The sequence below is a fragment of the Exiguobacterium sp. SH1S21 genome (genome assembly GCF_004337175.1).
Lineage (GTDB): Bacteria > Bacillota > Bacilli > Exiguobacteriales > Exiguobacteriaceae > Exiguobacterium > Exiguobacterium aurantiacum_A.
Map to the genome: position 1 here is coordinate 172398 of NZ_SJUY01000004.1, position 56982 is coordinate 229379.

A 56982-nucleotide genomic window follows, 5' to 3' on the forward strand; every position below is an offset into this window, starting at 1 on the left:
CCGCTTCTTTCTTCAATTCGATGACGACACGGACCCCGGTCCGGTCGGTCTCGTCACGGACTTCGGCGACGCCTTCGACTTTCTTGTCGAGACGGAGCTCTTCCATCTTCTTGACGAGGTTGGCCTTGTTCACCTCATACGGGAGCTCGGTGATCGTGATCTGTTCACGGCCGCCCTTGAGCGGCTCGATGACCGATTTGGCGCGGATGATGATCTTGCCTTTACCGGTCTCGAACGCTTTCAAGATGCCGTCTTTGCCCATGACCGTGCCACCGGACGGGAAGTCGGGACCTTGCATGTAACGGAAGGCGTCATTCGGTGTCTCGACTTCGCCGGCGAGTCGGGCGATGGCGAGATTGAGCACTTCGGTCAAGTTGTGCGGGGGGATCTCGGTCGCATACCCCGCCGAGATCCCGGTCGTCCCGTTCATGAGCAGGTTCGGTAGGAGTGACGGCAAGACGAGCGGTTCCTCGGTCGAATCGTCAAAGTTCGGCGTGTAGTCGACCGTGTTCTTGGCAATCGACGTCAGCATGACACCGGCGATCTTCGACAGCCGTGCCTCGGTATACCGCATCGCGGCAGCCGAGTCGCCGTCCATCGAGCCGTTGTTCCCGTGCATGTCGATGAGCGGGTAGCGGAGCTTCCAGTCTTGCGACAGACGCACCATCGCCTCATAGACAGAAGAGTCACCGTGCGGGTGGTAGTTCCCGATGACGTTCCCGACCGTCTTGGCTGATTTCCGGTACGCCTTGTCGTTCGTGTTGCCTTCATGGTGCATCGCATACAAGATCCGGCGCTGAACGGGCTTGAGCCCGTCGCGCGCGTCCGGGAGCGCCCGGTCTTGAATGATATATTTCGAGTAACGCCCGAAACGGTCTCCGACGACCTGTTCGAGCGACAAGTTTAAAATGTGTTGAATCGTCGACATCGTTACATCACTTCCTCAATCGCTTTAGTCACATGTTCATTGGCGATGATCGAATCATCTTCTTGGAGCCCGAAGGCGACGTTCTCCTCGATCCATTCGCGGCGGTGGGCAACGTTGTCCCCCATGAGCACCGAGACGCGCTTGTCGGCGACGGCAGCGTCATCGATCGTCACACGGATAAGTGTCCGTGTGTCCGGGTTCATCGTCGTCTCCCACAGTTGATCGGCGTTCATCTCACCGAGACCTTTGTAGCGCTGGATGATATAGCCTTTTTTGTACACTTTGACGAGTTTCTCGAGCGCTTCCTCGTCCCAGGCGTATTCGAACTGCTCCGACTTGCCTTTCCCTTTCGAGATGCGATAGAGCGGCGGCAAGGCGACGAACACTTTGCCTGCTTCGACGAGCGGTCGCATGTAACGGAAGAAGAACGTCAACAAGAGCACTTGGATATGGGCCCCGTCCGTATCGGCATCGGTCATGATGATGACTTTGTCGAAGTTGCAGTCACTGAGATCGAAATCGTGTCCGACCCCGGCGCCGATCGCGTGGATGATCGTGTTGATCTCCTCGTTTTTCATGATGTCATTCAGTTTCGACTTCTCCGAGTTGATGACCTTCCCGCGGAGCGGCAAGATCGCCTGGATCGTCCGGTCACGGCCTTGTTTGGCCGAACCGCCGGCCGAGTCCCCCTCGACGAGGAACAGCTCGTTCTTGGCGGCGTTTTTTGATGTCGCCGGCGTCAGTTTCCCGTTCAGAATGCTCGAACGTTTCTTTTTCTTGCCGTTACGCGCCTCTTCACGCGCTTTTCGGGCCGCTTCACGGGCCTGGGCCGCACGGATTGCTTTCTTGATGAGCATTGTCGCCATCTGCGGGTTCTCCTCGAGGAAGATCGTCAGCTGCTTGGCCATGACGGCGTCTGCGCTGGCACGGGCTTCAGGCGAGCCGAGTTTCGACTTCGTCTGTCCCTCGAACTGGAGGAACTCCTCCGGGATCCGGACCGACACGATGAGCGTCAACCCTTCGCGGACGTCGCCGCCGTCGAGGTTCTTGTCTTTTTCTTTCAACAAGCCGTTTTTGCGGGCGTACTCGTTCATGATCCGGGTCATCGCCGTCTTGGCGCCGACTTCATGCGTCCCGCCGTCCCGGGTACGGACGTTGTTGACGAACGACAACACGTTCTCCGAGTAGGCGTCCGTGAACTGGAAGGCGAGTTCGAGCTCGATGTCGTTCTCGGTCCCTTCGAAGTAGACGGTCGGGTGGAGCGTCGCCTTGTCGTCATTCAAATAGTGGACGAACTCGGCGATCCCGTTCTCGTAATGGAACGTCTCTTGCTTGTCCGAGCGTTCGTCGGTCAACGTGATCGTCAACCCTTTCAATAGGAAAGCCGACTCCCGGAGCCGTTCGGCGAGCGTGTCGTAGTTATACGTCGTCGTCGAGAAGATGGTCGTGTCCGGCTTGAAGTAGACGCTCGTCCCGGTCTGGCGGGCTTTCCCCGTCTCGAGGAGCGTCGTCTGTGGCACACCGCCGTCAGCGAACGTCTGCTCGAACACTTTGCCATCGCGATAGATCGTGACGAGTAGTTTGCTCGAGAGCGCGTTGACGACCGAGGCACCGACCCCGTGCAGTCCGCCTGACGTCTTGTAGCCGCCTTGGCCGAACTTTCCGCCGGCATGGAGGACCGTGAAGATGACCTCCGGCGTCGGTTTTCCCGAGGCGTGCATCCCGGTCGGCATACCACGCCCGTGGTCACGGACCGTGATGGCATCGTCTTTATGGATCGTCACATCGATCTGGTCACCGAACCCGCCGAGCGCCTCGTCGATCGCGTTGTCGACGATCTCGTAGACGAGATGGTGCAGCCCGCGATGGTCGGTCGAGCCGATATACATCCCTGGTCGTTTCCGAACGGCAGCGAGCCCTTCGAGCACTTGGATGGCGTCTTCATTATAATTAAATAGTTTTGTTGACATGTCAGTCACCTCATCTTCGAACACATGTTCGTTTTTCATACCTAATTGTATAGCTGTTTCGGGATTCTGGCAAGCCTTCCTCTCCGCGCCGTCGACGCGTGAAAAAAAGTAGACCTGCCGCAGGGGCAGGTCTCAGCCGAGGAGTCGAGCGTGCTCGACGTAAATACACCGGTTCTCGATGTAGTCAAGTCCGGCAGCATGAACGATTCGTTCGGCGTCCTTGCTCGACAGACCGAGCTGGTTAAAGACGAGTCCGACATCCCCATGACGGACCGCGTCCTCGGCAACGCCGGCCAAATATTCGTTCCGGCGAAACACGTCGACGATATCGATTCGTCCCGGGATGCTCTCGACCGTCGGATACACCATGCGGCCGTTCCACGTCTCGAGCGTCGGATTGACAGGGATGACCGTATACCCTTGCAGGAGCAAATACTCCGCAATCTGGTTGGCGGTCTTGTTCGGGTTCGATGACACACCGACGACAGCGATCGTCTTCGCTTCAGCGAGATGTTGTTTCAAACGTTGGTCGTCCATCCTGAAATCCCCCTTTTGTTTACGTTCTCAGTGTAACGTTACCTCGTTCCCCGTTTCAAGCTTTATTTTCGCTTAACGGATGAACGGCTGTCGAAACAAAAGTTTATATCCCTCATAGTGGTTTACATAATAATGTATTGTCACCCTGTTGATTCGCTTTTAAATCGGACGATGCCACCACGTCTGTTTTAACGAATCAAACGACGCTTCTATAAACCTTGCGTGAAATATCTATTTCACGCAATTATAACGTCCTGAAATCAACGTTTACAGAGAGTGGATTGACTCGATTCTCGAACAGGCGTAGGCAAATCCTTACAGTTTCGGTATACTGGAACGAGGAGGTGTTCACGTGGGGACTGCCTATGAGGAACGTCGCGGTACACTGTATAATTACCGCATCACTTTTTACGGGAACGCGCTCGCCTGGCTCATCCATGTCGTGTTCTTGGTCACGTTTTGGCGTCTCGACGTCACGGTGCTCGCCTGGTCGAACGTGTTCAGCGTTCTTTATTACACGCTCTCATTGTATTTCGTACATAAACGGTACTACCGGACGTTCTTTATCGGACTGTTCGTCGAAGTCGTCTATAACGCCATCATCTCGACGATCGTCCTCGGGTGGGGCGCGAACGTTCATTACTTCATCATCATGGTGGCGTACGGTGTGTTCTTCATGCCGAACGTCAGTCGCTTGGTCCGCGTCATGTCGACCGGGCTCGCGATGGCGATCTACGGGTTCCTTTACTTGAACGTCACGGTCGGGACACAGACGCTCGCCCCCGTGTTCGAGCAAGTGATCGGGCTGACTTGTCTGCTGTCGACGATCGCACTCATCGCCGGGCTGACGTTCGTGTTCGAGAGTTCGGTCGTCGAGGTGACGACCGAGTTAGAACGGTCGAACGAACGATTGAACGTCCTCGCTTCACGGGACGGATTGACCGGGCTGTATAACCGAATGACCGGCTATCAACGAATCGAACAAGCCATCAAAGAGGCAGTGGAAGACGGTAGACCTTACGCCGTCGCACTCGCCGATATCGACCACTTCAAAGCGTTCAACGAGCGCCACGGCCATGATTGTGGCGATCTCGTCCTCAAACAAGTCGCCGCCGCCCTCGAGCGGACCGACGGGATCTGTGTCCGTTGGGGTGGAGAAGAGTTTTTGCTGTTCATGAGCAATCAGACAGCAGATGAGGTCGCAGAGACGCTCGACTGCCTCCGGGAACGGATCAAGACGACCGAGACGATCTATGACGGGCGTCGCCTCAGCGTCACGATGACGTTCGGCGTCTCGTGCCGCGACGGGTTAGAGGCCGTCGACACACTCGTCAAAGAAGCAGACGACCGCCTCAGGGCCGGAAAACAGGCCGGCAAGGACCGGATCGTCACATCGATCAGTTAAAAAGGAGAGATTTTTTGAGTATATTCCGCCAGCTCGGGCAAGCGCCGGCACGTGTCACGACGCAGCGTTTCAAGCTGAACGGATACGAGCGCATGCCCGGCTTCATCCAACGTTTCTTGAACCATCTGGCCGCGAAACACTATTCAGAACAGACCGCGCAGCGGTACTTATACGATTTCTTCGACTTCTTCCGGTGGGTCGAGGCCGCGAGCGCATCCGAGGTCGACCCAACCACGGTCGACCTCGCCTCGTTCGTCGAACTCGATTATGCGGGCGCGGATGCCTACGCGTCCTATCTCGCGCTCGAGCTCGATAACGCCCCGAGCGTCATCAACCGAAAGTTGTCGACGATGCAGTCGTTGTTCAACTTCTTGATCGAGTCCGGGATCGCGTCACACAACCCGTTCCAAGCGGTCGAGCGTCCAAAGCGCGCCAAACGGAACCCGGTCTATTTGACGGAACACGAGTGGCTCGACTTCTCGACGCTCGTCCGCAGCAACGTCGGCATGTCCGACCGCGAGGCGAGCTGGTACGAACGGAACCGCGACCGTGATTTTCTGATCATCCAGCTGCTCGGACTGACCGGGATGCGCGTCTCCGAACTCGTCGGGCTCGACTGGAGCGACATCGACCTCGCGACCGGGACGATCCGTGTCATCGGGAAAGGGAACAAAGAGCGGGTCATCCCGCTCGCCTCCCCGCTCGAGCCGTTGCTGCTTGACCATCGCCAAGACGGGACCGGGCCGCTGTTCCGTTCCGATAAAGGAAGACGCATCTCGGTCAGGACGGTGCAACATCTGCTCAAAGGACACATCGACCGGTTGAAACCCTATCTCCCGTTCTTGACCCACAAGCAGGTCACGCCCCACAAACTTCGCCACACGTTCGCTTCCCGGTTGGCGATGAGCGGGGTCGACGTCTTGACGATCCAACAACTGCTCGGTCACGAGTCGGTGGCGACGACGCAAGTCTATGCCCATATCGGTGACGAGAAGAAAAAACAAGCGTTATCTGGTTTACGATAATATGTTATGTAAACCATACTGTAAAAGCACGGCCCTCGATTCGTAGAGGGCCGTGCTTTTACAGTTGTTTCGTCGACAAGATGACGATCGTCTCGTCGAGTACCGTATAATAGGCATCTTCGAACGCCTGTCGCTCGTTCGCCTCCAAGTTGAAGATGCTGACCCCGCCGTTGCGCCCATCGGCCGATTCGTGGATGAAGTAGTTCGCATCGAGCACTCGTTCGAACGGTGCCGTGTCCAAAAATCTCGCCCCGGTCGTCGCGTCGATCAACTCTGTATGCTCCATCGATTCTTCGACCTTGATGAAGATGGTCGAACTGACGTCGTCATACGTGAAATCGATCGGCTCATAGGCACCCCAGTCGACGACGGCGAGCTCGTGCAGGACGTCCGGTGCCGCCAGTTCGTACACCGTCTCCTCATTGGCTGCGTCGACGAACGCCGCAAACCGGAGTTTTTTGTCACGCTCCCCGAGATACTGGACCGTGTCCCCCTCCCCTTGCAACCGGATCAGATCATCGAACGGGATCTCGTCCGCTTTCGACCAAACGGCCTCGACCGCTTCGTCGAGCGGACAGATGAGAATCGCTTCGGAATGGTCGATTGGGTCATCGGGTGAGATGCGTCCCGATTCGAGCGCGTCATAGTAATCAAACTCGTCCAACCGTGCGTTACATACGATGTAAGACACGCCTTCGAGCTCCGTCGTGAACAAATACAGTTCACGGAAGCGCCCGGCATGGCCGACGAGCCGCTCGTCACGGATACGTTCTTCGCGGGACGTCTCGGCGTCGAACAGCCACGCCTCGTCCGTCGCCTCGAAACTCGTCAAAAAGAGGAAGTAACGGTCGTCGAGCACCCAGTATAACGTGCTGTTGCCCCGTTTCTCGAACGTCGTCAGAACTTCTTCATCACCTGTACGGTAGTCGAACGCGATCAGTTCCGTGCTCACGACCCCCGTCCGGTCCGGGGTTTCGTTCAAAAAGTAGACACGGTCGGCGCTGATGAACAGTTTTGATATGCCATAGTCTTCGAAGACGCGACGATTAATTTGCGTGATGGTGCCATCCGCTTCATCGTACCGAAAGATGGAAAAGCTCGTCTCCCCCGTCTTCTCACGGTAGTACACGGACGACTCGGTGACGGCGATCAAGTCTTCGTGGCTGATTGACATGGCACGTGCATCGACGATTCTCATAGAGCACCTCTTTCATAAGTGGATTCGATCGGTTCGACTGTGACGATACCGGGAGGACGTTTCGGGAACGAGATCCGAAGGTGGGCGTACTCGATGATCGACTGGTGAGAGTCTGCCTTCTCGACCCAGCGGACCCGTTGCTGGTTCGCGAGCGCGTGGCCGATCTTCTCTTCGATTTGAAACTTGGAGATGCCGCGATAAGCGACTTCTTGAATATAGGTCGACTCATCGGACTCGAACTGCTGCCACACTCCCATGACGAGCTGTCCGAGGGCCGAGACCCGGTTCTCGGGTAAACGTACCGTGCGCAACGTCTGCTCGACTTCTTTCAGACAAACGACCGGGTCGTCGGCGACCGCGAACAGCCGCTTCGCCGAGTTGTTCATGACCCGATAACGGCGCTTCCCGCTCTCGAGCCGAAGCACTTGGGCGTACGGTTCGACCGGTACGCCGTGGAAGAACGTGTCCGTCCCGCCCCAGGCGAACCCGAACGACGGGTCGAACTTCCGGATCGTTCGCATGAACGCGAGCATGAAGTCTTCGACTTCCCTGCGCTCGAGCCGGAGCCATTCGGCGAGCGCCAACGGTCCGTGCTGTTTCGAGATCCGGTCGACCGGAAAGAACAGGTCCCCTTCGGCGAGACGGTGGGGGCGCAATTCGACCCCATCGGCCCGGTAGTCGGTCGCTTGACGGCCGCTGCGCCCCGCATAGATGATCCACTCGTCGTCCGTGCTCTCGATGGCGTACGCCTGATGCGCCCAAGGCGGCGTCACATATAGCGCCGGGAACTCCTCATACGTCTCGAGATGCAAGTACGAGCGGTCGTTCCAGATTTGGGCGAGCAATCGGACGATTTCCCCCGTATCCGAGTCTTTCGGGGCGATATAGTTGCCGGTGTTCCCGATATAGGTCAAGACGTGGAAGTCGTAGGCGTGGTAGAGGTGCCGGACGATCCGTTCGAACACCGCTGCGATCATCCGCTCGAACAACGGGTGGTCCTCGCTCCGGTCGACCGTCGTCGCATCGACGGTACACATGAGCCAGCCCATGCGCACATACAGCCGGATGCGGAGCGGATAAGAGATCAACGGCGACGAGGACGCGTGGATCTCCGTCATTCCGATGTTGGCCATATTCTCAACCTCTAGCGTAAACCCGCTACGCCTCAGCTGCTCCTCCATCTTCTTCTTCCAATTGATCGTCTCCATCTGCCTCACTCGCTTTCTGTCGCCACGTCATCTTGACTGACTCGTTCTGAAATTTTTCCCGTTTCTCGTTTCATACAAACGCTTTTCCATCGGAATGGGTCTTGATCCGTCCGAGCGCCTCGTCAACGATCGTCCGGGATGTACCGAAATTGAGACGCTCGAACGTCGACGCCGACGCCCCGAACGGAACACCCGGTGATAAGAAGACCCGCACCACCTCGTGGAGCCATTTCTTCCGAGCTTCGGGCTCAAGGCCAAGCGCGGCGAAATCGATCCATAACAAGTAACTCGCCTCCGGCATGAAGCATGTCAGCCGGGGTAACTCGGCATTCAGGCGCTCGACGACATAGGTGGCTTGTTCCTCGAGCTCGGCCGTCAGCTGGTCGAGCCATCGTTCCGCCCGGACGTCTGTGTAGGCGGCGATGATGGCCGTATTGGCGAACGGTGTCGGTAGGACGTGGTGTTTGTTTTGGACTTGGATGATCCGTTTGCGCCAGGCGTCATCCGGACAGATGATGTACGACGCGAACAAGCCGGCGATGTTAAACGCCTTCGACGGGGCGCTCACCGTGATGACCCGGTCGTCGAGTCGATTGATCGCCGTATGGTGCTGCGACGGATACGTCAAATCGGCATGGATCTCGTCGGCGACGATGATGACGTCGTACGTTCTCGCCAACTCGACGACGCGCGCGAGCTCGGACTCTGTCCAGACGCGGCCGACCGGATTATGCGGTGAACAGAGCAAAAACAGTTTCGCCTGTCGCATTGCGTGTTCGAGGGCGTCAAAATCCATCTCATACTTGCCATCGACTTGTATGAGCGGAGCGTCACGCACAACGCGTTTCAATCCGGTCACGAGTTCATGGAATGGTGGATAGACCGGTGATTGGATGACGATCCCGTCCCCTTCCTTCGTCAACGCCTCGACGATGTGGGTCAGTCCGGGCACGACCCCGCTCGAGAACAATACATGTTCGGGGGTGACGTCGAGTCCGTGTCGTCGACCGTACCAAGAGCTGACGGCTTCCTGGGCTTCTTTCGCGAACATCGTATAGCCGAACTCTCCGGTCGCCGCACGCGCCGCGAGCGCTTCCGAGATCGAAGGTGCCGTCCGGATATCGATATCGGCCACCCAGAGCGGCAGTACGTCAGACTTCACATGGAACCAGCGCTCGAGGCCGTCCCATTTCACCGAGTCGGTGCCGACCCGGTCAAGCGGTTGATGTAAGATTGATTTCATAGTGATCCCTCCTGTCCCTACTGTAACAAAAATTGAAGCCACTGGTCGTCATAAGCGTGGCGGATTTTCGAGACGTCGGCTATAATCGACCGAGAACAGTGTTTGGAGGTGACAACGATGAGCGTAAGTATCATCCGCCATAAACGGCGAAAGAAAGCGGCTTTCTACATAACGGCCGAAGGGATCGAGCTCCGCATCCCGGCCCGACTGTCGAACCGGGTCGTCGAGACGATCTTAAGCGAGCATGCGGACTGGATAAACGACCGGCTCGCGGCATTACCTAAAGCTCCGTCATTGCCGAACGACCGGCTCCGTTATCGAGGTGAGACCGTGCCGCTCGTGCGCACGAAAACCGTTGACGCCTTCGACTACGACGGGACAGCTTTCCGGTGCCCGGACCGGTGGGACGAGTCCAGGATAGGGGCTGCCTACGAGGCGTGGCTCCGCGACGAGGCGCTCACTTATGTCACCGGGCGGGCACCTTACTATGAACGTCTGCTCGGGGTGAGCGCCACGAAAGTCCGCATCGGTCATCAAAAGACGCGCTGGGGGTCGTGCAGCTCGCGCGGGACGATCTCGATCAACGTCCGGCTCATGCTCGCGCCGGTTGAGGTGATGGATTACGTCATCGCCCATGAGTGGGCCCACCTCGTCCATTTCGACCACTCCAAATCGTTTTGGTCGACTTTATCCTCTGTTTATCCGGACGTCGATGGGGTGATGGCGTGGTTGAGACAACACGGTCATACGCTCATCGTCAAAAAAACCAATTGAGTGGACTCGCCACCGACGACGGTGGTGGTTCCTTCAATTGGTTTTTTCGTCAGATCGCCGAAGTGAACTGTTCGGCCGTCCAGTTCAATGACTCGGCCGACTGCTCGATCTTCCCGAAGCGTTCGAGCGTCGCTTCCATGATGTTGACACTCGCATGAATGTCTTCGTTCGATCGTGAGACGCCGTCGACGATCGAGGCGAGCTCTTTGTTCATCCCCTCGGTATTGGCCCGGACCTCGATGACGGCGCGCTCGACGAGACGAGACAAGTTACGGACCTCGGTCGCGACGACGTTGAAGCCGAGGCCATGTTCACCTGCCCGCGCCGCCTCGATGGCGGCGTTCAGTGACAACAGGTTCGTCTGGGCCGCGATCTCTTTGATTGTGCTGGCGATTTTCGTGATCTCTGCCGCTTGGTCTTGAAGGTTGCCGAGCGTCTTCAAGTTTACCGATGCGTCCGACTCGAGCCGCTCGATCGTCCGCTTCAAATGTAGGCTCTCCTCCATGCCACGGCGGGCCCGGTCATCAAGATTCTCGGCCATATCACGGAACGTGCGGGCGTATCGTTCGATCGTCTGTTGCCGCTCGGTGATGTCCGAGGCGATCTTGACGACACCGATGACGTCATCCCCCTCATAGATTGGCATATACGTCGCCTCGAGCCAAATCGAGTCGCCCCGGGCGTCGACGCGCTCGATCTTGTCGGCCGAGCTGAACCCGTCGAACAACTTGTTCCAAAACGCTTGATAGTCCGTACTGTTGACGAAGTTCGGCGTACAGAACAGATGGTGCTGCATCCCGATCATCTCATCGCGTTTGTATTTCATCGCCTTGGCGAAGGCGTCGTTCACATCGACGACACGGCGCTGGCGGTCAAATCGAATCATCGCCATGTTCGCTTCGATGGCGCGAAGCGCGTCTGGTGACGATAGGCTGACATCTCTTGTTTCAATCATTCCGATAATTCCCACCTTTATAATTTGAGTTATTTCAGGAAATTTTTCCTTTGTTAGTACAATCGAATTCAAGTGTAACTTGTGACAAAAGTCCTGACTAGCGCCGTTTTTAACAGTAAGTCAATATCTTGAGTTTGAAGTATTTACCAACTTCATCACAGGTTATCAGACAATGAATCGCAAAAAAAGAACTCCTCGTTTACAGGAGTCCCATTCGGAGCTTTTCGTGAAACTGACGGTGCTAATCTTGTAAAAAGATTTGCTTCTACATAGGTGTCGATTCTTCGGTCAGTTGCGTGCGACTGACCGAAGAATCGACACCGCCAATCGTCGCTACAGCCGAAGTCTCATCAAACCAAACGCTCTGCTTACTCCACTGCACTGGGAAAAAGTTCATGGAATATTTTCGCACCTTCACTCGACAACTTGAACTGTTCGTCCGTGTTCATATCTTTCACGAAGACATCAACTTTCTGCGAACGTTTGTGGTAACTCAACTCGAACTGTTGACCACGATTTCCTTTCAGCAGCGTCAAATACATGTACTCTCCTGCTTCCCCATTCTTAGTCGAAGGTGTCCCCGTCTCGAGCGCCTCGGTCAATCGTTCATAGCCTTGCCCCTCGATGCTGACTGCGTCCGGATAGTAAAACGGGACACTGGGATGGTACGGGTATTTATGGACATAACCGATCGAGACGGCATCGGTATCGGTCGGCTCCGTGATGAATGGATTCGGTTTGAAGCGGATCGAGATCGTCTTCGTCATCTTTTGACCGTTTGACTCGTAGGTTAATTCGTATAACGGAAACGGTTCGAGCGGTTCGAGCGTACCGCCTTCAAGAAGCGTCCGGACATTTAAGTTGTCGACTCCGTCCAGTAATTCGCCATCGTTCAACGAATGCTGTCCATAGTGAATCCCGTCATCCGACATTAACATGTATGGCGTCTTCGTCTGCGTGCCATATCCTAGCGCCAATTGAATGTCCTCCCTGACCACGTAAGGAGCAAAATCTAAATACGGTGTGAAGACCCCGTCGTCCCCGATTCCAAACTCGATGGACCCGTTGAAACCGGGCGAGATTGTATAAAGACTATCCAAGAATGGACGAATGGTGAGGTCTTGCCCGTAAGGATGGATCGCTTCTTCCCGTGATAACCTTTCCCGAATTTCTTCTGTCCCGCTTACTACGCTAGGTAGCAATGGAATCTCTCGCGCGGTCTCGTCTTTCAAAAACTCCGGCCTTGCCTCCAGCTTGACCGCCCGATATCCCTCAACGTGGTCCGACTTACACAGCGCGTAAACGGAATCACCTTCGACGAACGATGTCTCATTGAAGGCGTATGTTTCAGTATCGGGCTCAGTGAACGGCATTCGGCTTGCAAACGTCACGCCAAGTAAGGATAGATGGTCCTCCTCGATATCGTTGAGTAACTCGCCTTGTTCACAATAGGTCAACATGTCCTTGGCCTTGATTGCCTGCACTTCAAGGTCATGTGTGATGTGCTCTGCCGTCCAATGGGCCTCGACAACATCATATCGGACTACTTCTTGGTCCCGGGCGCATCCTGCAGCCAAAACGAATAGCGATAGACAGATTCCTAATCCGAACTTTTTCATCAGTTCACCTCAATTCTTCGGTTTCTTCTTCAAGTCGGGGAAGTAGGACAAGAACGTCTCGGCCCCTTCGCTCGTCAGTTTATACGTTTCCTCAGTAGATTGGTCCGTCACGTAGATATCCAGTTTCTTCGATCGCTGTTTATAAGTCACCTTGAATCCCTGACCTTTGAGCCCGTCGACGATCGTTAGAAGCGGATAGTCGCCCTGATCGCCTACACGTTTCGTCGGCTCGGCGGAATCGATTGCTTGAATCAGATCATCCATCTCATTGCCGGCCGCACGCAACACAGCGGGATAGGATACTGTCGATTCGTTGTCAAACGGTTCCTGATGGAGATACACGAGCGGCCCGGTCACAATCGGCATATACTCCTCGTCAGGGTGTGTCTCGAGCGTCTTTCGTTCATCAGTGGACAACAGCTTTGCGGCACGATATGTGATGCTTGCTGTCTCGGTCACCCCTTCTCCGTCGCGGGTGTAACTGAACTCATATAACGGATAGGTCTTATTCGGCACGAGTTCCGTGTCAAGCGGGAGTCTCTTGACGACGAGGTCGTCATACGTCGGTTCTTCTTTCGTTGGATCATTGATTGTATGTAACGGACTGACCGAAACGTAAAGGTCAGCAAGTAGTAATAACACGTATGGTTTGGCGTCACGCGAATCATAGCCAATGGCTAATTTGACATCTTCCACATCCGCCATCATCGGTTCGAACGCGAACAAAGGGAATTGGCTCGGCCGATCCCCGACGGTCAATTCGATCTCTCCGTGGATCGCAGGAGAAAACGCCATGACCGTATCGGGAAACGGCTCGATTTCATTCCCGGCCTCTGTCAATTCATCAGCATTTTGCACGGCGAGGCGAGCGGCTTCGTCTGCTGGACGGACAGACGGATAGTGCCGAATCGAATGACCCGCAGTCAAATCGACGAACTCCGGGAATGCATCGACCATTTCCACTGAATAATGTGGTGAGGCCATATCCCGACACATCGCATAATTTTCGTCCCCTTGTATGTATGTCACGGCTTTAAATCCATATTCCCAACCCGTGTCCGTCATCGGATGGCGGCTCGCCACGACCGTATCGAACACAGTCAGGTCGCCCTTCAACTCGGTCGTCAAGTCCCCAGTGCAGGCCGCGAGCGTCTCACCGGCCGATTCGAGCACCACTGGTTGTTCTAGTGAGTATTTGCTGACGGTCCAATGGGCGTCGACATACGACAATTTCACGACGTCTTGTTTCTCTTCACCACACCCGGCCAACAAGCTCGTGGATATTACAAGTAAACCGACTAACTTTTTCAAATTATCCGCCCCTTGAATTTTACTATCTCCAATTTTACCATTATATTACTTTGGAGAGGGTATGAAAAACCCGCCCATGAAATTGGACGGGTGCGATGAATCGATTAGATGCTGTTATCGATGGCGCGTGTCAGTCTCGTCTCGACATCCAGTGCGATGGACTGGAGCGACTCGTCCTCGATCAATTCGATCAGTTTCGTCGGTTTCGGCATGCCGACGTGGGTCGCCCCGTCTTTCGTGAAGACGGCGAGCTTGCACGGCAGGAAGTAGCCGCCCTCACGGTGCGCCGTGATGACTTTCTTGGCCTCTTTCGGGTTGCACACTTCGAGGATACGATAGTCCCCGTCGATGGCTTCACCTTTCTCTTTGAGCGTATCACTCAAGTCGAAATCCCACAGCACGCCGAACGCTTCGTCCTTGAGCGTCGCTTTCAACTTCTCGACCACTGCTTCGACCGACTGATTCGTCTTCACCGTATAATCAAACATGTAAGCCCCTCCTTGTTTGTTGTCTCTCTCGTCATGTACCCGAACTCACTTGAAACGAATCGTTCCGTCGATTTCAAAAAAAGTATATGTGATTTGAAACATATTCTGCGTTCAAAACGTATGGATGAGAGAAAATAAAGAAGTCCATACCTAGGAAAAGGAGAAGTGGTTGTCGTGACGGTCACCGTATTCACGCATACAAGCTGCAGTTCTTCCCGCAAGACGCTCGATTGGTTACGCGAACAGAATATCCCGTTCATCGAGAAGAAATTGACCGACCAAGGAATGTCGTTCACCGAGTTCAAGGAGATGCTCCGGCTCACCGAAAACGGGACGACCGATCTCCTGTCTGTCCAAAAAAGTGTCTACAAACAAGCGGCCGACCAGCTCGACGAGATGTCGCTCCGCGAACTGTACAGTTTTGTCGCGACGCATCCGCAAATCTTGAAGAGTCCGATCGTCGTCGATGACAACCGGATCCAGATCGGGTTCAGCGAGAAAGAGATCCGGACGTTCATCCCCCGGCATAACCGGATCGCCGACTTGAAACGACTATTAGACAAACAGTAAGAGCGCCGCAAATTTTGCGACGCTCTTTTGTCAGGCTTTCTTTAGACGGGCCGCCAAGCGGTTGCCGAATGATTGGATCGACTGCACGAGCAGGATCAAGACGAAAATCGTCACGTACATGACTTCCGGCTCGAACCGGAGATGCCCGTACTGATAGGCGATATCGCCGAGTCCGCCCGCACCGACGAGACCCGCCATCGCCGTCGCACCGATCAGACCGATCGTCGCGATCGTCAGACCGAGCACGATCGACGACCGCGCCTCACGGATCAATACGTACCAGATGATCTTACGCGTCGAGATGCCCATCGCCTCGTACGCCTCGACGACGCCGCGATCGACTTCGAGCAGTGCCGACTCCATCAAACGGGCGATGTATGGCGCCGTGAAGACGATGAGCGGCAACAGCACGCCTTGAACGCCGATCGTCGTCCCCATGATGAAACGGGTGAACGGCAAGATGAAGAATAGCAGAATGATGAACGGGATCGAGCGGACGACGTTGATCACGCTCGACAATGCCCCGTAAAAGTAACGGTTCGCGAGCCGTCCATTCGGCCGCGTCAAGACGAGGAGCGTCCCGAGCGGCAAGCCGATCAGTGTCGAGATGACGAGCGCGATGCCGGTCATCGTCAGCGTCTGGATCGTGCCCGTCCAAATCAAGTCACCCCAATTTTCCCAAAACTGCAGCATGGTTCGTCACCTCCTTCACTTTGACGCCGCTCGCTTCAAGGTAGCGGACGGCTTGGTCGGTCTGTGCCTGGTCCCCGTCGAGATGGACGAGCAAGTTGCCGACGAGACCGCCTTTCAGCTTTTTGATCCCGCCCCCGATGATGTTCGGCAGCAGGCCGAACCGTTTCGTCAACTCGGCGAGGACGGCCTGTTCGGTCTGGTGACCGATGAACGACAAGTTGACGAGCGTCCCGTGCGAGCTCAACACGTCGACGACTTCTTTCGGCACGTCGAGGTTCGCTTTCAAGAAGCGGCGCGTCGTCGGATGTTGCGGGTCCGAGAAGACGTCGAGGACGTCCCCTTCCTCGACGATCTTGCCGGCGTCGATGACGGCGACCCGGTCACAGATGCGCTCGATGACTTCCATCTCATGGGTGATCAAGAAGATCGTCAGCCCGAGCTCGCGGTTGATTTCGAGCAACAGATCGAGGATCGACTCGGTCGTCTCCGGGTCGAGCGCGCTGGTCGCCTCGTCACTGAGCAGGATGTCCGGCTCGTGGGCCAAGGCCCGAGCGATGGCGACGCGCTGTTTCTGGCCGCCGGAGAGTTGCTCCGGGTAATGTTTACGGTGTTCGGTCAGTCCGACGATATCGAGATACTTGTCGACCCGCTCGCTGATCGAGCGTTTATCGAGTCCTTCTAGGCGGAGCGGGATGGCGACGTTGTCTTCGACGGTCGCCGTCTTCAGCAGGTTATAGTGCTGGAAGATCATCCCGATGCGGTGACGGAGCTTTGATAACCCTTTTTTGTCGAGCGTCGTGATGTCTTGTCCCTCGATCTCGACTTGACCTGACGTCGGCCGTTCGAGCAGATTGATCATGCGGATGAGCGTGCTCTTGCCAGCGCCGCTCCGACCGATGATGCCGAAGATTTCGCCCTTTTCAATCGTCAGCGAGACATCGTCGAGTGCCGTGACGGTCCCTTTGTTTACCGTGAACGTTTTTGAGATCTGTTTGAGTGCGATCATAGTGCCTCCTTAAAACGCCGGGACGATCGAGCCGTCGAACGTCTCTTCGATGAACGTCCGGACCTCGTCCGAGTGGTAGTAAGATTTGAGTGTCTCGACGACTTCATCGTCTTTGTTGTCGGTACGGACGACGACGTAGTTCGGGTACGGGTTGTCGACCGTGTCTTCATGGAACAAGGCGTCCTCATTGATCGATAGGCCGGCACCCATCGCGAAGTTCGTGTTGATGGCCGCGAGCGCGACTTCCGGGAGCTGGGTCGGGAGCTGTGACGCCTCGAGCTCGATGAATTCGAGGTTGAGCGGGTTCTCAGCGATGTCACGTTTCGTCGCCTTGTCCGTCAATCCTTCTTTCAAGGTGATGAGTCCGGCCGTCTCATACAGGCGCAGCGCCCGAAGTTCGTTCGCCGGGTCGTTCGGGACGGCGACTTTATCGCCCTCCTTCAACTCCTTGATGTCCGTCAGCTTGTCCGAATAGAGCCCCATCGGGAAAGCGACCGTCTTGAACACGTCGTCGATCTTATAGCCTTTGTCCGCCTTCTGCAGCTCGAGGAACGACAGCGTCTGGTAACTGTTCACGTCGAGACTGCCTTCGTCGAGTGCGGTGTTCGGCGTGTTGTAGTCGTTGAACACCTTGATGTCGAGCTCGAGGCCATCCTCGGCCGCGAGTTCTTTTACTTTCTCGGCGATCTGCTGGTGCGGTCCGCCTGTCACGCCGATCGTGAGGGCTTCTGTGCTGAGCGCTTCGCTCGCGTCCGATTGGCCGCACGCCGACAAGGCGATGGCCGCGAGTAGAGATGTTCCTACGAGTACTGTTTTCTGTTTGATGTTCATGAATGATTCCTCCTCCAAAATAAAAGCCCGCTACTCATAAAGAGTGGCGGGCACGACAAGTCAAAGACAGTCGGACACGCTCATCTCCCAGACGTTTCGTCTGTTGGAATTAGCACCATGATCATTACGATCTGGTTGCCGGGTTTCATAGGGCCAGTCCCTCCACCACTCTTGATAAGCTATCGGTCTTATTTAATTGTTATCATCTTACTTTTAATTCTTTTATTTGTAAACAGAAAATACTAAATTTTCAAAAATTATTTTCAAATAGTCAATATCGAGCGGGACGGGTGAACGTTGCAATTCGGTCTCGACCCGGACCGCCTCGACCAGTTGCGGGATGTCGGCCGGCACGAGTCCGAGCGTCTCAAGTGACGTCGGCGCGCCGATCCTGGCGAGCCACGCCTCTAAATATGGGGCGTCAGACGAGCCACGCAACCGTTCTTGGACAAGGAGGCCGAAGCCGACCTTGTCGCCATGTAAGAACGGATGGGTCGACTCGAAGCGGCTGAGCGCGTTGTGGACAGCGTGGGCGACGGCAACGCGTGTCCCGGCGTCCCCGAAACCACCGACGGCACCGCCGACGGCAAGGATGTGATCGACCGCGAACCGGGTCTCTGGCCCATACGCGGTGAAACTGGACTCACTCAAGTCGAGTTCGACGAGCCGGCCGCATTGCTCGGCCAAGGCGAGACCGGTATTGACGCCGGCATCAGGCGAACTGTCGCCGCTCAAATAGCGGGCCTCGTAAAACTTGGCGACCGTGTCGATGACGCCGGCCCGGAAGTAGTCGTACGGCGAGTCGGTCACGACCCTTGCGTCGACGATGACCCGCTCGATGACGACGCGAAACACGTCGTAGCGGTCATAGGTGCCGTGCTCGTCATAGATGACGCTGAGCGGTGTGAAGGCGGCACAGTTCGAGGCGAGCGTCGGGATGACGATCAGCGGGACACCTTGCCGGTAAGCGACGAGTTTCGCCGTGTCGACGAGCTTGCCCCCACCGACGGCAAGGAGGACGTCCACATTTTTCAAACGGAGCCGTTCGACCTCAGCGTCCGTGCATTCGCCGCCGAACAGCGATGTCGGATAGGCAGTGATCGCTGGCAGGACGCGCTTGACGACGTCAAAACCGTTCTGTCCGCGCAGCACGTGAGCACGACGGCCATCGATCAATTCATCGAGCCGCTCGAGCGCGTCATCCGCATGGTCGTACTCGAGCACGGCTTGGCGGATCATGCCCGGACCTCTTCATACGTCGCAAACAGTTTCTCGATCCGCTCGACGGCCTCGTCGATCTTCGGCTCGGCGGAGACGAGCCCGAACCGGACGTACCGCTCGCCTTCTGAGCCGAAGAAATAGCCCGGCGTCACGGCGACCCCTGCCTCGTGGAGCAGCTTATGGGAGAACGATTTGGCGTCCCCGTCCGGCACTTTCGCCCAGACGAAGAACGAGCCACTCGGGGCCGTGATGTCCCATCCGGCCTGACGTAACCCGTCGACGAGCCGGTCGCGGCGGGCCTCATACAACCGTGACAAGTCGTCCCGGAGCGAACGCGGTGACTCGAGCGCGGCGATGGCCGCCTCTTGGATGGCCGAGAACACGCTCACATGGACGTGGTCCTGGTACGTGTTGATCGCCTCGATGATGTCGCGGTTGCCGACGGCGAAAGCGACCCGCCAGCCGGACATGTTGAACGCCTTCGACATCGTATACACCTCGATGCCGATGTCTTTCGCACCCGGCGCCTGCAGGAAGCTCGGCGGGACGTGACCGTCGAAACCGATGCTGCCGTAGGCGAAGTCGTGGACGACCATGAGGTCATGCTTATTCGCGAACCTTACCGTGTCGTCAAAGAACGCGGGCGACGCGACGGCGCCGGTCGGATTGCCCGGGTAGTTCAAATACATGAGTCGCGCTCCTTGCGGATCGAGCGTCTCGTAATCAGGAAGATAGCCGTTCTCTTCCCGGAGGACGAGGTCGTGGACGACCGCTCCGGCGAGACGTGCCCCCGAGATGTAGTCCGGGTAACCCGGGTTCGGGAGCAACATGCCGTCACCCGGTTCGAGCACACATTGCGGGAGCGTGATGAGTCCCGACTTGCTGCCGATCAAGATGGCCACTTCGGTCTCGGCATCGAGCGCGACGCCGTATTCGGTCTGGTAGAATGTCGCGACCGCTTGCTTCAGGCGCGTCTGTCCCCGGAACGGGCCGTATTGGTGTGTCGCCGGGTCGAGCAGGGCCGTCTGCAGCGCCTCGCAGATCGGGGCCGGTGTCGGCAAGTCGGGCGTCCCTTGGCCGAGCCGGATGACGTCGCGGCCTGAACGCTCGAGTGCGGCGACTTCAGCGGCGAGTCCGACGAAATGCTGGGGTGGTAACGTTTTAAGTAACTTCGAGCGTCTGTCTGTCATGAATAGTCCTCCTATGCAAAAACACCCCTTTCCGAGGAAAGGGGTGTCGAGATACGGACGTATTCAAACAACCACCTTTCCATCTCTCAAGGTCACCTTGCTGGAATTAGCACAGTATTGAAACAATCTGTTGCTGAAGCTTCATCGGGCCAGTCCCTCCGCTTCTCTTGATAGAAAGTGTTTTTATATGCAATTGATAATTTCTGTAATATGTCATTTAGTAAACCAAACGTTACCAACCTTGTCAATCCTTATTTCAAAAATTCCTTACCGCTATTGAATCCCGGTAAAAAAACGTTCATAGTAAAAGGTGAACGTTATTCTGCAAAATTTACAGCATGAGGGGATAGACCATTGGAACTAAACCGTCAATTGATATGGAAGTTAAGCGTGATCGGGCTGATTCTGCTCGTCCTATGGAAAGTCATCAGCGAGCCGGACACGATTTCTCGGGTCATGCAGTATGGGTTTCAGCTGTTGACGCCGATCATCATGGGGATCGCCATCGCGCTGCTCCTCAACACCGTCCTATCCTATATAGAAGAGCGGTTCCATTTGAAGCGTTATCAAGGCTTGTTGATCGTCTACGTCACGTTCATTGGGATCCTCGTCGTGTCAGCGGTGACGCTGTTCCCTCGCATCTATTCGAGCGTCGCCTCTCTCATCGAGGAGCTCCCGTTTTATATTCGCCAAATCGACGGCTTTCTCGGGCAGCTGAAAACGTATGTCGAGGAGTATAATGCGACGATCGCCCAAGCGATCGACTTCAATCGGTTCGAGGAACGCTATTCCGGATGGGTCGAGACGGCCGTCGTGTCTTCGGTCGGTTACGTGTCGAGCTTCACGATGACGTTGATCAACTTGCTGATCGGGATCGTCATCTCGATCTACTTGTTGAAAGACAAGGAAGTGTTCGCCCGGATGTTCAAGCGTCTGCTGTATGCGATGTTCCCGGTCGCTTCGGCGAAGACGACGATCGACATCTTCCAAGAGATGGACTATATCTTTAAACGCTACATCATCGGAAAGTCGCTCGACTGTCTCATCATCGGCGTGATGGCTGTCATCGGGCTCTTGATCATCGGTGCACCTTACGCGCTCTTGCTCGGTGTCATCATCGGGGTGCTGAACTTCATCCCATACGTCGGACCGCTCTTAGGGATGATCCCGGCGTTCATCATCACCTACTTCTACGACCCGTTCACGGCGCTGCTTGTCTTGTTGTTCATCTTCTTGCTGCAACAGTTCGACGGACTTTGGCTCGGGCCGAAAATTCTCGGCGACAGTGTCGGGATCACCCCGTTCTGGGTCATCACATCGATCATCATCGGGGGGAGCCTGTTCGGTCTCGTCGGGATGTTCATCAGCGTACCCGTGACCGCGATGATTCAAGTCGTCTTGTCCCGGTTGATCGATTATCGGCTCACCCGAAAGAATTTAAATGAACTGTTATGACGCAAGTCAAAATATGTTGACACATTTCAAGAATCTGTCATACAGTTGAAAAGAAGAGTAAACTTACAGAAAGGAGGACCAGCCATGTCAGTCATGACGCAGCCACATCGTATCCAATTTCATACTGACAGGTCGGGGTCTTCCGTTTCATGAACTGAAGTCACCCGCCTGTCTTCCGAGGCGTACATAAGCAAGTAGGGACGAGTATGCCTCCGTGCATCCTTCGTCCCTTTTACTTTGTAGAAGCAGGTGAAACGCATGATTCAATCACTCAAACGGCTCGACCGTAACATTTGGATTCGCTTCCTCGGCGAGACGATCACCGGTGTCATGATGTTCATGATCGCCCCGTTCCTCGTCCTCTATTATAGCGACAAGCTCGACAGCTACGTCCAAGTCGGCGTCATCTTGGCGACCGGACCGATCATGGCGCTCATCGGATCGGTCGTCGGCGGTCGTCTGGCCGACCTGTACGGCCGAAAACCGGTCATGATGACCGCCATCCTCGGTGATGCGGTCGCCCTCATCGGTTTCGCTTTCGCGGAAACGTTTTGGCCGCTCCTGCTCTTGAACGCGATGCTCGGCTTGACGAACTCGCTGTTCCACCCGGCAGCGAGCGCGATGGTCGCCGACGTGACCGAGCCGGAACAGATGAACGAGGCGTTCGGTCTGCTACGGATGGGGCATAATATCGGCGCGGCGTTCGGTCCACTGCTCGGGAGTGCCGTCTTGTTCATCGACCGACAGTACATCTTCTTCACGGCAGCGTTCGTCTTTGCCTTGTATGCGCTCGTTCTAGGACGCTTCATCCGCGAGTCGCTCCCTGAGACGACCGGGCAGGACACACCGTCGAACCGTGACGTCTTGCGCGTCTTTTACAACGACAAAGTCTTTCTCGTCTTCATCTTCGCCGGCGTCTTCATCTCGATGGGCTTCTCGCTGATCGAGAGCATGTTGCCGCTGTTCTTGAAAGAGTCGATGCCGTCGTTCACCGACCGTGAGAACCCGTTCGCTTATCTGCTCGCCTTGAACGGCATAATGGTCGTCTTGTTCCAATTCCCGATCGCCTCAAAACTCGGGCGCAAACCGTTCGGCAACGTCATGCTGGTTGGGGCGACGATTTTCGGGATCGGGATGATGTTGATCGCGGTCGTGCCGCGGCTCCTCTATACGCTCGGCACCCCGTACCTCATCCTCGTCTTTATCCTGCTCGCCGTATACGCGTTCTATACGCTCGGCGAGATGATCATGTCGCCCGTCCAACAGACGTTCATCGCCATGATCGCCCCCGAGAACATGCGCGGTGCCTATAACGGGGCCGCCAGCATCCAATGGTTGATCGGTGGTGTGACCGCGCCGCTCATGGCCAGCCTGTTCCTCGACCAACGTGCGGGGCACATCGCCCTCATCCTCGTCGGGGCGGCGAGTTGTCTGTCGGGTCTCATCTATCGGCGTCTCGGAAGATACGTCAGCGCGGAAGAAGCCAAACAAAAGACCGCTTAGTTCATCAATCCACCTAAACAACTTGGTTTAGGTGGATTTTAGTTTCGTTTCAAATCTGTTAAAATTTGAACTTCACCTTTATTTTTCCTTTACAAACATAATGATTCTTCTTATGATAATACGGTCAAGGAGGGATCTTTCATGGAAAGGATCGATAAACAGAAAATTGTGGACAGTGTGCCACAAAAAGGATTTTTCGGACAGCCGAAAGGCTTGTTCACGTTGTTCTTCACTGAATTTTGGGAACGCTTCTCGTATTACGGGATGCGGGCCATCCTCGTCTTCTACATGTATTACGAGGTATCGGAAGGCGGTCTCGGTCTCGACCAGAACGTCGCCCTGTCAATCATGTCCGTGTACGGCGCGCTCGTCTACATGTCAGGAGTCATCGGGGGATGGCTCGCCGACCGCGTCTTCGGGACGTCCCGGGCCGTATTTTTCGGTGGTGTGCTCATCATGCTCGGTCATATCGTCTTGTCGATCCCGGGCAGCCTCATGTTCTTGTTCATCTCGATGGGTCTCATCGTCATCGGTACCGGTCTGTTGAAACCGAACGTGTCGAGTATCGTCGGTGACCTGTATCACGAGACGGACCGTCGCCGTGACGCCGGGTTCAGTATCTTCTACATGGGGATCAACCTCGGGGCCTTCATCTCGCCTTTGATCGTCGGCGGTGTCCAAAAGAGCTACGGCTTCCACTGGGGCTTCGCTCTCGCCGCGGTCGGGATGTTCATCGGTCTCGTCGTCTTCCTCCTCACGAAAAAAGGCAATCTTGGCCTCGCTGGGTCTTACGTGCCGAACCCGTTGACGGAGTCTGAAAAGAAGAATGCGATCAAGTACACGACATTGGCCGTCATCCTCATCGGAGGATTACTGGCCATCTTGATTCCACAAGGCTTGTTCACGATCAACACTTTCATCGGTCTCGTCGGTGTGTTCGGGATTGCCATCCCGACAATCTACTTCATCGTCATGTACCGGAGCCCGAAAACAACGGAAGTCGAGCGGTCACGCATTATCGCCTACATCCCGCTCTTCATCGCCTCGGTCATGTTCTGGGCGATTCAAGAACAGGGCGCGACGATTTTGGCAAGCTATGCCGATAAGCGGACCGATCTTGAATTTTTAGGGTTCACGCTGTCGCCGGCCTGGTTCCAATCACTGAATCCGTTGTTCATCATCATGCTCGCCCCTGTGTTCGCCTGGTTATGGGTGCGGCTCGGTGATCGTGAGCCGAGCATCCCGACGAAGTTCGCTTTCGGGATCTTGTTCGCCGGTTTGAGCTTCCTCGTGATCTTGCTGCCGGCCTACTTCGGTGGACCGGACACGCTCGTCAACCCGCTCTGGCTCGTCCTCAGTTACTTCATCATCGTCCTCGGTGAGCTCAGTCTGTCTCCGGTCGGTCTGTCGGCGACGACGAAACTCGCCCCGGCCGCCTTCTCGGCCCAGACGATGTCGCTTTGGTTCTTGTCGAACGCGGCAGCACAAGGGATCAACGCCCAGCTCGTCCGGTTCTACTCGCCAGAGAACGAGATGCTCTATTTCGGGATCATCGGCGGAGTGGCGATCGTGCTCAGTATAATTTTGTTCACAATGGCCCCGGTCATTAAAAAGTATATGCGCGGTATCCATTAAGTCAAAAAAACGCCATTCCTCGCGCGAGGAATGGCGTTTTTTATTTATCGGATTACTTACGGACTTGGATGAGCGACAAGTAACGGTCGATCATGTCGTGGTTGAAGTAGTCGTGGAAACGGTCTTGCTTCAATGCTTGGATCGACTCATGGAACGTCGCCGGGAGCGACGAGATGCCTTGGCTCTCGATCTGTTTCGCCGAGTACTCGAACAAGTCGTCCTCGTTCGGTGCCGACGGCTCGATCTTATGCTCGATCCCTTCAAGACCGGCGTAGATGAGCGCCGCAAGTGCCAAGTACGGGTTTGCGCTCGGGTCTGGGTTACGGACCTCGACGCGTGTCGCGCTGCCGCGTGAAGCTGGGATGCGGATCATCGAGCTACGGTTCGACGGGCTCCAACAGATGTTGACCGGTGCCTCGAACCCTGGGACGAGGCGCTCGTATGATTCTGGGAGCGGGTTCGTGAAGATGGCCGTCGCCCGGGCATGCTTCAAGATCCCTTCGATGAAGTGGCGGGCCGTGTGCGAGAGACCGTAGTCAGACTCCGGCTCTTCAAAGGCGTTATCGACCGGGTTGCCGTCTTTGTCGTTGTTCCAGACCGAGATGTTCAAGTGCATCCCTGATCCGTTGACGTCACGGAGCGGTTTTGGCAAGAACGATACTTTAGCCCCTTTTTCCTGTGCCGCGAGCTGGACGACTTCCTTGAAGAACTGGATGTTGTCCGCCGTGTGCAAGGCGGTGTCGTACTTGATGCCGATCTCGTGTTGGGCCGGTGCGACCTCGTGGTGGACCGCTTCGATGTTGAAGCCGACCTCGCTCAAGCGGTTGGCGATATGTTGACGTACTTCGTAGCCTTTATCTTCTGAACGTGTCGAGAAGTAACCGGCCTCGTCATAAAACTCGCCGTTTTCGTCAAAGATGAAGAATTCTGGTTCGGCCCCTACGAAGATGGAGTAACCGTCACGGGCAGCGCGCTCTAACGCGTCTTTCAACACGTTGCGCGGGTCGAACTCGTAACGTTCGCCGTCTGGTGTACAGACGTCACAGAAGAAAGCGAGGATGCTCTCGTCACCGTCTTGTTCGTAGCGTGGTCGATCTAAATCCGGTCTCAAGAATAGGTCTGAGTTTTTGATAGAAGAAAAACCGGCGATTGACGAGCCGTCGAACATCGTCTTCCCTTCAAAAACTTCCGGCAACAACTTTGCAGAAAGAGTCAACAGCTTCAAGTCTCCGATCACGTCAGAGAAATACATGTGGATTTGTGTAATCCCTTTCTCTTGGACCGTTTTTTCAATCTCTTCTTGCTTCTTCCTATTGCCGTCCTTATCAGTTCCGAATAGATTTGCCATGATTCTTAAAAACCTCACTTAATTTATTTGACAGGTCATCACTGTCATGACGTACCATACGTACGCTTCTCCTTAAGTCATAACCTACTTTTTAAAAAGTTAAACCCCTATTCTTTCGATTTTGGCGTCTCGGCATCGATGAGCATGCTCCTCGGGAAGGAAGAGCGTGGTCCTGCTCGCGCGTTTGTTTTACTCGCGGCGGATCGCGTAGACCGTTGATGCTGCTATAAAAATCTGAGTTCGAAGTGGCTCATTCTCGTGACGCTTGGTATGATGGGTAGAGACTGAACAGAGAGGAAGAACGCTGTGAATATATTTATGACCGGTGCGACCGGATTTTTAGGAGGGCGGCTCGCCCGCGAACTGATTGCCCGAGGACATCGACTTTGCGTCTTGGCCCGAACGCCACAGAAAGTGACGGCGATGTTTACGAAGAGTGAACTTCGTTCGATTGACGTGCTCGCCGGTGATTTGACGGCTCCGCTCCTTGGAGCGGACGAGGCGTTTATCCAATCAAACGTTGATCAATTCGATTTGGTGCTCCACATGGCGGCGCTCGTCAAATTCGACGAAGAATTGCGCGAGGAGCTGTTCGATACGAACTTGACGGGGACGAGACAGGCCCTCGCTTTAACGAAGGCGTTGCACTGCCCCCGCTTCTTCCATGTCAGCACGGCCTACACGCTCGGGGCTCGTGAAGCAGGCGATGAGACGCTATATGCGACGGACCAGCCGTTCCATAATCCGTATGAGGAGAGCAAGGCCCATGCCGAACGCGAAGTATGGGCGGCCCGACACGACCTCGCCGTCTCCATTTTCCGTCCGGCAATCATCGTCGGCGACTCGAAAACCGGGGAAGCCGACTCGAAGTTCACGATGTACGGTTACATGCGCGCCCTCGAGGTGTTCAAGCGCCGCCTCGAGCGTCGAGGTGCCCCGGCCGAACCGATCCGTCTGCTCGGCTCGGAGACCGGTACGTCTAACCTCGTCCCGGTCGATTACGTGGCCGACGTGTTGCTCGCCGCCATCGAGCACGCCCGCCCGAACACGATTTACAACGTGACGAACGATGCCCCGCCCCGGAACGAGACGATGCTCGAGTATATGAAGCAGGCACTCGCGTTCCCGCATCTCAAGATCACCGAGACTCAATCCTCAAAGCTCAGCAACGTTGAGCACACGTTCAACGAGATGGTGAAAGTGTTCAATCCTTATTTGAATCGTAATATCGTCTTCAACGATCAAAATACGAAGCAACTTTTGGCCGATGCCGGCTATAAGCCGCTTGATTTGGATGAACGGTCGCTCCGCCGGATCGTCGACGCCTACTACGATACGAAGTGACATCAAAAAACGGACCTGACAAATTTGTCAGGTCCGTTTTAAAATGATTACTCAACTCTTGTCGCAAACGAGAACGATTTTACCGTCCTGAATCTCACTTTCAAGTGATTCGACCATCTGCTTCGTCAGCCCGAGGCTCTCGAGCTGGTCAAGGCGGTCATCCGAGTTTTTCGTGAATTTTGACACGAGTGATTCCCACATGCCCTTCTCGGTGATGCGGTAAGGCTGCACACCCGCTTCGGCAGCGAGTCGAATCGTCAATTCTTCATCTTTGGCAAATAAGTAAATGCTCTCATTGACGCATCCGCCCGACACCATTCCGTTCACTTCATGGTCGACCGAAGTCATATCTGGCACAATTCTCGTTTCTAACATCTTTCATCCTCCTAAACGTTCGCTTTCTAAAATCGAATAATATACTATTCCCGAAAAGTGAGTCATAAAACCCGATTGGACGAATCGTTTTATTAACAAGAGGTCAATGTATCGTGCAAGACCAATACTCGATCTCGAAATGGTCGACAAGCGCTTGGATGCGCTGTCGCTCTCCGGCTTCGGTCTCCACCCCTTCCCGCCCGGCTTTTATCCGAAACTGTTCGGGTTGCGAACTGAGCTTCGAGACTTTGTAACCGGCCTGTTGCAACAGGCCCGAAACGATTTCAAGTTTCTCGCGCTCAGGCGATTTGAACGTATGCGACACTTTCATAACATTCTCCCTTCCCCTTTTTCTCTGACGTATTGTATCATATCAACCGGGAAGTACCGCCGTGCTATCAAGTTTTCATTGATGATATAATAAGAACAATGAGACAAGGAGTGATTGAGATGCCGAGACAGGATATGAACACAATCATGCTCGACTATATGAATGAGAAAGAGGACTATGAGGCGTTCGCCGCCAAGCTGAAGTCGCTGCTGAGCGAACTGTTGGACGATGCCGGGATCCAGTTCCACTCGATCGTCGCCCGAGCGAAAGAAGCCGAGAGCCTATATGCGAAACTGTCCCGCAAGCCGTACCAGTACCGGTCGCTGCGTGACGTCCAAGATTTGGCCGGGATCCGGATCGTCACTTATTTTCATGATGACGTCCGCGCCGTCGCCCATATTCTTGAAGAAGAGTTTCGAATCGACCGCGAGCAGTCGATCGACAAGTCGACGTTGCTCGACCCGAACGAGTTCGGATACCTGTCCGTCCATTACGTCGTCGGATTGAGCGACAAACGGCTCGCCCTCGGTGAATATCGCCGTTTTGAGGAGAAAGAGGCCGAGATCCAAGTCCGCTCGATTCTCCAGCACGCCTGGGCCGAGATCGAGCACGATTTAGGTTATAAGAACCCGAACGCGGTCCCACCAGAGATTAAGCGCAGCTTCAGCCGTGTCGCCGGACTGCTCGAGATCGCGGACTCGGAGTTCGTCAATATTCGCAAACAGTTGCGCACGTTCGAACAAGAGACGGTCGAACGGATCGTCGAGTCACCGGAGAAAGTCACGATCACCCGCGATAACTTGAACTACTATATCGCCAACGACGTCACCGTCGAGAAGCTTGATAACGCCATCTTCCAAAGCGACTGGCTACTCGAGACCGACTTGTCGACCATCGTCGAGCTGACGCGCATGTTCCATTATGCCGAGATCCGAACGTTCCAAGATTTGAGGGATACGCTCGATCGTTACTTCAATCGAGCCGTTCAATGTGCGACGCTACTGCCGTCCTCGTTGCTGCCGCGTCAAGGGATGGGTGTCGTCTATGCCGTTCTCGCCAAACTGCTCGCGGAAGGCGATGATCAACAGATCGAATTCTTCTTCCGTCGGTTTTATCCGGACTTGAAGCATTACGACGAAATCATTCAAGAATTGCGTATCCACGAAGAGCCATCATAACTTTACAGACTTCATGTTTTTGTTGTAGAATGTTTTTATGTACTGAAATATATGCAAATAATGATTTTTTATAGAAGGGACTTTCGAGGATGACAACACCTGTACACACGGCATCCCGTCGCCAGCTCGTCGCAGACGCTGAGCGTGGGATTCGCATGAACTACCGCGGAGTGAAAAAGAACCTCCGCTCGATGTTTTCGCAATACTTGACGCGTAACGAATTCTTCATCCTCCGATCGCTCTGTCAAAATAGTCCACAAATCGCCTCGGCTTTGTCGAATGAGTTTCAATTCTCGGCCTCGATGATCACGGCCCTTGCTGATGAGTTGACGAAAAAAGGCTTGATCTCGCGCGAACGCAGCGATCGCGACCGTCGTGTCGTCGAACTTCAAGCGACAGAGGAAGGCCGTGTCTTGTTCGAAACGCTCGAACACATGAAAATCGAGTACTTGATGGACGTGTTCGGCGATTTTTCAGACGAAGAATTGGTCCTTCTCTCGAAGTTGCTCGATCGCATGGACGCCTAAGGCGAACCAGACTTTATAGTGAATACGACTTAAAACAAGCAACAGGTCCCGAATCATCGGGACCTGTTGCTTGTTTTAGATATCAGATTCATTCACCTAGCTGCGCCTGATTGGCTGCCTGTTCACGCGCCCTCATCTTTTCATTCCATCTTCGGTGCTCTTCAAAAAACAAGTCTTGCTCATTATGGAGACGCATTTCTCTCATTTTCTTACTCAGTTCCCGTTTCTCTTTCACTGAGTCACGACCTAACACGAACTGCCAAGTCAAATATATGCCGATCGCAAGTAGGAAACTGCCGCTGCCAGTCCCAACTCTCTCGTAACTGAATAACCAAAAAACAATGAACAGTCCTACATTTGCGATGTGTTTTCTTTTTAGCACGCTCTGTTAAATCCCCCGTCAATTTATTCAATCAATTTTCCGACAGTTTATAATATATCAAAAAACTCGGGATGATTTTCATCCCGAGTTGAAAAATTGTGCTATTGCTTAACAATCGCCGTGACGACGATCCGGTCTCGATACCCATGTTCTGGGTCATAAGGACCCGCACACGTGATGAGTTGAAGACGAACCGATTGTGTCGCTGCGAAAATCGAGGCGAGCGGAACATCTTCGACCCGGTACCGTTCGACTGACACGACCTCATATTCGATCACTTGCTTGTTACGTTGGAGCGTCACCTGCTCTCCAAGTCGTATCTGATCAAGATTAGCGAAAATGGCCGGGCCTTGTAAATCGTCTAAATGTCCGGATAAGACGACGTTTCCTTTCGCTCCTGCTTTCGCCCCGTAACGATACCAGCCGACCTCGTCTGCTTCAGCCGGTGTGTCCATCCGATCGTATCGGTCTTTACCGACCGGTTGGATGACAGTATCGACGTCAATAGACGGAATTTTCAGTCGTTTCGGGACGAACGTCTCAGTGTGAAAGGACTGACGATCGATTTCAGTGGCGGCCAACACGAGCGGGTCTGCGAATCCGACAGTTGAAAGTTTCGCATCCATGTCCGGGGCGTCCGCTACTGGTGCTACGATGAGGAACGAGAACGTTCCGATCAAAAGTAGCTTAAGCGTCTTGTTTCTGACGACGAAAGACGTAGAAGCCAGCTGCTGCTGCGCCAAGTACTGCTGCTGCGAGCAACCAGTTCATTGAAGCTGTCTGAGCGAGACCACCTTGACCTGTCTCAGGAGCTCCTGCCATTTCTCCACCATCAGCTGCGAGGAGTACTTCGAAAGCAGGCTCCCCTTCAAGAAGTCCGATTGCGAATGCCGTATAGTTTTTACCGCCTTCGAGGGCGACGCCATCAAGTGCTTTTACGACGTCAGTCGCGCCAGCTGGGCGAACTTCAAGATCGTACGTTCCAGCATCGAGTGTACCATAGTCACTGACTGCTTTGAACTCGAGGTTTGAGAAGAGTGGGTCTCCACCTTTTGGAGCTACATCGACTGCAGGTGCGTCAGGTGCGAAGTGAGCGACGCGGACTTTCGATTTGCCTTCTTCAAAGTTGGCGTCATCTTCCATCGCTGCGATCTCGATGTTTGCAAGTTGACCGATCGCTGCCGCTGTGTAGAATTTACCAGCTTCGATTGAAAGGTCGGCTGCGACGACGACTGTCTCAGTGTCGCCTGCTGGTTTGATTTCGACGTTGTAGTCACCAGCCGGTAGTGTCAAGTAATCCGTAAGCGCTTTGAACTCCGCGCCTTCGACTGCGACTTCACCGTTGACATAGACGTCCACCGCAGGGGCGTCAGGCGAAGCGTGGAGCACACGGACCATCGCGTTCTCGTGTCCATCTGCACTGACTGGCAGGATGAACGCGAACGCTAGAGCGAGTGTACCAAGTAAAGACATCAATTTCTTCATGTGAAATTTCCTCCTTTTTTTCCTTGGGTTGACCGATCGACTGCATACGACAAGTTTGATGCGATGCTGCATAGTGTGCTACATCTGATTGCTATGTAGCTGGTGACATCTTAAACTTAAGACAACAGGACGACGGCGTAAAGATGACGGTGTGCTTTGAATATGCCGGTCGGCACATTTGGTTGTTACCGTTTTCTTTACATAGTCTTCCTTCCCGTTCCCATAAATTTAAAAACCCCGTAACGACCTGTTACGGGGTTGAATGTGCTCGAGCCCACTCGATATCGTTGACGAAGACCGCATCGACACCGAGCCGTTCGAACCGTTTCAGCTGTTCGATCGTCTTGACCGTGTACGGACGGACCTTAACACCGTTCTGTTGAATGAGCTTGATTTCGTCATCGGTCATCGTTCGGACACTTGGATGCACGCCTGTCGCCCCGAGCTCGTTCAAGTAGCCGGCCAGGTCGAACAGCGGTTGGGCGATGAGCGCGGCAGACTCGTACTCGGGTGCTAACCGCTTCAACCGGTAGAGCGTCTCATGATTGAAGGAAGAGAACAGGACGCGGTCGGCCGGGAACTGATGGGCTCGCAGCGTCTCGACGAGCCGGTCTTCGATCCCCTCGTACCGGTCGATGTCCGTCTTCACTTCAAGGTTGAGACAGGCGCTCGTTCCTTTTACCAAGTTTAACAGGTCGTCTAGTGTCGGAATACGCTCCTCGAGGTCGAATAAGACACCGGCGTTGTATCGTCCGAGCTCGGACAACGTCATCTCGGCAATACGGCCCGACCCGTCAGTCGTTCGGTCGATCGTCTCGTCGTGAATCAAGACGAGGCGACCGTCTTTCGTCAAATGGACGTCCGTTTCAATCCCGTCGGCATGGGCGGCGAGCGCTGCGCGAAACGCCGCCATCGTGTTCTCCGGGAACTGGTTCATCACCCCGCGGTGCGCGAATAGCTTCATCGGAAGACTCCTTACTCGGTGACGTATTTTTTCGTCAAATAGCGGACGAGCGGACCGACCGAGATATCGCCTCCGGTCACTTGCTTGATCAGCTCGTTCGGGGTGAGCGACTTACCGTGGCGATGGACGTTCGTCTCGAGCCACTGTTTGATCGGGCCGAACTCGCCTTCATGCACTAACGTCTCAAAGTCGGCCCGTTCCGATTTGAGCGTCTCGGTCAACTGCGCCGCATAAATCAATCCGAGCGCATAGCTTGGGAAGTAGCCGAACGACCCGCCGGCCCAATGGACGTCTTGCAATACGCCTTTCGCATCATTTGGAACCTCAACGCCTAAGTATTCTCGATATTTCTCGTTCCAAGCACTCGGCAGCTCTGCGACGGTCAAATCGCCTTGGATGAGTGCCTTCTCAAGCTCGTAGCGGATGATGATATGGAGGCTATACGTCAGTTCATCCGCCTCGATCCGGATGAGCGATGGCTTCGCCTCGTTCACGCCCGCGTAGAACGTATCGAAGTCGATATCTTGAAACGCCGGATGTCGTTCTTGTAGCCGTGGATAGACGCTACGTAAAAACGCCTCGCTGCGCCCGACGAAGTTTTCAAAGAAGAGCGACTGTGACTCATGGATACCCATCGATGCGCCTCCCCCGAGTCCGACCTCGTCAAGCGCCTCGTCGATCTGTTGCTCGTACGTCGCGTGGCCCGCCTCGTGCATCGTCCCGAACAGGGCGTTGCGGAAGTCCGACTCATCATACTTCGTCGTGATCCGCACGTCGCGGCGGTTGATCGTGATCTCGAACGGATGCACGGTCGCGTCGAGACGACCGCGGGACAAGTCATAATCGACGACCCGCATCCAATCGTGACAGATCTGTTCTTGCACCGCCGCCTCCATCGACCAGTCGAGTTCATGCTTGCTCGACTTCAACTGACGGATCAACGGGACGAGCTCGTCCCGTAACGTCTGGAACAATTCGTCGAGTTGTTCGACGGTCATACCCGGTTCGTAATCATAGAGCAACGCATCGTACGGATGCGTCTCATATCCGAAATAATCCGCGAACTTACGCTGGAACGCGACGATTTTTTCTAAATACGGGGCGAATGTGCCCCAATCGTTCTTGTCTTTCGCCTTTTCCCATGCCGTCTCGGCTTCAGAGACAAGTGTCACATAGGCCTGATACTCCGCCGGAGGGATTTTGGCGTTCCGTTCATATTGCGTCTTCGCCACGGCGACCGAGCGGACCTCGGTCGGTGTCAACTCTTCGGTCGCTGTCATCTCGGCGAGCAGTTCCGCGAACGAATCGCTCGTCTGACGTTTGAACGCCTCTGTCGACAAGTAACCGATCGTCTCGGCACGAAGCGGGGCCGACTGTTCCGGCATCTGTGTCCGCATGTCCCAATATAGTAGCGAGATCGCTTCATCGAACGCACGTAACTGTTTGAAATGTTCACGCCATTGCTTTGTAATTTCCATCTGATTCCCACCCCTATGACAGTTGTTTCCTTACCTCTCTACTTTAATCGATGTGACGAAAAATGCCTATTCTTTCGACACATCCGCTTTTTGCTCATAGTGGAGCGGCTTCGTCGCCGGACCTTCAAGGACGTTTCCTTGCGTGTCAAAGCGCGATCCATGGCATGGACAGTCCCAAGACCGCTCCGCGTTGTTCCAATTGACGCCGCAACCCATGTGCGTGCAACGGGTCGATACGAGATGACAGTTGTTGTCGAGATCCCGATAAGCGCCGACTTTCTTGCCATCGACGTGAACGATCCCACCTTCGTCGAGTTGGAGGTCGTCGAGCGAGCCCGGCTTCTCGAGCGTTCCTTTGACGAATTGGGTAGCCGTGTCTATATTCGTCTTCAAGAACTGACCGACATCCGCCGGTTTGAACTTCGAACGGAGCGGATCCAACAGTTCGGTAAACCGGTTCTCGTGACCGGTCAGTAGGTCGACGAGCAACAGCCCGGATGCGATCCCGTTCGTCATCCCCCATTTGGCGAATCCGGTAGCGACGAAGATGTCCGGTTCACGACTGAACATTTGACCGACGTAAGGAAGATGGTCCAACGTGATCAAGTCTTGGGACGACCAACGGAAACTTGATTTTTTAGCGCGGAACGCCTCATTCGCGAACTGCTCCAACCGGTCGTAGCGCGTCCGCGTCTCCGTCACGTGACCGCTCAGATGCCCCTCCCCTCCGACGAGGACGTACGAGCGATGGCCGTCATCGAACGTCCGGAACGAGCGACTCGGCGAATCGACGCTCAAATACATGCCGTCCGGCACGGGACCGTTCGTCTCGCAAGCGACGATGTAGGACCGTTCGACCTCAAATTTCGAGAAGTATAGTCCACGGATGTCGTTGAACGGATAATGCGTCGCGACCACGACTTGATCGGCTTGGACACGGCGCCCGGTCGATGTCGTGACGATGGGACGAGGGCTTTGGCTGATCTCCGTCGCCCGTGTTTTCTCATAAAGCTTCCCGCCCGCTTCGACAAAACGACTCGCCAGTTCGTTCAAATATTTCACCGGATGAATCTGGGCTTGGTCGCGGATGACGGCTGCTTGTTGTACCGGAAATGGAAAGACTGCGTTGACCTCGTTCGTCGCATCCCCACCATTCAACCCGATTTTTTGATACGCCTCGATCTCGGAGGCCAGCTGACTCGAGCTGTCGATCGTATAAAGATATGAATCTTTCACTTCGTAATCGATGTCAAACCCGGTTTCGACTTGACGTCTCAAATAGTCGAGCGCCTCATCGTTGAACTCATAGTAAAGACGTGCCATCTCTTCATTGAACGTCTGCATCAATTTCGAATAGATGGCGCCATGCTGGACGGAACATTTGGCCGTCGTGTGCCCCGTCGTGCCGCGGCCGACTTCCATCGCTTCGAGCAGGACGACCTGCTTGCCCCGGTTTTGAAGCTCATAGGCGGTGACGAGTCCGGCGATCCCCGCCCCGATGACGACGATGTCACAAGAAACGGAACTCTCGAGTCGTGGATACTGTAGGGTGCGATCGTGTTGTCGCCACAATGAATTCGTGAATGGATAGCGATGCATGATGATACCTCCTTTAGGAATGAACGTGTCTGCTTATGTGTATACCCATTCCCTTCTGTTTCATCACTCGATAAATATTGACCTGTTTCTCGATTTTGATGACGATTTCATTGCCCGACATCCATTATGGTAGAAAAGTAAACTATGAAGGAGCGATTGCAAAGTGAAACGTACCCGTAGACACCGTAGACACACCTATATAATGAGACGCTTGACTGTCGGCTTGATGCTCGTCGGAATGATCGCGATCATTCCGGCACTCATCGGCTTCAAGCAAGAAACGCCGATGAAACCTGGTCCGAAGGCGCCGGTGACAGTGACAGTGCCGGTCAAAAAAGGACCGACTTTCCCGAACATCCCGATGCAAGAATGGACCGAAAGTTCAACCTTGACCGTCGACCCGGAACAGATTCATGTCGGGGCGATGACGTTCGTTGATTTGACGGACGGTGTCGTCTTGTTGGACAAACACGGGGAGGAGCGTGTATACCCGGCCAGTACGACCAAGCTGATGACGGTATTGCTCGCCTATGAGAAAGCGGAGGTCTCCGGCGAAATGGACCGCCCCGTCGTCGAAGTGCACGCGACGACGCTCGACATCCCCTGGGACAGTCACATCGTCCATCTCGCCGTCGGCGACCGCCTGACCGTCCGGCAAGCGCTCTACGCGACACTGCTCGAATCGGGAAACGATGCCGCCAATAGCTTGGCGGAGTATGTGAGCGGCTCGACGGCAGAATTCGTTGAACTGATGAATGAACGGGCCCGCGTCCTAGGCTTGACTGGCACGAACTTCAAAAATGCCCACGGCTATTCGGACCCGGACCACTATACTACGGCACGCGACATGGCTAAAATCACTTACGCATTCGGGACGTATCCCGAACTCGTCAAAATCGCCGGAACATATGAGTACGAGGCGAAGTTCGAAGACAAAGATGGATTGATGAAGCGACGGTGGTGGTATCACCTCGGGTCGGCGATCAACAGCCGCAGCATCCACTACTCGGACCTCGTCAAGGCGACGAAGACCGGCTATACCGACGAATCGGGCTACACGATGGTGTTCTTAATGGAGCATCAAGGCAAGCAGTACGCGCTTGTGACGATGCAGGCGCGTTCCGGACAGACGTTCCCGACGATGCGGTTGGTCGAACAACTCGCATTCGGACGTCAGGCTGAATGAACGTTACATATGACGAAGACCTGAACTGATCGGTTCAGGTCTTTTTTTGTGGCGTGTTCGTCTTCAAAACAGCCGCTTATGTTACAGATAGATTACAGAGGCATTGCCTCAATATTTCTAATTGTCAGAATATTTAAACTTTTTGAATGAAAAATAGCCTGTTCATCCGTTGGTATAATGGGCTTTAGAGCCGTTTTTATGAAAAGATGACAGTTTGCAATCATTCTGAAGGTCCGTTAAGGTTAGTGACAAGTTCGTAAAATCAGTTGGTTTCGTCATCTTTATGGGAGACTTCCCACATTTCAAACCAAAACTGTTGAACAACATTGAAAGCGTACAGGAGGTAATCAAATGTTATGGCAAGAATGGGTATCCATCGCGCTTTACCTCGTGATGATGCTAACTATCGGTTACGTCGCTTATAAGCGAACGACCGACTCATCAGATTATATGTTAGGCGGCCGCAAAATGGGGCCGGGTGTTACCGCCATGTCAGCCGGAGCTTCGGATATGAGTGGTTGGATGTTAATGGGTCTTCCGGGGGCAATGTATGCCACAGGATTATCAGCGATTTGGTTAGCCGTTGGATTGGTCATCGGAGCTTACTTGAACTACTTGTTAGTCGCTCCCCGTCTACGTGTCTTCACGGAGATGGCAAATGACTCGATCACGATTCCTGACTTTTTAGAGAATCGGTTCCGAGATCACTCGAACTGGCTACGGATCCTATCAGCGTCCGTTATCATCATCTTCTTCACGTTCTATACGTCAGCTGGACTTGTGTCTGGCGGGAAGTTGTTCGAAAGCTCGTTCGGGATCAACTATCAGACCGGTGTCATCGCCACGATCAGCGTCGTCATTCTTTACACGCTCTTCGGTGGATTCACTGCTGTTAGTTGGACAGACTTTGCACAAGGAATTATCATGTTCATCGCACTCGTACTCGTACCGGTCGTCGCTTTGACAGACGTCGGTGGGATGTCGAACGCTGTCAACACAGCGACAGCGATCAACACTGACCTGTTCGACTTGTTTAAAGGGACGACAACGCTAGGGATCATCGGTCTCCTCGCTTGGGGACTCGGTTACTTTGGCCAACCGCACATCATCGTTCGCTTTATGGCGATCAGAGATGTGAAATCATTGAAAGCGGCACGTCGGATTGGTATGGGCTGGATGACCGTCTCGATCATCGGTGCGGTCATGACCGGCCTCGTCGGTATCGCCTACTTCCGTGGTCAAGGCAATCCGCTAGCTGACCCGGAGACGGTGTTCATCCGTTTCTCTGACGTCTTGTTCCATCCGTTCATCACCGGATTCTTGCTCGCAGCGATCCTCGCAGCCGTCATGTCGACTGTATCGTCGCAATTGCTCGTCACGTCGTCGGCGTTGACTGAAGACTTCTATCGTAAGTTCTTCAACAAAGATGCAAGCGATAAAACGATGGTACTCGCCGGTCGAATCGGCGTATTGACGGTCGGTATCGTGGCGACACTCATTTCGCTCAGCCCATCGAACACGATCTTGACGCTCGTCGGTTATGCTTGGGCCGGATTCGGCTCGGCCTTCGGTCCAACGATCCTCTTGTCGCTCTATTGGACGAAGATGACTCGCCAAGGCGCACTCGCCGGTATTCTCGTCGGTGCCATCACGGTCATCCTTTGGATCATCACGGGACTCTCGAGCGTCATCTATGAGATGGTGCCAGGCTTCTTCTTGAGTATGCTTGCCATCGTTCTCGTCAGCACGTTCACGAGCCAACGCGAACAAAAACGAATCAACCGTGAGTTCAGTGAAATGGAAACAGAACTTGCTGCCGCTAGAAAAGATTAAGTCATACAAAACGCTCGACCCAATTCACGGGTCGAGCGTTTTTTGTCGGTTGTACTTCTTTAGTACATCGTCCCCGCCATCACCCAAAGTTGGAGGAAGAACGTGGCGAGCACGAGTGCGAGCATGGCATTTCTCATCCATCGATTTCGGTTCCAATAATACGCCATTAAGACGAACGGATGAAGCGCGGTCAATTCGTACGGATTGAACCAAAACCAGGTGAGGATCAAGACAATCAGAAAGTAGAGCACCGATTTCTGTTTCGTGGCACGATACTCCCGCCACATGTCGTAAGCCCCTTTAAAAAAAGCGACGAACGTGACAACCCAAAATACGATAACAATTATATTATTCAATCACCTTACCACCTTCATGAAACGTTTTCGAAATAGAAGCCACCCCAGTAAATATGTCGATACGTGAACTCCTTGCCGCTCTCGGCCGTGATCACAATCTCATCTTCGGTCAAGACGAGCACGTGAACGGGGACCTCCCCTTCCCGTAGCATCGGGCTGAACAGCTGGAACTGCTTATTCAACCACTTCCGTTCCGTGAAGTCACGATAGTGGTGCAGTGCCAACGACGGGTGGACCAAGAACACTCCGACGATCAAAGCGATGGCACCAGGAGAAGCGGAGAGCTCGATCAGTAAAAACAGGACGAGCACGAGTGACAAGACCGCATAGCCGAATTCTAACAGCTCCATCAAGGAAGCCCGGCTGGCGACCACGTATTGGATGACACGAAACGTGACGTACAGCAGGAGGCTGACCATCAAGTATTGCGAAAATGGAGCGGTGCTCATTGAGATATCCAAATAAAAGAGTACCGGTAATAACATGACCCACTTCCATAATTGTAAGGCGAGGTAAAACAATGTTTGATCGATGAAACGACGATTGTGTACGAGCCGTTGCATATCCATGTTTCCCACCTCCGATTAAAAGATGTGTCTTAACGGTATCATTCCCTCAATCGTTGAATGATAACAAGCATTTGCAGGTCAATCGGAAATTTCTTTTTGTTCAATGAGCGTCGCGTTCAATAGCCCTCCGAGGAGGATGACGGAAGCCGCCAAATAAAACCAAACCAACAAGATAATAAACGCACCGAGCTGACCGTAAAACTGTTCGTAGTTGGCATATTGAGAATAGTAGCTGAAGACGTTGGATACTGTCAATATGCCGATAGTAGCGAGTGTTGCCCCGGCCCAACTGTCACGGAACGTCCCGCGATGGCTCGGCAGCCATTTGTAGACGAGCAGGAAGACACCAAACATGACGAGCGTCCCGACGACCCAGCGGAAGTAAAACCATATTTGCGCATATCCCGCGACGATGTCGTCGACAAAGATGATCCGTGTCGACAGTTCGCGCAGCGCGGTCTCGGCCACAGGGATGACCAATGAGAACGGCAGAACGAACATGAGTGCCAGCGTGACGGCGATGTCCTGGAGAGCCCCTCTTAAGAAAGACTTGTTCCGGATGAGGCGATACGCATCATTCAATGACCGGACGAGCGACTGGACCGCCATCGACGAAATCCATAGCGCCGGCAAAATGCTGAGCGACGCCAGACGCAGCCTCGAGTCGTCAAATATCGCCTCGATGTTCCCTTCTAGCAGTCGGTAGCTCGCTTCCGGCATGACGAGAGATAGCGCCGAGATGACGTCCCCGCTCGTGAACGGGAGCCATCCAACAATGCCGAGGACGAACAATAAGAACGGAAACGTCGACAAGATGAAATAATAAGCCAACATCGCGGCTTGGTCGAAAAAACGTTCGGCAAAAAAGCGCTTGAATAAAACTTTAAACGTCTGTATCATGCTGTCTACTCTTTTCTTAATTTATTTAATATAAATGCGGTATGTGAAATAAAAAATTGTTGCTTGAAAGGCAAGAATACGACAGTCGTTGCCTATTCTTGCCTCGTCCTTAACTGATGTGTTCTCGTTTCGATTCCCACGCCTCTAGATGTTCCTTGCCCGGCAGATCGACGTCATCGCGCGAGAACACCGGATCCCGTCCGGACCGTTTTTGGGCGACGTAATCGTCGAGCAACAACTTCGCAACTTTGCTGAGACGGAAGATGGCGTACATGTTGACGAGCGCCATCAATCCCATGAAGATGTCGGCAATCGACCAGACGAGTCCGGCCGAGCGGACCGAGCCGAACATGATCATCCCTAGCACGGCGATGCGATAGATGACGATATACACTTTCCGTTCCGAGATGAACTCGATGTTCGTCTCTCCGTAGTAATAGTTCGCTAAAATCGAGCTGAAGGCGAACAACAGGATGGCGATCGTCATGAGCGTCGTTGCGACCGGTCCTATCTCCGTCAGTAGCGCCTCTTGCGCGAGCTCGATGCCTTGGAAGTCTTCAGAACCGGGAACCCCGGAGATCAAGACGATCATCGCGGTCGCCGTACAGATGAACAGCGTATCGACGAAGACACTGAGCGATTGGATCAACCCTTGCTTCACCGGGTGGCTGACCTCGGCGGTCGCGGCGGCGTTCGGCGCCGACCCCATCCCCGCCTCGTTCGAGAACAAGCCGCGCCGTATGCCTTGAAGCACCATCGCTCCGACGGCCCCGCCTAACAATTCTTGGAATCCGAGCACACCTTCTGAGAAGATGGCCGAGAACACGGCCGGAACGACGTCGAGATTCGTCAGCACGACCCAGAGCGCTAGCAAGATATATCCACCCGCCATGATCGGGACGATGATCCCGGACAACGTCGAGATCGACCGGATCCCGCCGAAGATGACGATCCCCGTCGCAACGGCCAAGATAACACCAACCCAGACCGTATCGATGGCGAAGACGTTATTGACAGAAAGCGCGATCGTGTTCGCCTGCACGGAGTTAAAGGCAAAGCCAAACGCGAACGTGATGAGAATCGCAAAGACGATCCCGAGCCAACGTTGACCGAGCGCCCGCTCGATGTAATAGGCCGGTCCGCCGCGCCACGCCTTGCCGTCATGCACTTTGTACACTTGGGCGAGCGTGCTCTCGACGAAAGCCGAGGCCGAGCCGATCAAGGCGATGAGCCACATCCAAAACACGGCCCCAGGTCCCCCGAGCGCGATCGCGGTCGAGACGCCGGCGATATTCCCGGTACCGACCCGTGCCGCCGTCCCGATGGCGAACGCCTGGAACGAAGACACTTGCCCTTTCTCGTGTTTGATTCCTTTGACGAACAATAACTTGAACATTTCAGGCAACATTCTAAACTGCACGAATCCCATCCGGATCGTGAAGAAAATCCCACCGGCAATCAATACAAAAATAAGAACGTACGTCCATAACAGGTCGTTCGCTTGCATGACCAATTCGCGGACATCCACTGCGCATCCCCTCCTTTTATGGAGTTCTTACCCGGTCTAGCCCCGCCAAAAACGATTCCGTCACCGTGTTGCCGCGTCCAGTATTTGTTCACAAAGGGCATGGGTCGTCAAGCTGTCCTCGGCGCGAACACAACCGTTCGGCTCCCCGTTCAACAGTTTGAGAAACGCGTCGATCATCGTCGTAAAGCCGCGCCGTGTCAAATTCGACTCCCACGGGCTCAAGGCGCGCTCGAGCATGCCGTCGGGCATAAAGTCGTAGACGCGCTCGACGTCTCGAGAGACGCGTTTTAGACCCGGTGACATCACTTCCATCACTTCTTCGGTGCAGCCGTTGTCCCGGTTCATGATGCCGACCGCCTCGACGCCGCCGGCCGTGAAATTGATTTGGAGCTGCTTGAGCGTATCCCCTTCATAACGCGTCCGAACAGACAAGTCCTCGACCGGATTGAGACCGGTCAAGTAACGGAGCGTGTCGACGACGTGGACGAAGTCCTCGATGATGAACTCACGCAGCGTCGCCGGCTGATATGTACGATTCTTTTGGATCAAGACGAGGTTCGGGTTCTCGACTTCTTTGAGCGCCGCCGTCGCCGTCGCAAAACGACGGTTGAAGCCGGTGACGAGTTCGACCTCGTGCTCGTCTGCGAGCCGGACGAGACGTTCCGTCTCCTCGAGCGTGAACGTGACCGGTTTATCAATGAAGACGTGGACACCTTGACGAAGGGCATACTCGGCTTGTCCGGCATGCGCTGACGTCGTCGAATGGATCAACACCGCATCCATCTCACCGAGCGGGACGTCCTCAAGCGTTCTGAAGTGACCGCTGAATCGATATTGACGGACGAGTTGTTCCGCTTTCCCCTGATCCCGCGAGACAAGGTAAACGTCTACCCCGTCTAACCCGGCATAGACCGGTAAGTATGCTTTCTTGGCAACATCACCTAAACCAACAACGACTAATTTCATTTCAACATCACTCCTCTTTCGATTGACTGAACAAAACCCCAAAGCGTCGGCCCGGGGTCGATGGTTCATTTAATGGACCGCTAAAATTTCAAAACTCGTGATCGGCTTACGAATCGCATCCGATACGATTTGATAAAGATCAGCGAGTTGCTCGTTATCGTTCAAGTCCGGCGTTCGATCAAGCTCGACTTCACACGTTCGTGTCGTCTGCTCCTTGTCTTGAAACGCATATTCGATGGTGTACGACTGCATGGCACGTCTCCTCTCCACTATGTATACGTATGTATAACCTGTAACTGAACGATTGAAACGCTTCAAGCAGATCAAGTCAAATCGTTCAAGTTATATATATTCAGAAATCCTACAATTTCCAATCATAAGCCTTGTATAATCATTCAAAGATTCCTAGAATGAACAAGTGTGTACCAAGTGATTAAAGGAGTTTTTAAATGAAAGCACGATTTACTTATTTAGCCTTACCGCTGGCGATGTTTCTACTGGCCGGATGTAGCACCGAAGAAGTGTCATCCCCTATCGATGATACGACTGAAGTGACCGATTCGCAAGAGGAATCGTCCGATGTACCCGATTCAACAGAGGAATCTGTCGAAGTGGTCGATTCACAAGAAGAATCCGCTGTCGAGACGGAAGCGGAGGAACAACAACCGACTAGCGATCGCTTCTCTGGTTATGAACGTGTCGAAGTCGACGGTGGTGATTTGTCCGGACATCGCGAGGCGAATGTTGTCGTCGACGTCGGTTTCGGAGACCGTGAGTATTGGGCGTTCACGAACGATCATGGGCAACTCGTGAAAGTGACAGCTGACGAGATCATCCTACAAGATGATGAGAACGAGGATGTCACCTCGTCAGGACGCTACTACTGGGACGAGGCGAAAGTCCCAGGTGTCGAACATAGCAAGCTAGATGAAGGACATGTCATCGCCGATTCGCTCGGGGGCGTCTCTAACGCCTTCAATATCACCCCGCAAGACAGCACGCTCAATCGGCACGGGGACCAGGCTTATATGGAAAGTGTGATTCGTAGTGCGGGCGGGGCGACCGATTTCGAGGCCATCATCACGTATCCGGATACCGAGACGCAAATCCCGTCGAGCTATCAATACACATACACGTTGAAAGGCAATGTCATCGTCGACACGTTCGACAACGTGAACCCAGACGAGGTGAACGAAGCGCTCGGATTGACCGAAAGTGAACCAGAACCGGAGGCTGCTCCCGCTCCTGCTGCTGAGCCTGCTGGCGACGTATCAAGCGTCGATGCAAACGGGAACGGGCAAGTGACGATCCAGGAAGCGAAAGATGCGGGCTTCAGCATGCCGATCACGAGCGACCACTGGCTCTACCCGCACATGCGGGATAATGATGGGGATGGAATGGTCGGAGAATAACACGTAACCTCCCCGCGTGAGTCAACTTTTTTAACGCCGATTTAACAGTATATGTGACGACGCTCTTTCTAGTTAAAGGAAGAGCGTTTCTTTTTGTTGAACGATATTTGTATGTATCATTTTTTTGAAATTTGATATTGAACCACTGACATATTTCCCAAAGTAATATTATTTTGTCGAACGGTTTTCATTTGAAAATCACAGAATGGAATAATCTTACATGATACAATCAACAGGCAGTTATATAAAAATAATGCGTATAGGTTCGAATAACTTTGAAAAGTTCATGTCTCCACTCGAGTTCAAACTCGATAGCGTTCACAATGGGGCATGAGAGGTAAGAAATTGTGACCTCGTATACTATTTTAATTTATCTTAGAGGAGATGGAATGAATGGGTTGGTGGCAAGATATCATGAACGCTCGACAGAACCGAGAGGAAGTCGAGCGTTTGACGAAAGAGATTGAACGGATTGAATTGACAAAGGAAGAGGTCCGATACATCGATCTCAAGAAAGAGATTGAAAACATCGAGAAGCATAACGAGGCTAAACAAGAGCAACTGCGCGCCGAACTGGATAAGTTCAAGAAAGGCATCGATAAAGAGCGCTCTTCCATCGAAAAAGAAGTTGAGGCACTCAAAAGGACACGTGACCAGCTCGGACTAAGCATCAACGAGTATGAAGGCCGCTTGTCTGCACTCGAACATGGTCTATACTCACCTCCTCGTTATCTCACAGACGAAGATACGTCTGAGATACTGAAGACAAAACTCGATGCGGCACGAGCGAAGCAGAAAGCGTTGATAAAAGACAAACGTGCTACCACACACCCTGGCGCCTACACTGTAGATGGTGACAAAAAGAAAGGGAAAGAGTTTGTCAACGATACAATCAAGTTATTGCTCCGTGCATTCAACAATGAGTGTGATGTCATCATAGCCGGCGTAAAGCACACTAACCATGACCGCTCAATCGACAAAATTGTGAAAAGCTTTAAGCAACTCAATTCGTTGACAGATATGCAGTCGGTTTTCATGACAGACACTTATCTCAAGTTGAAACTTGAAGAGCTACAAATCATGCACCGATATCGTGTGAAGAAGCAAGAGGAGAAAGAAGAACAACAAGTCATTAAAGAACAGATGCGTGAAGAGGCTCGAGTCTTGAAGGAAATCGAAGAGGCGCGTAAGAAAGTCGAGAAAGAAGAAACCCACTTCAAGGCCGCCCTCCTCGCAGCACGTAACAAAATTAAGAACGCGAACGAAGAGGAACGCACAGCACTCGAGGAGAAGATAGCCGAGCTAGAGGCCAAGCTGAAAGAAGTCGAGGAGATTAAAGGAGACATCGAGAACCGCGAGCGCAATACGCGAGCCGGTTACGTCTATGTCATCTCGAACATCGGATCTTTCGGGGAGCATGTCTACAAGATCGGAATGACGCGACGTCTGGAGCCGCTCGACCGTATCCGTGAGCTCGGTAGCGCCTCGGTTCCATTCACCTTCGACATCCATGCCATGATTTTCTCGGAGGATGCTCCAAATCTCGAGAACAAACTCCACAAACGGTTCGCCGACCGGCGCGTGAACCAAGTGAACTTCCGGAAGGAGTTCTTCAAGGTCAACATCGATGAGGTCGCCAACGTCATCAAGCAGGAATTCGATCAGACGCTTGAAATCACTATGCTCGCGCAGGCTGAAGAGTATAATCGAACGCTACAGATTTTGTCCGAAAGCGAAGCTGCAGCCTCTCACTAAAAGTAACGGAGACGGTATAAGTATTGGCCGGATGGGCTCAGGCGGCGAAGAACATATTCAGAGCTGCTTCTTCGCCCGTCTAGGCCTCAGAAAAAGACAAACGGTCGCCAGATGGCGACCGTTTGCGTTGCTCGTCCGCTGGCGCCCCGACTCCTGCAGGAAAGCAATCCAACGGAGACCCAGCAGCGACGCGAGTCGCGATGCGGCTCCGGGATTGCCTGCGGAAAGCGTGGGCGCCGGAAGGACGAGCGATATCAATCATGTTGGTCAACAAGCTAAAAACCGCTCTAGAGAGCGGTTTTCGTGTTTCTATAACAGAAAATAAAAATTGTGCAATTCATGTGCAATGACGACTTACTTACCTTCTGAAGTCGGCTCGACAGCACGTCTCGGCGGACGTTTGCCGAAGAACTGGTAGTACTGCGTCTCGATATTCCCGTTATACAGCTTGCGGCGCTTCGTCGCCGGGCGGCCGTAGGCTTTCTCGAAGTCTTCGTAACTCGTCAACATATAGACGCTATAGCCCGGATATTTGGCATATTGTTGCCCGATCCGCTCGTACAGTTCAATGATCTCGTCTTCCGTCTGCAACCGCTCACCGTAAGGCGGGTTACCGATGATGATTCCGTAATCCTCGGTCGGCTTGAGCGCCGCCGCATCGGTGTGGACGAACGTGATCGCGTCACGGACGTCGGCGAGGTCGGCGTTGTCTTTGGCGAGTTTGACCATGCGCGGGTCGAGGTCGATGCCGTAAATCTTGAGCGGCTTGTCCCACTCGGCTTTTTCGTTCGCTTCATTGATTGCCTCGTACCAAGCTTTCTTCGGTACACATGGCCAATCTTGCGAACAGAATTCACGGTTTAATCCCGGTGCGATATTGCGACCGATGAGCGCGGCCTCGATCGCGAGCGTCCCAGAGCCTGTGAACACGTCATAGAACGGCATGTCCGGCTTCCAGTTCGTCAGCTTGATCATCGCTGCGGCCATCGTTTCTTTGAGCGGTGCCTGCGAATGCAACTCGCGGTAGCCGCGACGGTGAAGCGCGTCACCCGACGTGTCGATCGTGATTGTCGCCACGTCTTTCAGGAGCGCGACTTCAATTGGATAGACTGCACCCGTCTTCGGAAGCCATTCATCCGGTTTGTTGTAGCCGCGTTGCATCGCATCGACGATCGCTTTCTCGGTGATTTTTTGGCAGTCGCGGATCGAGAACAGTTGCGACTTGACCGAACGTCCGTCGACGGTGAAACGGGCGTCCCACGGCATTAGCTCCGTCCAAGGCAAGTCGACGACACCGTCGAATAGTTCCGTGAACGTCGTCGCCTTGAACTCGGCGACGACAAGTTTGACGCGGTCCGCCGTTCTGAGCCAAATGTTCAAACGGGGAATATCCTCCATCTCGGCGTCGATGTAGACGCGTCCATTCTCGATTTCACACGTGTAACCGAGGTCACGTACTTCTTTAGCGACGAGCGCCTCGATGCCCATCGCTGCAGTTGCGATCAGTTTTCGTTTTGCCATATGATCCCTACTTTCCTAATTCGTAATTGTTAAGCGTAAAATGGTCAAGTAAAAAGGAGCTCAAGTAAGATTGCTTGAACTCCTTGTCAATGTAAGTTGAGACTATGCTGCCCTGTAAGCCATGTTCTGTACTCCGGTGCTCATAGCGGTTTCCCTGGCACGATGGAGTGACAATCATCTATCTGCGCCGCTTGGCGCCTTCCGTCCCGTTCGATTCCAGTCAGGAAGTTCCCCTACCATAGTTTGGGTTTCTCGCTCGTGGGGTTTACCTCGTTCCACTCTGAACGTTTCCGAACAGACTCCGTCACTGTGGCACTTTCAAGAAGCTTGCACCGTATCCGAGGACTTAGGTGCTTCTTCTGCCGTCAACTTGCGTTGCCTACACTTATCTTTTCGTGTAGCACGATCACTACAGCCATCACAGGCTGTGCGAGCATGGACTTTCCTCAAGACTTGCGTCCCGCGATTGTCCAGACTTCATAGTCACTTAATCATTGTAGCGGATATTGCCAAAGATGACAACTAAGAAACCGAACTTGATTTTCATTGGCGTCAGCGCTAAAATAAGGCGTGTTCCATTGAACAAGGAGGGATTTTGATGCGTCAAGATGCAAAAAAAGGTTGGATCCAACGGCTGACCTATGTGATCGAGATCGATGACATTAAAGCGCTCCACCCGAACAACGGCGTATTCGCCTTCTACCGTAAAAATCGACTCGTCCGAGGATTTGAGCCGTTTGACATTAAAGGACCGAATGAATTGTCTAAACGCGCTTATCACTTCGATCACCATAACTTGGCCCATTTACAGGAACGTTTTCCTGAATCGATTCCTTTATTCGACGCGTCGAAACAGACGCGACGCGTTTGGAGCGACGCCGTTCGCGTCGGTCTATGTGAAATCATCATCGACGGGAAGCTAAGTTTTGAACACATCGACGACAACGGCAACGTCTTAGAAGCGAATATCCGCTGGAGCGGTGAAGCCATCACGATCGACCAATAATGGATTGAATGAAAAACGCCCGCATCTCTCGACTCGTCTGTCTGAGATGCGGGCACTTTTTATATCTCTTCAGTCGTGTCCGTCGTTTCTTCGACGACAGGTAATGCCGGGGCATACTTCGTCGAGACGACTTTTTCGGAGATGTCGGTCGGTTTCAAGAGGACCGTAAGGCCTTCAGCGGTACTTTTACGAACCGGAAACGTTCCCGGTATATGCAGTGCCTCATAGACGACTTGATTGTCTTTATCGAGCACGGTGACGGTCCCTTTGCGCGTCGTCGTCAGTTCGAACGTCTGCGCATCGGCCACTTTGATCGCCACGGACGGTTTGACCGGGTTCACGTACGTGAACGAACGACTAGCTGAACGTTTAAATTTCCCGTCCGTCACGACCGCGGTCAGACGGTACTGCCCGCTCGGGAGCCAGTCCCCACCGGCGAACATGGTAAAAGCCGGATTGTTTGCGGTCAACGTCTTCACTTTGCGCGTTCCCTGATAGAGGTAATAAGACGTCTTCAAGTTCGGTTTGTTTGAAAGAGCCAGCTTCGCCTCCGTCACATAACGGTTCCGTAGCGTCGCTGGTGACGTGATTGTGACCGGACGCGGCGTCGCGTCAAGCAACCGCTTCGTGTTCAGTTCGGTGTACGTCTTCCCGCTGACGCGAGGCATTTTTTGAAGCAGTCCCTCGATTTCAGCCGGTGTCAAATACGGATTGACCGACTTGACGAGCGCAAGCCCAGACGAGACCATCGGCGCCGCCATCGATGTCCCATCCATGTAGATAAAACTGTTCTTGACGCCGAGCGATAAAATGTTCACGCCCGGTGCGACGATTTTCACTTGGCTATCCATGTTGCTGAACGAGGCGACACGGCGATTCACATCGACCGCTCCGACGGCGATGACTTCTTTCATATTGGCGGGAAAAGAAGTCTTCGCGCCGTCATTTCCTGACGAGGCGACGATGACAACACCTTTCGCTCGGGCCCGACGGATCGAGTCGGCGAGCACTTTATCGTAATCCTGTCCCCCGAGTGACAAATTGATGATGTTCGCACCTTTGGTAACGGCCGTGTCGACGGCTCTGGCGACCGTCCACGAATCCGTGAACTCTGAGTTCTTTCCGTAGAAGACGTTATAGAAATGATAGCGGACGTTCGGTGCGAGACCGGCCATCCCAAATTTATTGTGCAGTCCCGACATGATTCCGGCCGTATGCGTACCGTGATAGTCGACACTGTATGGCCCTTTAATCGAATTGACGACTCGTGGTACGTTATAGAGCTCTTTATGGCTCCGGTCTGCAGATGAATCGATCAAGGCGACGACAATGTCTGACGCCCCACGGGTCGTGTTCCACGCTAAATCGGTACCGGTCTGCTTGATGTAATATTGGTTCCCGACCCGCGGCTCTGTCACAACGTACCCATGCTTCTCTAACAACACCGGCTTAGACGCCCCGGCAGTCGAAGGCACGAGTAACGTCAAAGCCGTCAGTAGAAGAATTTTTTTCATCGCCTTACGCTCCATTCCAAACTTCCTAAGATTTACCCATTATCTCAAATTTCACGACGGATTTCCCTTTTTTCTTAAAAAAAGGTTGTGACATTTTTCTGACGGTTTACCAGTAGTCCGGCTCATCAGGATGTTCCATCTCAAAATCGATAATTTTACCGATCGTCAAGTACGTATAATACCGTGCCAACTCCGTCCGGTAAGGATCCGGTGTAAAACCTTCTAAATCTTCACCGAGCGGCGAACCGTCAATCGTTTCGAACTGTTGACAGAAGAATGACTCCGTCTCTTTATTCCAGACGATATTGTCACCGATATAGCCACTTCCAAAGCGGATATAGTCAATGATCGAAGGGACGATCACTTCAGCCGGGAGCCGTTCACTCATCCGTCCGACCAATTCATAGCGATCCCGGTCCGCATAATCAGCTTGTTCAAGCGACGTACATTTCAACACTTCTTTATTAATCTCGATCAACACGACATAATCCCCAGACTCAATCGACAGCTTCATCTCTTCACCTCATCTCAATCTCCACTGATCCGTCTATGTTAACAACTATTCGGAATAAAATGCCGAAATCCTGTATACCTGTACAAATTTTCCAACGGCTCGATTCGCACAACATGATGAAATCTGTTTTTGTTATACTAAGGATATGAATCAAGAGAGGAAGTGCACTATGGCCAAACGCCCTTTGACCCCTCGTGAAAGCGAATTGATCGCGACCGCCCTGTTTGTCGTCGGTAGCGTCCCTTACGCCGGACATATCGACCGGCTCGAATCGCTGACACTTCGCGACATCGCAGACGACTACTTGTCCGGAAAACGTCCTGCCACGGACGCCGTCGAGGCGCTCGACCAGTACATTTTCGTACGCCGCCATCGCTTTAAAAATGTTACGCCTCATAACCTATGGACGCTCGACGACCGGACCGAGCAGGAAGCGCTCCGTTATATCGTCAGACGTCCGGAATTGAAGAAAGGTGAGACGTTAAACAAGCAAAACTCGCCGTTCACGATCGGACAAGATGTCGAATTCAAAGTCGACAAACAACTCGACCGCGGGCAATTCCGCATCTATATCGGGAAATTGAACGGGTACACGATTAAAGCCCAGTCGAAAGAAAAAGACAAGCTTAAATCCGTCAAAGGCTGGATCACCCATCTCGACCGCAAAGACCGGCTCGTTTTCGTCAATATTTCCGAGTTCGGGCGCGAACCGATTGACGCCGACATGTTGGTCCAGTTCGAGGCGATGAGCGCGGGACTGCTCGGCTGGTTCGATACGGCTACCCTGCCGACCGAAGACGAAGCGAAGACGGCCAAACAAATGATCGCCACGCTACAACGACGCGACCAGCCGTATTGGTTCACACTGACCCAAGCGTTGAACCATCCTCGACCTGAACATGTGAAACGCTGGAATACGGTCGTCAACTTGCTCGTCAAAGCAAGCGCCGGTGACGCGGCCGCCGTCGAGACGCTTGAAGTCAAAGAAGACAAATACTTTAAAGACGCTTTTTTACGGGCGCTGCGATCACTTCACGCCGAGTTGACGAAACCGACGTGACCGTGTCTTGACAGGTGGCTTCGGATTACCCGAGGCCACCTGTTTTCACCGTGGTCGCCATATGGAAAGGAAGAGGGATATGCACGTATTGATCGTAGAAGACGACCCGGCCATCTTACGCCTCATTGAAGGGACGCTGCGACAGGCCGGACATCATGTGTCGGTCGCCATGGACGGACACGTGGCCGAGCAATTGTTTATATCGAACCCGGCCGACGCCGCCGTCATCGACATCATGTTACCCGGGACGGACGGGCGACAGTTATGTCATCGCTTGAAAGAGCTCGTGGACATCCCCATCATCTTGCTGACGGCGCTCGGGGAATGGGAAGACAAACGGAGCGGGTTTGAGCATGGCGCCGATGACTACATGACAAAACCGTTCATCCCGGAAGAACTGTTATTCCGGCTTCAAGCCGTGGCCAAACGGTATGAAAAAGTCGCCGCCTCATTGATCAAGGTCGGGCCGCTCACGTTAAATCTCCGGGAATATCGCCTCACCTTCAATCAAGAGACGATTCACCTGCCAAAACGCGAATTTGAGCTGTTGTATCAGCTCGCTGCCTTTCCGGGACGCGTGTTCAGTCGCGACGAGCTGATCGAGAACGTGTGGGGGTTAGAGTTTGACGGTGACGACCGGACGATCGACGTCCACATCAAACGGCTCCGTAGCCGCCTACCTGATGAGACGGTCATGATCCGAACCGTCCGGGGCATCGGCTACACGCTCGAGGTGAGGCCATGAGATCGCTCTATTCGCGAATCGTCGTGACCGTGTTCATGATTTTACTCTTGTCGGGTGCCATCGCCCTGTTCGTCAGTAACGTCGCCTATTACACGTGGTGGCAGCCATCGTATAGCGCGAAGACTGAACAGATGGCAAGTTCCGCGCGCGGCTACTTTGACAATCATACCGATCAGGACGAGACCGCATTTTATTCGTTGCTCGCTCAAAGCGGCTACCAACTGTTCGTCGTCAAACCTGACGATCGCATCATGCGTTACGGTGGAACGTTCCGAGACGAGACGATCGATGACGAAACGATCGATGCGGTCCGCTCGGGCATCGCCTATGAAGGGATGCGCGATTACCCGTTCCACTTGTTTTTGCTCGGTCTGTTCGATAACGAGGTCATCAATACGTACGGCTTCAACGTCGCAGGGGCTGACGGGGATGATGCCGTCTTCCTACGTCCGGACTTGAGTGCCCAAATTCGTGAGCTTCATCTGTTCGTCGGACTATTTTTCGCCGTTCTGACCGCTTCGGCTTTCATCTTGATCGCCTTGGCGACCACGCTGCTCGTCCGGCCGCTTAAGATCCTCACGGCTGCGACGAGCTCTGTCGCCTCCGGAGAGCGCCCGAGCTCGCTCCCGCTCAATCGTCATGATGAGATCGGTACGCTCGCACGTCGTTTCGCCCTCATGGTCGATTCACTCGAAAAGTCAGAAGGTGAACGGCGACGGTTTGTCTCGAACGTATCGCACGAATTCCAATCACCGCTCACTTCGCTCACAGGTTACGCGAGTATTCTGGCCGATCAGTCCACAGGCGAGGCGAAAGAATATGCGACGATCATCCGGAATGAGACGGAACGTCTGTCAGGGTTGACCAAACAGCTATTGATGCTCGCCCGTCTAGATGAGGCCAACGTGTCTCTCCAGACCGAGGTCGCGATTAGCCGCTCCATCGAAGACGTGATTCGCATGCACGCGTTCGAACTCGATCAAAAAGGAGTCGCCGTCACGACAGATCTCGATGCGTCGCTCGTCGTCACGGGCGACCCCGTCTTGTTGTCGCAAGTTTGGTCCAACTTGTTGTCCAATGCGATTCATGCCTCACATGAGGGCGGGATGATCACGATCCGGGCCTACGAGGAGACACGTCCGACCGTCTCGATCCAAGACGAAGGTGTCGGCATGGACGATGCGACAAAGGCTCGCTTGTTCGAACGCTTCTATAAAGCCGATCTGTCACGGACGAGTCGCGGCACCGGACTCGGGCTCGCAATCGCGAATGACATCGTCCGCTTGCACGGCGGGGAGCTCCTCGTCACTTCAGAGCTCGGGCGTGGCAGCGTCTTTATCGTTCGCTTCTAGGTTTGTTCATATTCCGTTCATGTTCGTCAGCTATGCTTCCTTCATCGACATGAAGGAGGTTTTTTTATGGAGTTAGGACTGAAAGAAATGTGGCGTCAAAAACGGAGGTTCTCGCTCATTTTTGTGATCACGCTGCTCATCGTCTTGTTGACGACGCTGATCACCGGACTCGCCGATGGGCTCGCTTATGATAACGGTGCGACCGTACGTGAACTTGATACAGACACGTTTCACTTGTCCGCTGACGCGGAAGGTCAATTGACGCGATCGTTTATCGAACAAGCGCCAACGGACGGTTTGACACCCCTTGCAGTCAAACCGCTCACGTTCGTGAACGAGACGAAAGTCGATGCGACCGTTTTCGCCTTGCCGGCCGATTCGTCGATTGGACCGTCACTCGACCTCGCCGTCGGGGAAGTGCTCGTCGACCCGAGTTTTCTTGAGACATTTGTCGTTGGAGATACGGTCGAAGATTTCACGAGTGGGTATCGCTTCACCATCGCCGGCGTGACGGATGGACGGTTCAGCCACGCCCCGGTCGTCTGGACGACGATGGAGACATGGGCCGCCTATCAACAGGCGGCAGGTGGTCCGACTTACGTGTCTGCTTTACTTGGAGAAGGCGACACGGCCCTCTCCGCGTACACGAAACAAGAAATCATCGAGTCCGTACCTGGCTATTCGGCCGAACAAGGCACGTTCGATATGATGCGCGGTTTTCTATTAGTAATCGGCGCATTCATCTTGACAGCATTCTTCTATATGGTAACGCTACAAAAGTTGCCAGAGCTCGGGATTTTAAAAGCAATCGGCATTCGGACACGTTTGATCGGCACAGCGCTCGTCAGCCAAGTGTTCGTCACCGTCGTCTTCGCGAGCGGCGTCGCGTCACTGATCACATGGCTGTCGACACGTATCGTCCCAGAAGCGATTCCATTTCAATTTGAGCTTGCGAACGTGATGCTCTTTAGCGCACTCTTCGTCCTCATCTCGCTCCTTGGGACGATCTTGCCACTACAAACACTACGCCGGCTCGACGCAGCTGACGCCTTAGGAGGTCGAATGACATGAAACTGACTGGCATTCATCACGCATATGAACAACCGATTTTGTCTGGGATCGACTTGACCGTCTCTCCTGGTGAGTGCATCGGGATCGTCGGACCGAGCGGTAGCGGGAAGAGTACGCTCCTGCAAATTCTCGGGTTATTGAAACAGCCGGATGCCGGGGCACTCTATCTCGATACGGTCGATGTATTTACACTCGACGAAGAAGCGAGACGGAAATTACGCCTCAATGAGATCGGGTTCGTCTTTCAAGACGCCCACCTCGTCCCATATTTGACGGTCATTGAACAACTTGCACTCATTCAGGCGGAAAGTGACACAGACGGCGACGCGAAACAGCTGTTGACAGATTTCGGACTCGGCCATCGATTGAACGAGTTGCCGAATCGTCTCTCAGGCGGCGAACGGCAACGGGTCGCTGTGGCACGCGCACTCATCAATGACCCAAAGCTCTTGTTGGCTGATGAACCGACAGCAAGTCTCGATTATACGAATGGCCGCCTCGTTATGGAACGTCTCGCCGCAGCGGCGCATGAACGGAACAAACGAGTGATCGTCATCACCCACGATGAGCGCATGCTTGATGTGTGCGACCGGGTGCTCCGTCTACGAGACGGTCAGCTCGAAACGCTGTAACATTGGGCCACATGCTTGAACAATACCGGCTTAATCAGAGGTGCGGAAGAACTTTAAATGGTTGTGAAAAGAGGAGCGTCGATCCATAAAGGATGACGCTCCTCTTCTTTTAATATATATGCCGTAGTGTTAACGTTTTCATCAACCAACCCGATGCCTTTCCGGATGACGGATGAGGTCGAGATGATAGGACAACCAGGCGCTGAACGTGATGTGAACGGATAACGTACGCATCACATCGATGTCAATCTGTTGAATCTTCAGGAGCCTCTCTTCGATATGGTGTGAGACGAGGCAGACGTCGGATAGCGCCAGGAGCGCCCGCATCGCCTCATCCGGCTTGACACCCGCGGTTACCGCGAGCGTATGTAGCGATAGATGAATACTGCGAGTTGTCCCGGTCAAGTAACATTCGATCAACGCATCGAGTACAGGCGACAAATGAGTGGTCTCGTGCGTCCCCCGGTGATAGATGCTGATCCCCTCTTCGGTCACGTAATCCGTCCGCCCCATTAAACAAGCTTGAATCATCCGATACATCGCTTCACGCGTCACGTGCATCCGCCTCCTTCGTTTCTGCCGTTTCAGCATAATGTCAAACGAATCACGGGGCAAATACCCTTGTTCACACTTCTATAGACAATTCGGTCACATATGCTCGGACATTAGTAACTCGAACGTGAACGAAACGATTCGTTTCGGGTACAATAATGAAGAAGGGAGCGGTTTTATATGCAGAAAAAATGGAAGTACGGTCTCGCGACTTTGTTCACCGGCTATTACGCCGTCAGTTATTACGCGTTCAAGCGGATGACTCGTGGAAAACGTAAGACGCCCGAGATGCTCTTAGCACCCTATACGAAAGAAGATCAATCCTTTTATCACGACGTGCCGTTCGAGCACGTCTCCCTCCGTTCCCGTGACGGCTACCGTCTGTATGGCCGGGTCTATCGGAACAACAATCATAAAAAGTGGATTGTTTTCGTCCACGGTTATACGGCCTCCCACAGCTTTATGGCACCGCACTTGGCGATGTTCCACCGGCTCGGCTATAACTTGCTTGCGGTCGACTTGCGCTCACACGGAGAGTCGGAAGGGGTGTACGCCTCGTACGGATACCACGAGAAACATGACATCGTCGACTGGGTCGAGTGGTTACGCGACCATGAGACGGTCGATCAAGTCGGGCTCCACGGCGTATCGATGGGCGCCGCGACGATTCTTCAGGCCGGCCCGCTCACTGATGTGGATTTTTTGATCGCCGAGTGCCCGTTCGATGACATGAG

At 53.8% G+C, this 56982-nt stretch carries 55 protein-coding genes, 1 other RNA gene and 2 riboswitches (2 of these 58 running past the window's edge); of the genes, 21 read left to right on the plus strand and 35 right to left on the minus strand.

Translation table 11 applies throughout. The annotated features are described in order from the left end of the window. From parC to EVJ24_RS07735, 3 genes are all read right to left on the minus strand, one after another. On the minus strand, positions 1-928 hold the beginning of the coding sequence (gene parC, locus EVJ24_RS07725; RefSeq protein ID WP_131440727.1) for a DNA topoisomerase IV subunit A. It extends 1478 nt beyond the left edge of the window; the window shows 928 of its 2406 coding nt (coding positions 1-928); its start codon is at positions 926-928; its stop codon lies beyond the left edge, outside the window. A gap of 2 nt (positions 929-930) precedes the next feature. Then, on the minus strand, positions 931-2898 hold the full coding sequence (gene parE, locus EVJ24_RS07730; RefSeq protein WP_071397535.1) for a DNA topoisomerase IV subunit B: 1968 nt from the start codon (positions 2896-2898) through the stop codon (positions 931-933). A gap of 132 nt (positions 2899-3030) precedes the next feature. Continuing rightward, on the minus strand, positions 3031-3435 hold the full coding sequence (locus EVJ24_RS07735; RefSeq protein WP_131440729.1) for a CoA-binding protein: 405 nt from the start codon (positions 3433-3435) through the stop codon (positions 3031-3033). Between the two features lie 352 nt (positions 3436-3787). Here EVJ24_RS07735 and EVJ24_RS07740 point away from each other — a divergent pair, with 352 nt between their 5' ends. Then, a complete protein-coding gene (locus EVJ24_RS07740) occupies positions 3788-4840 on the plus strand; it encodes a GGDEF domain-containing protein (protein WP_131440731.1) in 1053 nt (350 codons plus the stop codon). A gap of 14 nt (positions 4841-4854) precedes the next feature. Next, positions 4855-5865 carry a tyrosine-type recombinase/integrase gene (locus tag EVJ24_RS07745; protein WP_071397537.1) on the plus strand — a complete coding sequence of 337 codons (1011 nt, stop codon included), beginning with the start codon at positions 4855-4857 and terminating at the stop codon, positions 5863-5865. Positions 5866-5923: 58 nt separating this feature from the next. Here the strand turns inward: EVJ24_RS07745 and EVJ24_RS07750 are convergent, their stop codons facing one another. The 3 genes from EVJ24_RS07750 to EVJ24_RS07760 all read right to left on the minus strand — a co-directional run bounded on the left by EVJ24_RS07750 (position 5924) and on the right by EVJ24_RS07760 (position 9514). After that, positions 5924-7063 carry a hypothetical protein gene (locus EVJ24_RS07750; RefSeq protein WP_131440733.1) on the minus strand — a complete coding sequence of 380 codons (1140 nt, stop codon included), beginning with the start codon at positions 7061-7063 and terminating at the stop codon, positions 5924-5926. Further along, positions 7060-8271 (minus strand): hypothetical protein, encoded by a 1212-nt coding sequence (locus EVJ24_RS07755; RefSeq protein WP_131440735.1) that lies wholly within the window; start codon positions 8269-8271, stop codon positions 7060-7062. The genes EVJ24_RS07750 and EVJ24_RS07755 overlap by 4 nt, the downstream gene beginning before the upstream one ends. Before the next feature lie 70 nt (positions 8272-8341). Continuing rightward, positions 8342-9514, minus strand: coding sequence for a MalY/PatB family protein (locus EVJ24_RS07760; protein ID WP_131440738.1), 1173 nt, complete (start codon positions 9512-9514; stop codon positions 8342-8344). Between the two features lie 117 nt (positions 9515-9631). Here EVJ24_RS07760 and EVJ24_RS07765 point away from each other — a divergent pair, with 117 nt between their 5' ends. After that, on the plus strand, positions 9632-10288 hold the full coding sequence (locus EVJ24_RS07765; protein WP_131440740.1) for a M48 family metallopeptidase: 657 nt from the start codon (positions 9632-9634) through the stop codon (positions 10286-10288). Positions 10289-10337: 49 nt separating this feature from the next. Here the strand turns inward: EVJ24_RS07765 and EVJ24_RS07770 are convergent, their stop codons facing one another. The 4 genes from EVJ24_RS07770 to EVJ24_RS07785 all read right to left on the minus strand — a co-directional run bounded on the left by EVJ24_RS07770 (position 10338) and on the right by EVJ24_RS07785 (position 14661). Further along, positions 10338-11243: a methyl-accepting chemotaxis protein gene (locus EVJ24_RS07770; protein WP_201740360.1), complete on the minus strand. Its 906-nt coding sequence runs from the start codon at positions 11241-11243 to the stop codon at positions 10338-10340. 368 nt (positions 11244-11611) lie between these two features. Further along, positions 11612-12862, minus strand: coding sequence for a hypothetical protein (locus EVJ24_RS07775; RefSeq protein ID WP_131440744.1), 1251 nt, complete (start codon positions 12860-12862; stop codon positions 11612-11614). A gap of 9 nt (positions 12863-12871) precedes the next feature. Continuing rightward, positions 12872-14173 carry a hypothetical protein gene (locus tag EVJ24_RS07780; RefSeq protein ID WP_131440746.1) on the minus strand — a complete coding sequence of 434 codons (1302 nt, stop codon included), beginning with the start codon at positions 14171-14173 and terminating at the stop codon, positions 12872-12874. A 104-nt stretch (positions 14174-14277) separates the two neighbouring features. Further along, on the minus strand, positions 14278-14661 hold the full coding sequence (locus EVJ24_RS07785) for a DUF302 domain-containing protein (protein WP_131440748.1): 384 nt from the start codon (positions 14659-14661) through the stop codon (positions 14278-14280). A gap of 174 nt (positions 14662-14835) precedes the next feature. Here EVJ24_RS07785 and EVJ24_RS07790 point away from each other — a divergent pair, with 174 nt between their 5' ends. Continuing rightward, the gene (locus EVJ24_RS07790; RefSeq protein ID WP_070327923.1) at positions 14836-15231 is read left to right on the plus strand and encodes a Spx/MgsR family RNA polymerase-binding regulatory protein; all 396 of its coding nucleotides are present in this window, start codon (positions 14836-14838) and stop codon (positions 15229-15231) included. A gap of 30 nt (positions 15232-15261) precedes the next feature. Here EVJ24_RS07790 and EVJ24_RS07795 read toward each other — a convergent pair whose 3' ends face one another. From EVJ24_RS07795 to EVJ24_RS07815, 5 genes are all read right to left on the minus strand, one after another. Beyond that, positions 15262-15924: a methionine ABC transporter permease gene (locus EVJ24_RS07795; RefSeq protein ID WP_071397545.1), complete on the minus strand. Its 663-nt coding sequence runs from the start codon at positions 15922-15924 to the stop codon at positions 15262-15264. Next, complete coding sequence (locus tag EVJ24_RS07800) at positions 15896-16930, minus strand: methionine ABC transporter ATP-binding protein (protein ID WP_131440750.1); 1035 nt, start codon at positions 16928-16930, stop codon at positions 15896-15898. The genes EVJ24_RS07795 and EVJ24_RS07800 overlap by 29 nt, the downstream gene beginning before the upstream one ends. Positions 16931-16939: 9 nt before the next feature. Next, on the minus strand, positions 16940-17761 hold the full coding sequence (locus EVJ24_RS07805; RefSeq protein WP_131440752.1) for a MetQ/NlpA family ABC transporter substrate-binding protein: 822 nt from the start codon (positions 17759-17761) through the stop codon (positions 16940-16942). A 77-nt stretch (positions 17762-17838) separates the two neighbouring features. After that, positions 17839-17942, minus strand: a riboswitch (SAM riboswitch). A gap of 41 nt (positions 17943-17983) precedes the next feature. Continuing rightward, positions 17984-19000: an iron-containing alcohol dehydrogenase gene (locus tag EVJ24_RS07810; RefSeq protein WP_131440754.1), complete on the minus strand. Its 1017-nt coding sequence runs from the start codon at positions 18998-19000 to the stop codon at positions 17984-17986. Next, positions 18997-20172, minus strand: coding sequence for an aminotransferase class I/II-fold pyridoxal phosphate-dependent enzyme (locus EVJ24_RS07815; RefSeq protein ID WP_131440756.1), 1176 nt, complete (start codon positions 20170-20172; stop codon positions 18997-18999). The genes EVJ24_RS07810 and EVJ24_RS07815 overlap by 4 nt, the downstream gene beginning before the upstream one ends. 76 nt (positions 20173-20248) lie before the next feature. Beyond that, a riboswitch (SAM riboswitch) is annotated at positions 20249-20349 on the minus strand. Positions 20350-20526: 177 nt separating this feature from the next. On the opposite strand from EVJ24_RS07815, the gene EVJ24_RS07820 reads away from it, so the two are divergent. The 3 genes from EVJ24_RS07820 to EVJ24_RS07830 all read left to right on the plus strand — a co-directional run bounded on the left by EVJ24_RS07820 (position 20527) and on the right by EVJ24_RS07830 (position 24765). After that, positions 20527-21627 (plus strand): AI-2E family transporter, encoded by a 1101-nt coding sequence (locus EVJ24_RS07820; RefSeq protein ID WP_131440758.1) that lies wholly within the window; start codon positions 20527-20529, stop codon positions 21625-21627. A gap of 258 nt (positions 21628-21885) precedes the next feature. Then, positions 21886-23130, plus strand: coding sequence for an MDR family MFS transporter (locus EVJ24_RS07825; RefSeq protein ID WP_131440760.1), 1245 nt, complete (start codon positions 21886-21888; stop codon positions 23128-23130). Positions 23131-23271: 141 nt separating this feature from the next. Beyond that, entirely contained in the window at positions 23272-24765 is a 1494-nt protein-coding gene (locus EVJ24_RS07830; RefSeq protein WP_131440762.1) for a peptide MFS transporter, read from the plus strand. 52 nt (positions 24766-24817) lie between these two features. Here the strand turns inward: EVJ24_RS07830 and EVJ24_RS07835 are convergent, their stop codons facing one another. After that, the gene (locus tag EVJ24_RS07835) at positions 24818-26113 is read right to left on the minus strand and encodes a glutamine synthetase family protein (RefSeq protein WP_131440764.1); all 1296 of its coding nucleotides are present in this window, start codon (positions 26111-26113) and stop codon (positions 24818-24820) included. Positions 26114-26419: 306 nt separating this feature from the next. Between EVJ24_RS07835 and EVJ24_RS07840 the strand changes: the two genes are divergently transcribed. Beyond that, entirely contained in the window at positions 26420-27457 is a 1038-nt protein-coding gene (locus EVJ24_RS07840; protein WP_070327226.1) for an SDR family oxidoreductase, read from the plus strand. 51 nt (positions 27458-27508) lie between these two features. Here the strand turns inward: EVJ24_RS07840 and EVJ24_RS07845 are convergent, their stop codons facing one another. Next, a complete protein-coding gene (locus EVJ24_RS07845; protein WP_035386614.1) occupies positions 27509-27832 on the minus strand; it encodes a general stress protein in 324 nt (107 codons plus the stop codon). A 103-nt stretch (positions 27833-27935) separates the two neighbouring features. Beyond that, entirely contained in the window at positions 27936-28163 is a 228-nt protein-coding gene (locus EVJ24_RS07850) for a hypothetical protein (protein ID WP_131440766.1), read from the minus strand. A 134-nt stretch (positions 28164-28297) separates the two neighbouring features. On the opposite strand from EVJ24_RS07850, the gene EVJ24_RS07855 reads away from it, so the two are divergent. Both EVJ24_RS07855 and EVJ24_RS07860 read left to right on the plus strand, forming a co-directional pair. Further along, positions 28298-29341 (plus strand): GTP pyrophosphokinase, encoded by a 1044-nt coding sequence (locus EVJ24_RS07855; RefSeq protein ID WP_233589544.1) that lies wholly within the window; start codon positions 28298-28300, stop codon positions 29339-29341. A gap of 89 nt (positions 29342-29430) precedes the next feature. Next, entirely contained in the window at positions 29431-29868 is a 438-nt protein-coding gene (locus EVJ24_RS07860) for a MarR family winged helix-turn-helix transcriptional regulator (protein WP_071397555.1), read from the plus strand. Positions 29869-30351: 483 nt separating this feature from the next. Here EVJ24_RS07860 and EVJ24_RS07865 read toward each other — a convergent pair whose 3' ends face one another. The 5 genes from EVJ24_RS07865 to EVJ24_RS07885 form a co-directional block, all read right to left on the minus strand. Then, positions 30352-30993, minus strand: a complete 642-nt coding sequence (locus tag EVJ24_RS07865) for a class F sortase (protein ID WP_236637598.1) — start codon at positions 30991-30993, stop codon at positions 30352-30354. Next, positions 30938-31735, minus strand: coding sequence for a DUF4397 domain-containing protein (locus tag EVJ24_RS07870; RefSeq protein WP_131440768.1), 798 nt, complete (start codon positions 31733-31735; stop codon positions 30938-30940). Before EVJ24_RS07870 ends, EVJ24_RS07865 begins: the two co-directional genes overlap by 56 nt. Positions 31736-31985: 250 nt before the next feature. After that, on the minus strand, positions 31986-32699 hold the full coding sequence (locus tag EVJ24_RS07875) for a glycerophosphodiester phosphodiesterase (protein WP_131440770.1): 714 nt from the start codon (positions 32697-32699) through the stop codon (positions 31986-31988). A gap of 11 nt (positions 32700-32710) precedes the next feature. Then, positions 32711-34177 (minus strand): carboxypeptidase M32, encoded by a 1467-nt coding sequence (locus EVJ24_RS07880; protein ID WP_131440772.1) that lies wholly within the window; start codon positions 34175-34177, stop codon positions 32711-32713. A gap of 66 nt (positions 34178-34243) precedes the next feature. Continuing rightward, positions 34244-35776, minus strand: a complete 1533-nt coding sequence (locus EVJ24_RS07885; RefSeq protein ID WP_131440774.1) for an FAD-dependent oxidoreductase — start codon at positions 35774-35776, stop codon at positions 34244-34246. Positions 35777-35978: 202 nt separating this feature from the next. On the opposite strand from EVJ24_RS07885, the gene EVJ24_RS07890 reads away from it, so the two are divergent. Both EVJ24_RS07890 and putP read left to right on the plus strand, forming a co-directional pair. Then, positions 35979-36962, plus strand: coding sequence for a D-alanyl-D-alanine carboxypeptidase family protein (locus EVJ24_RS07890; protein ID WP_131440776.1), 984 nt, complete (start codon positions 35979-35981; stop codon positions 36960-36962). 351 nt (positions 36963-37313) lie between these two features. Beyond that, positions 37314-38795: a sodium/proline symporter PutP gene (gene putP / locus EVJ24_RS07895; protein ID WP_131440778.1), complete on the plus strand. Its 1482-nt coding sequence runs from the start codon at positions 37314-37316 to the stop codon at positions 38793-38795. A gap of 59 nt (positions 38796-38854) precedes the next feature. On the opposite strand, the gene EVJ24_RS07900 is transcribed toward putP, so the two are convergent. From EVJ24_RS07900 to EVJ24_RS07925, 6 genes are all read right to left on the minus strand, one after another. Continuing rightward, on the minus strand, positions 38855-39082 hold the full coding sequence (locus EVJ24_RS07900; RefSeq protein ID WP_131440780.1) for a hypothetical protein: 228 nt from the start codon (positions 39080-39082) through the stop codon (positions 38855-38857). Between the two features lie 83 nt (positions 39083-39165). Beyond that, positions 39166-39720 carry a hypothetical protein gene (locus tag EVJ24_RS07905; protein WP_070327215.1) on the minus strand — a complete coding sequence of 185 codons (555 nt, stop codon included), beginning with the start codon at positions 39718-39720 and terminating at the stop codon, positions 39166-39168. Positions 39721-39798: 78 nt separating this feature from the next. Beyond that, a complete protein-coding gene (locus EVJ24_RS07910; RefSeq protein ID WP_131440782.1) occupies positions 39799-40620 on the minus strand; it encodes a YihY/virulence factor BrkB family protein in 822 nt (273 codons plus the stop codon). A 109-nt stretch (positions 40621-40729) separates the two neighbouring features. Next, the gene (locus EVJ24_RS07915) at positions 40730-42148 is read right to left on the minus strand and encodes an alanine/glycine:cation symporter family protein (protein ID WP_201740361.1); all 1419 of its coding nucleotides are present in this window, start codon (positions 42146-42148) and stop codon (positions 40730-40732) included. Between the two features lie 60 nt (positions 42149-42208). Continuing rightward, positions 42209-43114, minus strand: a complete 906-nt coding sequence (locus EVJ24_RS07920; protein ID WP_131440786.1) for a Gfo/Idh/MocA family protein — start codon at positions 43112-43114, stop codon at positions 42209-42211. Positions 43115-43183: 69 nt separating this feature from the next. After that, positions 43184-43366: a hypothetical protein gene (locus EVJ24_RS07925; protein WP_131440788.1), complete on the minus strand. Its 183-nt coding sequence runs from the start codon at positions 43364-43366 to the stop codon at positions 43184-43186. Positions 43367-43563: 197 nt separating this feature from the next. Between EVJ24_RS07925 and EVJ24_RS07930 the strand changes: the two genes are divergently transcribed. Together EVJ24_RS07930 and EVJ24_RS07935 are read left to right on the plus strand one after the other, a co-directional pair. Further along, on the plus strand, positions 43564-44526 hold the full coding sequence (locus EVJ24_RS07930) for a DNA/RNA non-specific endonuclease (protein ID WP_131440790.1): 963 nt from the start codon (positions 43564-43566) through the stop codon (positions 44524-44526). A 393-nt stretch (positions 44527-44919) separates the two neighbouring features. Continuing rightward, entirely contained in the window at positions 44920-46281 is a 1362-nt protein-coding gene (locus tag EVJ24_RS07935) for a DUF4041 domain-containing protein (protein WP_131440792.1), read from the plus strand. Positions 46282-46360: 79 nt separating this feature from the next. Here the strand turns inward: EVJ24_RS07935 and EVJ24_RS07940 are convergent, their stop codons facing one another. The 3 genes from EVJ24_RS07940 to rnpB all read right to left on the minus strand — a co-directional run bounded on the left by EVJ24_RS07940 (position 46361) and on the right by rnpB (position 48280). Then, positions 46361-46543 (minus strand): hypothetical protein, encoded by a 183-nt coding sequence (locus EVJ24_RS07940; protein ID WP_131440794.1) that lies wholly within the window; start codon positions 46541-46543, stop codon positions 46361-46363. A gap of 92 nt (positions 46544-46635) precedes the next feature. Next, positions 46636-47802 carry a THUMP domain-containing class I SAM-dependent RNA methyltransferase gene (locus EVJ24_RS07945; RefSeq protein ID WP_131440796.1) on the minus strand — a complete coding sequence of 389 codons (1167 nt, stop codon included), beginning with the start codon at positions 47800-47802 and terminating at the stop codon, positions 46636-46638. A 110-nt stretch (positions 47803-47912) separates the two neighbouring features. Further along, an RNA gene (gene rnpB, locus EVJ24_RS07950) (RNase P RNA component class B) lies at positions 47913-48280 on the minus strand. A gap of 120 nt (positions 48281-48400) precedes the next feature. Between rnpB and EVJ24_RS07955 the strand changes: the two genes are divergently transcribed. Continuing rightward, positions 48401-48808, plus strand: a complete 408-nt coding sequence (locus EVJ24_RS07955; RefSeq protein WP_131440798.1) for a hypothetical protein — start codon at positions 48401-48403, stop codon at positions 48806-48808. Between the two features lie 59 nt (positions 48809-48867). Here EVJ24_RS07955 and EVJ24_RS07960 read toward each other — a convergent pair whose 3' ends face one another. Both EVJ24_RS07960 and EVJ24_RS07965 read right to left on the minus strand, forming a co-directional pair. Next, on the minus strand, positions 48868-50322 hold the full coding sequence (locus EVJ24_RS07960) for a S8 family peptidase (RefSeq protein WP_236637599.1): 1455 nt from the start codon (positions 50320-50322) through the stop codon (positions 48868-48870). Positions 50323-50428: 106 nt separating this feature from the next. Continuing rightward, the gene (locus EVJ24_RS07965; RefSeq protein ID WP_131440802.1) at positions 50429-50836 is read right to left on the minus strand and encodes a hypothetical protein; all 408 of its coding nucleotides are present in this window, start codon (positions 50834-50836) and stop codon (positions 50429-50431) included. Positions 50837-51005: 169 nt separating this feature from the next. Between EVJ24_RS07965 and EVJ24_RS07970 the strand changes: the two genes are divergently transcribed. The 5 genes from EVJ24_RS07970 (at position 51006) to EVJ24_RS07990 (ending at position 55696) form a co-directional block, all read left to right on the plus strand. After that, on the plus strand, positions 51006-51896 hold the full coding sequence (locus tag EVJ24_RS07970) for a hypothetical protein (RefSeq protein ID WP_131440804.1): 891 nt from the start codon (positions 51006-51008) through the stop codon (positions 51894-51896). 79 nt (positions 51897-51975) lie between these two features. Further along, positions 51976-52641: a response regulator transcription factor gene (locus EVJ24_RS07975; protein WP_131440806.1), complete on the plus strand. Its 666-nt coding sequence runs from the start codon at positions 51976-51978 to the stop codon at positions 52639-52641. After that, positions 52638-53993, plus strand: coding sequence for a sensor histidine kinase (locus tag EVJ24_RS07980; protein WP_131440808.1), 1356 nt, complete (start codon positions 52638-52640; stop codon positions 53991-53993). Before EVJ24_RS07975 ends, EVJ24_RS07980 begins: the two co-directional genes overlap by 4 nt. 66 nt (positions 53994-54059) lie before the next feature. After that, the gene (locus EVJ24_RS07985; protein WP_131440810.1) at positions 54060-55064 is read left to right on the plus strand and encodes an ABC transporter permease; all 1005 of its coding nucleotides are present in this window, start codon (positions 54060-54062) and stop codon (positions 55062-55064) included. Next, on the plus strand, positions 55061-55696 hold the full coding sequence (locus EVJ24_RS07990; RefSeq protein ID WP_131440812.1) for an ABC transporter ATP-binding protein: 636 nt from the start codon (positions 55061-55063) through the stop codon (positions 55694-55696). The genes EVJ24_RS07985 and EVJ24_RS07990 overlap by 4 nt, the downstream gene beginning before the upstream one ends. Before the next feature lie 141 nt (positions 55697-55837). On the opposite strand, the gene EVJ24_RS07995 is transcribed toward EVJ24_RS07990, so the two are convergent. Continuing rightward, complete coding sequence (locus EVJ24_RS07995; protein WP_131440814.1) at positions 55838-56251, minus strand: hypothetical protein; 414 nt, start codon at positions 56249-56251, stop codon at positions 55838-55840. A 177-nt stretch (positions 56252-56428) separates the two neighbouring features. On the opposite strand from EVJ24_RS07995, the gene EVJ24_RS08000 reads away from it, so the two are divergent. After that, positions 56429-56982, plus strand: the 5' portion of a protein-coding gene (locus EVJ24_RS08000; protein WP_070327201.1) for an alpha/beta hydrolase. Its footprint extends 325 nt past the window's final position; 554 of the gene's 879 nt are visible here — the first part of the coding sequence; its start codon is at positions 56429-56431; its stop codon lies beyond the right edge, outside the window.

Excerpts from the sequence above, each read along its gene's own strand:
- EVJ24_RS07835 (WP_131440764.1), bottom strand. The coding sequence starts at position 26,113 with ATGGCAAATCTATTCGGAACTGATAAGGACGGCAATAGGAAGAAGCAA.
- EVJ24_RS07825 (WP_131440760.1), top strand. The coding sequence starts at position 21,886 with ATGATTCAATCACTCAAACGGCTCGACCGTAACATTTGGATTCGCTTC.
- EVJ24_RS07875 (WP_131440770.1), bottom strand. The coding sequence starts at position 32,699 with ATGAAGCTATTCGCGCACCGCGGGGTGATGAACCAGTTCCCGGAGAAC.
- EVJ24_RS07845 (WP_035386614.1), bottom strand. The coding sequence starts at position 27,832 with ATGTTAGAAACGAGAATTGTGCCAGATATGACTTCGGTCGACCATGAA.
- EVJ24_RS07945 (WP_131440796.1), bottom strand. The coding sequence starts at position 47,802 with ATGGCAAAACGAAAACTGATCGCAACTGCAGCGATGGGCATCGAGGCG.
- EVJ24_RS07785 (WP_131440748.1), bottom strand. The coding sequence starts at position 14,661 with ATGTTTGATTATACGGTGAAGACGAATCAGTCGGTCGAAGCAGTGGTC.
- EVJ24_RS07870 (WP_131440768.1), bottom strand. The coding sequence starts at position 31,735 with ATGAAGAAATTGATGTCTTTACTTGGTACACTCGCTCTAGCGTTCGCG.
- EVJ24_RS07800 (WP_131440750.1), bottom strand. The coding sequence starts at position 16,930 with ATGATCGCACTCAAACAGATCTCAAAAACGTTCACGGTAAACAAAGGG.
- EVJ24_RS07890 (WP_131440776.1), top strand. The coding sequence starts at position 35,979 with ATGAGACGCTTGACTGTCGGCTTGATGCTCGTCGGAATGATCGCGATC.
- parE (WP_071397535.1), bottom strand. The coding sequence starts at position 2,898 with ATGTCAACAAAACTATTTAATTATAATGAAGACGCCATCCAAGTGCTC.
- EVJ24_RS07755 (WP_131440735.1), bottom strand. The coding sequence starts at position 8,271 with ATGGAGACGATCAATTGGAAGAAGAAGATGGAGGAGCAGCTGAGGCGT.
- EVJ24_RS07750 (WP_131440733.1), bottom strand. The coding sequence starts at position 7,063 with ATGAGAATCGTCGATGCACGTGCCATGTCAATCAGCCACGAAGACTTG.
- EVJ24_RS07980 (WP_131440808.1), top strand. The coding sequence starts at position 52,638 with ATGAGATCGCTCTATTCGCGAATCGTCGTGACCGTGTTCATGATTTTA.
- putP (WP_131440778.1), top strand. The coding sequence starts at position 37,314 with ATGTTATGGCAAGAATGGGTATCCATCGCGCTTTACCTCGTGATGATG.
- EVJ24_RS07920 (WP_131440786.1), bottom strand. The coding sequence starts at position 43,114 with ATGAAATTAGTCGTTGTTGGTTTAGGTGATGTTGCCAAGAAAGCATAC.
- EVJ24_RS07985 (WP_131440810.1), top strand. The coding sequence starts at position 54,060 with ATGGAGTTAGGACTGAAAGAAATGTGGCGTCAAAAACGGAGGTTCTCG.
- EVJ24_RS07925 (WP_131440788.1), bottom strand. The coding sequence starts at position 43,366 with ATGCAGTCGTACACCATCGAATATGCGTTTCAAGACAAGGAGCAGACG.
- EVJ24_RS07810 (WP_131440754.1), bottom strand. The coding sequence starts at position 19,000 with ATGATCCGCCAAGCCGTGCTCGAGTACGACCATGCGGATGACGCGCTC.
- EVJ24_RS07830 (WP_131440762.1), top strand. The coding sequence starts at position 23,272 with ATGGAAAGGATCGATAAACAGAAAATTGTGGACAGTGTGCCACAAAAA.
- EVJ24_RS07970 (WP_131440804.1), top strand. The coding sequence starts at position 51,006 with ATGGCCAAACGCCCTTTGACCCCTCGTGAAAGCGAATTGATCGCGACC.
- EVJ24_RS07815 (WP_131440756.1), bottom strand. The coding sequence starts at position 20,172 with ATGACAGACAGACGCTCGAAGTTACTTAAAACGTTACCACCCCAGCAT.
- EVJ24_RS07860 (WP_071397555.1), top strand. The coding sequence starts at position 29,431 with ATGACAACACCTGTACACACGGCATCCCGTCGCCAGCTCGTCGCAGAC.
- EVJ24_RS07795 (WP_071397545.1), bottom strand. The coding sequence starts at position 15,924 with ATGCTGCAGTTTTGGGAAAATTGGGGTGACTTGATTTGGACGGGCACG.
- EVJ24_RS07930 (WP_131440790.1), top strand. The coding sequence starts at position 43,564 with ATGAAAGCACGATTTACTTATTTAGCCTTACCGCTGGCGATGTTTCTA.
- EVJ24_RS07940 (WP_131440794.1), bottom strand. The coding sequence starts at position 46,543 with ATGATTGATATCGCTCGTCCTTCCGGCGCCCACGCTTTCCGCAGGCAA.
- EVJ24_RS07960 (WP_236637599.1), bottom strand. The coding sequence starts at position 50,322 with ATGAAAAAAATTCTTCTACTGACGGCTTTGACGTTACTCGTGCCTTCG.
- EVJ24_RS07935 (WP_131440792.1), top strand. The coding sequence starts at position 44,920 with ATGGGTTGGTGGCAAGATATCATGAACGCTCGACAGAACCGAGAGGAA.
- EVJ24_RS07850 (WP_131440766.1), bottom strand. The coding sequence starts at position 28,163 with ATGAAAGTGTCGCATACGTTCAAATCGCCTGAGCGCGAGAAACTTGAA.
- EVJ24_RS07805 (WP_131440752.1), bottom strand. The coding sequence starts at position 17,761 with ATGAACATCAAACAGAAAACAGTACTCGTAGGAACATCTCTACTCGCG.
- EVJ24_RS07735 (WP_131440729.1), bottom strand. The coding sequence starts at position 3,435 with ATGGACGACCAACGTTTGAAACAACATCTCGCTGAAGCGAAGACGATC.
- EVJ24_RS07990 (WP_131440812.1), top strand. The coding sequence starts at position 55,061 with ATGAAACTGACTGGCATTCATCACGCATATGAACAACCGATTTTGTCT.
- EVJ24_RS07775 (WP_131440744.1), bottom strand. The coding sequence starts at position 12,862 with ATGAAAAAGTTCGGATTAGGAATCTGTCTATCGCTATTCGTTTTGGCT.
- EVJ24_RS07905 (WP_070327215.1), bottom strand. The coding sequence starts at position 39,720 with ATGGATATGCAACGGCTCGTACACAATCGTCGTTTCATCGATCAAACA.
- EVJ24_RS07760 (WP_131440738.1), bottom strand. The coding sequence starts at position 9,514 with ATGAAATCAATCTTACATCAACCGCTTGACCGGGTCGGCACCGACTCG.
- EVJ24_RS07975 (WP_131440806.1), top strand. The coding sequence starts at position 51,976 with ATGCACGTATTGATCGTAGAAGACGACCCGGCCATCTTACGCCTCATT.
- EVJ24_RS07880 (WP_131440772.1), bottom strand. The coding sequence starts at position 34,177 with ATGGAAATTACAAAGCAATGGCGTGAACATTTCAAACAGTTACGTGCG.
- EVJ24_RS07965 (WP_131440802.1), bottom strand. The coding sequence starts at position 50,836 with ATGAAGCTGTCGATTGAGTCTGGGGATTATGTCGTGTTGATCGAGATT.
- EVJ24_RS07855 (WP_233589544.1), top strand. The coding sequence starts at position 28,298 with ATGAACACAATCATGCTCGACTATATGAATGAGAAAGAGGACTATGAG.
- EVJ24_RS07910 (WP_131440782.1), bottom strand. The coding sequence starts at position 40,620 with ATGATACAGACGTTTAAAGTTTTATTCAAGCGCTTTTTTGCCGAACGT.
- EVJ24_RS07955 (WP_131440798.1), top strand. The coding sequence starts at position 48,401 with ATGCGTCAAGATGCAAAAAAAGGTTGGATCCAACGGCTGACCTATGTG.
- EVJ24_RS07770 (WP_201740360.1), bottom strand. The coding sequence starts at position 11,243 with ATGATTGAAACAAGAGATGTCAGCCTATCGTCACCAGACGCGCTTCGC.
- EVJ24_RS07765 (WP_131440740.1), top strand. The coding sequence starts at position 9,632 with ATGAGCGTAAGTATCATCCGCCATAAACGGCGAAAGAAAGCGGCTTTC.
- EVJ24_RS07900 (WP_131440780.1), bottom strand. The coding sequence starts at position 39,082 with ATGTGGCGGGAGTATCGTGCCACGAAACAGAAATCGGTGCTCTACTTT.
- EVJ24_RS07885 (WP_131440774.1), bottom strand. The coding sequence starts at position 35,776 with ATGCATCGCTATCCATTCACGAATTCATTGTGGCGACAACACGATCGC.